We start from the raw sequence: 56,765 nt of genomic DNA, 5'->3' as shown, positions 1-56,765 counted from the left end.
CGCCGGGGCCGGGTACGCCATCACCCTCGGCCACGTCGACGAGGCCAACGCGGCCCTGTCGGTCGAGCAGTCGCGCACCCCCGGCCTGCAGGCCGCGCAGGAGCCCTACGCCGAGGTTCCGAAGGTGTACGCGCAGCTGGCCGAGCTCCAGGCGGTCAAGGAGTCGGTGACGGCGAACGACGTCGCCTGGTACCGGCACGTCGACGACCTGACCGCCGCCGCCCCCGCCGGCACGGCGTTCACCTCGGTCGTGTTCGCGCTGAACGACGCCTCGCAGACCGTGGCGGCCGGTTCCACCGACCCGCTGGCCGTGGACGGCATCGGGACGCTGAGCGTCAACGGCCAGACGTCCTCGCAGGCCGCGGTCGCCGACTGGATGGACGGGATCAGCCGCACCACGGGGCTGACAGACGCCCGGTTGAGCAGTTCCACGCTGGACCCGCAGACGGGTCTGGTGTCGTTCACCACCACCGCCACCGTGACGGCCGACGCCTTGTCGCACCGGCAGTGACGCGAGAGACCACAGGAGCCACGACATGACACGGTCCAAGGACACGGCGTGGATCGCCGGCGCCGGCGTGCTCGCGCTGCTGGTGCTGGCGGCCACGTACTTCCTGCTCATCGCGCCCAAGCGGACCGAAGCGGCCGACATCGCCGACCAGACGGCCGCGGTGGCCCAGAGCAACGCGGCGATCGAGCAGAAGACGGCGCAGCTGAAGTCCCAGTTCACCACGCTCGGCGACAAGGAGGCCGAGGTGGCCGCGATCCGGGCGACGATGCCGGCCGACGCCCAGGTGCCGGCGCTGCTGCGCCAGCTGCAGTCGTACGCCGACAGCGCGGGCCTCACCCTGACGAACGTCGCGCCCGGCACGCCGTCGGCGTTCGGTGCGAAGGACGGCGCGGTCCCCGGGACGGGCGGCACCACGGTCGTCGACGTCCCGCTGACGGTGACCACCTCCGGGTCCTTCACCCAGACGGAGCTGTTCCTCAAGAACGTGCAGGCCGACATGGGTCGCTACTTCCTGGTCGACAACGTCTCGCTGCAGGCCGGCGACGCGCAGACCGCCGGCACCGTGACCGGCACGATCACGGGTGACGTGTTCGTGCTCCGCGACGGTGCCACCCAGAACCAGTCCACCGCCTCCGGCGACGCCGCCGGGACGGGCACCAGCACGGCGACGACCGACGCGTCGCCCTCGACCGAGACGGTGAGCTCATGAGCGAGCACGGTCCCACCGACGACCTCCCCCAGGTGCCGTTCGACGAGCCGGCCGGTCGCACCTCCCTCGACGGCAGGGCCTTGCGCGCCGTGCTCGCCGGTGTCGCGGGCGTCGCCGTCATCGGGGGCGGTGCGCTGGGCTTCGCCTGGCTGAGCAGCACGCCCGGCGGCTCGACGGCGTCCGCCGCCGGCCTGCCCGGCGTCGTCTCGACGCCCTCCGCGGACGGGTCCGCGACCACCCCGTCGTCGGTGGCCTTCAACGTCAGCGGCCGGGACGTGTTCACGCCGCTCGTGACGCCGCGCACCGGTGAGGGTGCCTCCGGTGAGGGCACGTCCGGTGAGGGCGGCACCACGACCGGTTCCACGACCGGCTCCACGAGCAGCGGTGCCACCTCCGCGGCGGCGAGCGCCGCGCCCACGAGTGCTGTCGCCAAGCCCTCGGCGGTGGGCGCGAAACCCACGGCGGCGGGGACGAAACCCCCCACCGCGGTCCCCGCCCCGCCGGCACCCACGCCGACAGTGAGCCGGTCGACCGCTCCGGCCTGGCAGCAGGGGGTCGTCACCTTCAAGGAGATCCCCCTCGGGAGCACCACCGGTGCCGGCACCTTCGTCCTCGACTCCTCGGGCGCCAACCCGGTGACGATCCCGCTGACCGCGGGTTCCACGATCCCCTCCACCTCCACCGTGTACCGCCCGTGGGGCACCACGGCGGAGCGCGGGATGACCGACGCCGAGAAGGCGACCTGCGAGCAGCAGGTCAAGAAGGCCGCCACCTCCGAGGACGCGGCGAAGATCTCCCGCTCGACCAAGGACTGCACGGTGACCGACGACTACGTCTGGCAGGCCGTCTTCGTGCCGCTCAGCCAGTCGAAGCTCGCGGTGACCAACCAGGAGGACTACGGCTGGGTGAGCACCGCCGGCACCCAGCTCGCGGACGCCGTCGTCGGGAAGGTGACCGGGACGGTGCGCTGGATCGGCGCCCGCGGGGAGAAGTACCTCGTGCAGGTGAACGACGAGCCCGGTGTCTGGGTCAAGAAGGGTGAGGTCGTCGCGGGCACCACGCTGACGTTCGAGGGCATCGGCCTGGCCCCGATCGAGCGCACGGACGTCGCCGTCTTCAGCTCCGGCGGCACCAAGTACTTCACCGTGCTCGGCGGCGGCGAGAACGCCGGCATCACCTTCTGAGACGTCCGTCCACCCGTCCAGCTCCACCACCTCGGAGACCACCATGATCCGCACGTCCCCCGCCGCCGCCCGGCGCGCCGCGGCCGCGGTCGTCCTCGCCGGCCTCGTCGGTGGAGCGGCCGCGACGGGCGCCGACGCCTCGCCCGTCCGCTTCCACCAGGTCTACGGCGCCGACCGCTACACCACCTCGGCGCTCGTCGACGACGACCCCACGCAGACCGCGTACGTGGTGTCGGGCACGAACTACCCCGACGGTCTCACCGCCGGGGCCGTGGCGGGCCGATCGGGCGGCAACGTCTACCTCACCGAGCGCGGCGCCCTGCCGCCGGCGGTCCGCGAGCGCATCGTCTACGCCTCGAAGATCGTCGTCGTGGGCGGGGAGGCGTCCGTCGGCGCCGACGTCACGACGTGGCTCCAGCAGAACACCCGCGCCGCTCTCAGCCGGGTCAGCGGCGTCGACCGCTTCGACACGGCCGCGGCCCTGTCGGCGGCGTCCTACCCGACTCCCGCCGCCGGGGCTCCCGGGGTGCAGAACGTCGTCATCGCCACGGGCCACGACTACCCGGACGCGTTGGCGGCCAGCGCCGCGGCCGCGCACGTCCAGTCGCCCCTGCTCCTCGTCCGGGCCGACGGCATCCCGGCCTCCGTGGTCACCGAGCTGCAGCGCCTGCGGCCCCGGGCGATCACGGTCGTCGGCGGCGCGGACCGCGTCGGCGACACCGTGCTGACGCAGCTGCAGGGCCTCACGTCCGGACCGATCACCCGCATCGCGGGCACGGACCGCTACGACACGGCGAACCGCGTCAGCGCCGCCTTCTTCCGCGACGCCGAGCAGGTCACGCTCGCCTCCGGTGAGACGTTCGCCGACGCCCTCGCGGCCGGTGCCGCCGCTGGGCGGCACGCCGGACCCCTGCTGCTCACGGCCAGCACCTGCCTGACGGAGCAGACGAACCTCGAGATCGAACGGCTGCAGGCCCCTCACGGCGAGGACGCCGAGCTCGACGCGATCGGCGGCCCGAGCCGCATCAGCGCGGAGGCCGCCAAGCGCACGAACTGCCAGCCGCCCGGTACCGCCCGAAAGACCTACCTCGACGACCTCACCTACGTGCAGGGCAGCGGGCGCTACCGCTACGACCACGCGACCATCGCAGGGCGCTTCTACCCACGCTCGACCGCCTTCGACGCCGACCCCCGCAACTCGGACTACGGCACCTGGTCGCTGGGCGGCAAGCGTTCCCGGTTCACCGCGGTCGCCGGGATCGCCGACGGCAACACCAGCGGCCTGTCGTCCACCGTCGCCGTGTACGGCGACGAGAAGCTGCTCGCCTCGGGTGTCGTCGCGAAGGGCGCCCCGGTGGCCTTCGACGTGGACGTGCGCGGTGTCGACAACCTCAAGGTCGTCACCACGACGCCGAACGCCGCGCTGTCCCCCTCCGCCCCGGACCTCAACCGCGTCTACTTCGGCGACGCCGCCGTCAGCTGACGACCACCACGACGGCCCGCACCCTCCCCGGGGTGCGGGCCGTCGTCGTCCCCGGCCCTAGGATCGAGCCGCCCGCCGCACCCGTCCCCCAGGAGCCCGACCGTGATCGTCCTCGTCGGCTTCATGGGCGCGGGCAAGACGACGGTCGGTCGACTGCTGGCTGACCGTCTCGGACTCCCGTTCGTGGACACCGACCACGTGATCGAGGACCGGGAGCGGCGGAGCATCCCGCAGATCTTCGAGGCGGACGGGGAGGCGGCGTTCCGCGACGTGGAGCAGGCGGTCGTCGCCGACGTCCTGTCCGGGCCCGAGGCCGTCGTCTCCCTCGGGGGCGGGGCGTGCGGCCGGGAAGCCACGCGGGAGGTGCTGCGGGCCCACACCGTCGTCCACCTCGACGTCTCCCTGGAGCAGGCCAGGCGCCGGACCGCCGGTGACGGCAACCGCCCGGTGCTGCGGCGACCGGACCTGGCCGAGCTGCACGCCGCGCGTCGGGCGGTCTTCCACGCCCTGGCGGACGTCGAGGTCGACACCGACGGACGCGCGGCCCGGTCCGTCGCGGACGAGGTGCTGGCCGCGCTGCCCGACCCCCACGACGCACCGGCCGGTGCGCTCGACGACCTCGCGGAGGACCGATGACCACGACCGACACCGTCCGCATCACCGTCGAGGGGGAGGCCCCCTATGACGTCCTCATCGGCCGCGGCCTGCTGGGGGAGCTGCACGGCCTGCTGGGCCCCAAGGTGACCAAGGTGCTCGTCGTGCACCCGCGCGCGCTGCGCTCCACGGGCGAGGCCGTGCGCGACGACCTCATCGCGCAGGGGCTGGAGGCCGTGCTGGCGGAGGTGCCCGACGGGGAGGAGGCCAAGTCCGCGGAGGTCGCCGCGTTCTGCTGGACGGTCCTGGGGCAGTCCGACGTCACCCGCAGCGACGCCGTCGTCGGTGTCGGCGGGGGAGCGGTGACCGACCTCGCCGGGTTCGTCGCCGCGACGTGGCTGCGCGGCGTCCGCGTCGTCCACGTCCCCACCACGCTGCTCGCGATGGTCGACGCCGCCGTGGGGGGCAAGACGGGCATCAACACCGCCGAGGGCAAGAACCTCGTCGGCTCCTTCCACCCGCCGGCCGGTGTCCTGTGCGACCTCGACGCCCTCGACACCCTGCCCCCGCACGATCTGCGCGCCGGCCTCGCCGAGGTCGTGAAGTGCGGGTTCATCGCCGACCCGCGCATCCTCGAGCTCGTCGAGGCGGACGTGGCGGCGGCCACCGACCCGCGCTCGCCGGTCCTGGCCGAGCTCGTCGAGCGCGCCGTGCGGGTCAAGGCGCGCGTGGTCGCCGAGGACCTCAAGGAGTCCGACCTGCGGGAGATCCTCAACTACGGCCACACCTTCGCCCACGCCGTCGAGCTGGTCGAGCGCTACCAGTGGCGGCACGGGGCGGCCGTCAGCGTCGGCCTCTGCTACGTGGCCGAGCTGGCGCGGATGGCGGGCCGGCTGTCCGACGCCGACGCCGACCGGCACCGCGCCGTCCTGGCCTCCCTCGGGCTGCCGACGACCTACCGGGGCGACCGGTGGCCGCAGCTGCTGGACGCGATGAAGCGGGACAAGAAGTCGCGCGGGTCGATGCTGCGGTTCGTCGTCCTCGACGGGATCGGTCGTCCGGCGCGCCTGGAGGGGCCGGACCCGGCCACGCTGCAGGCGGCGTACGCGGAGATCAGCGCCGAGTGAGGGCCGACCTCACCCGCAGGGGGTCCCGGTGACGCCCCGCGCGGGTGAGGCGTACCGCACGACACCACCGGCGACGGACTCCCCCCGCAGGCAGTACCCGCTGCCGGTGGCCGTCACGACCGAGACACGGCTGACCGTGCGCGGTGCACCGAGCGCGTCGACCGTCGTGGCGTAGGTGCCGTAGAGCCGCACGTAGGAGGCCTGGGCGGCGCCGACCGCCTCCAGGTCGGCGGTGAGGGCGGCGATCTCCTTGCGGTGCACCTGCTCCATCACCACCGGGTAGCCGTACTTCCCCCCGATCGCCAGGGCCACGAGGACGGCCGCCCACGTCGTCAGCGTCCGCACCGGGTTCCGGCCCGCGCGGCGCGGCACCGCCTCGGTGCGGGGCACCTGGAACGGGGAGGCGTTGCCCGGGTTGAAGGCCGTCCGCGCGGGGGCCGGCGGTCCGTAGAAGTCCCCGGCGGGCGGGGAGACCCGGGGCTCCGGCGCGACCTGGACCGGCGGGGGGACCGGGGCCGGCCGGGGCGCGGGAACGGCGGGAGCCGGGGCGGCCGCCGCCGGCTCCGCTGCGGGGAGGAGGGGTTCCTCGGGCCCGGGACCCTCCGCCCGGTGCCGGGGCCGGCTCGACCGCGCCGGGGCGGGGGGAGGTGTCGGGGCCGCGGCCTCGACGGGAGCACCACCGCGGCGCCGGGGCAGCGGCGTCGGGCCGGCGTCGGTGCGGGGGTCGGTCACGGTGTCCTCCTCGGTGGTCCTCCTGCGCATCGGCGGGCGCCGGCTCCGGGTGGAGGGGTGATCACCCTCGTGGAGCAGACCACCTCAGTCGCAGGCGGTGGCGGTGAAGCCCTGCGCGGAGGAGTAGAAGAGCGCGGTGCGGGTCCCGTCGTCGTAGGCGCCGGCGCAGAACGCGTCCGGGCCGGCGCTCACGATCGCCACGTCCGTGCGCGCCGCAGGGACCCCCAGCTCGGGCAGCGACGTGGAGTAGCCGCCGTGCCGGTCCTTCCACGCCGCCTGCGCGGTCGCGACGCGCTGCAGGTCCGTGCGCAGGTCCTGGGCGGCGCTGGAGCGGCGACCGTCCAGGACGACGGGGAAGGCGACGGCGGCGGCCAGCGCCACCGCGGTCACCACACCGGCGGTCACGGCGACGGCCCGGCGCGGACCCGGCGGGGCCGGGACGGGCGCGTCCGGTACGGATCGAGCGCTCACGCGCCACCCCTTCCCGGTCGACCGACGTGTTCACCGGTGATCGGGCGCGGCGGGCCGGGCGCTGAGCCGGCACCCGGCTGCGCCACCCGTGTGCGCGCAGGACTCCTCCGTCCGGAGCAACGCACCGGGTGAGGGGGCGGTCACGGTCGCCGCACCGCTGGGCCGGGGTAGTCGCCCGGTCTCGGTAGGATGAGCCAGGCCCACCCGCGCCCGGACCCGGGCAGCGGGAGTGAAGACGAGAGACGGACTGAGAGACGACGTGGCATCGACGAACGACCTGAAGAACGGCACCGTGCTGAACCTCGACGGCAACCTCTGGTCGGTGGTCGAGTTCCAGCACGTGAAGCCCGGCAAGGGCGGTGCCTTCGTCCGGACGAAGCTGAAGAACGTCCTGTCCGGCAAGGTCGTCGACCGTACCTTCAACGCGGGCAGCAAGGTCGACACCGCGACGGTCGACAAGCGCGACATGCAGTACCTGTACAAGGACGGCGAGGACTTCGTCTTCATGGACTCCGCGACGTACGACCAGCTGTACGTCAGCGCCGCGACCGTCGGTGACGCGGCCAACTACATGCTCGAGAGCACCGAGGCGATCGTCGCCACGCACGACGGCACCCCGCTCTACGTCGAGCTCCCGACGTCCGTCGTCCTGGAGATCACCTACACCGAGCCGGGCCTGCAGGGCGACCGCTCCACCGGTGGCACCAAGCCCGCCACCGTCCAGACCGGGTACGAGATCCAGGTCCCGCTCTTCCTCGAGACCGGCACGAAGGTCAAGGTCGACACCCGCACGGGCGACTACCTCGGCCGCGTCAACGACTGATGGCCGCTCGCCGCAAGGCGCGCAAGCGCGCGCTGGAGGTCCTCTTCGAGGCCGACCAGCGCGGTCTGGCCCCCCTGGACGTGCTGCGCGACAAGATCCAGCGGGCCGACCCGCCCGTCGGTGAGTACGCGCTCACCCTCGTCGAGGGCGTCGTCGCGCAGCAGGCCCGCATCGACGAGGTGCTCTCGACGTACTCGATGGGCTGGACGCTGGACCGGATGCCGGCCGTGGACCGGGCCCTGCTGCGGCTGGGCGTGTGGGAAATCCTGCACGCCCCCGACGTCCCCGACCACGTCGCGGTCAGCGAGGCCGTCGAGATCGCGCAGGAGCTGTCGACCAACGAGTCCCCGAAGTTCGTCAACGGGCTGCTCGCGCGGATCGCCGAGCTCAAGGAGACGCTCTCCGCCTGACGGCCGTGCGGCCTCGTTGCCTCCTGGAGGCCGATCATCGGCTCCCAGGAGGCAACGGGGGCGTCAGCCGGCGCGTTCTTCCGCGGCGCGCAGCGTCGCCCCGAGCTGGTTCACGAAGCCCGCCGGGTCGGCCGTGACGTCGACGGGTGCGATCGACACCAGCAGGACACCCGCCGCGGCGTAGCGTCGTTGCTTCGCCTGGGTCCGGCGCAGGTCCCCGGGCGTAGAGTGCCACCGCATCCCGTCGATCTCCAGTGCCACCCGGTGTCTCGGCCACCACGCGTCGGCCTCGCCGATCACTTCACCGGCGATGACGACGTCTTCGTTCCACAACGGTTGCGGCAGAGCGGACCGGCCGATCACCTCCCGGGCCTTGGCCTCCGCTGCGCTGCGCACGCCCGCGGACACCTCCGCGAGAGCCTGCCGTGCCTTCGCGCTGCGCTGGGTCGGACCGGTGAACACCTCGTCCCGCAACTCCTGCACCGTGCAGCGCCGCTGGTGGAGGGTGGCTCCGAAGATCTCGCGGACCCGGTCGAGATCAGCTCCGTGCCGTGCAGCGTCCGCGGCGGCCCGGGCCGGACCGACCACGGGCAGGCCGCGCCGTTGCGCGATTCGGGGTTCGCGTTGGGTCCGTTCGATGGTCACGAACCCCGAGGAGAGCCGTTTCCGCGTCCACGGGATCACGACGAGGATTTGGTCGTCGACGGCGAGACGGTTCCCCGCGATGCCCAGGAGGTCCAGGGCGTGCAGCCCGCTGAGAGCGGCACCGTCCCCCGCGTAGGCCAGCGCCGCCCGCCGCGACTGCCCCCGCCCCAGCGGTCCCCGGTGACCGGCGACCACCCCGGGCAGCACGCTCTGCCACGGACCGGCGTGTGCCCAGCGGGTGATGGTCCGGCGGGGCATCCCCGCAGCGGTGAGGTCGGCGTGCGTGGCGATGCCGTCGCCGCGCAGCATCAGGGCGTCGACATCGGCCGGGTCGAAAGATCGTCGTCGGGGCATGGCGTGCATGGTGCGCGGCCGCGGAGCGAGGTGAGTTGTGGAGCAGGTTCGCTGTGGACAGGGGTTCGGTCCGTGCGGTCTGTGGAGACCTGGGTGACGCACGCGGTGAGGCCTCGTTGCCTCCACGGGGCCGATCATCGTCCTCAGGGAGGCAACGAGGTCGCCGGGTGTCCTCAGGGAGGCAACGAGGTCGCCGGGTGTCCTCGGGGAGGCAACGAGGCGTCACCCCGGCGGCCGAGCCCCGGGACGCAGAACGGCCCGGTCCCCGAGGGGGCCGGGCCGGTCGGGCGTCCGGAGGGTCAGCCGTGCTCGACGGCGCGGCGGGCGTCGGCGTTGAGCACGCCCCAGGCGATGAACTCGTCGCACAGCGTCGTCGCGGGGACGTCGTAGATGACGGCGAGGGTGCGCAGGTCGTCGGCGCGGATCGACAGGACCCGGCCGTTGTAGTCGCCGCGCTGGGACTGGATGGTCTTGGCGTAGCGGTCCAGGGGGCCGGCCTTCTCGGCGGGCACCTCCTGGAGGCGCTCGAGGTCGAGCACGAGCCGCGGCGGCGGCTCGGAGCTGCCCTGCGGGGCGCCTTCGGGGAGCAGGGCGGAGACGGGGACCCCGTAGAAGTCCGCCAGTTCAGCCAGTCGCTGGACGGTCACCGCACGGTCGCCGCGTTCGTAGGAGCCCACGACGACGGCCTTCCACCGTCCCTCGGACTTCTCTTCGACGCCGTGCAGGGACAGCCCCTGTTGGGTACGGATGGCGCGAAGGCGCGATCCGAGTGCGCGGGAGTAGTCCGATGCCATACGAGAATCGTCACGGAGCGTGAACGCCTTCGTCAAGCTGACCTGCCGTTCTGCCCCCCGTTTCCGGGAATCACCACTCTCTCGGCACCGATGCCGTTACTCCGTGTGAGCGTTTGATCTCACAACGACACGCGGTGGGCGCCGTCAGGCAGCACCGTGCCCCCGGCCGAGGGGTCCAGCCTGCTCCTGTAGGGTCGGGCGTGACCACCGCGCCACGCGCGTCCCGCGTGCGGAGCCGGTGAAGACGTCCTTTAAGGATCCGTCCCGTGAGGCGGGGAAGGAGGTCAGCAGTGAACGCTGTCCCCGAACGGCCGGGCGCCCGGGTGCTCCTCGAGGCCCCCGACATCGCCCGCGCCGTGACGCGCATCGCGCACGAGCTGCTGGAGACCAACAAGGGCCCGGACGACCTCGTCCTGCTCGGCATCCCGACGAGGGGGGTGCCGCTGGCCCGCCGGCTCGCGGCCCGCCTGGCCGAGGTCGAGGGCACGACCGTCCCGACCGGCTCCCTCGACGTCACGATGTACCGCGACGACCTGCGCCGGCACCCGACCCGCGCGCTGCTGCCCACGGAGCTGCCCGCCGGGGGCGTCGACGACAAGGTCGTGGTCCTCGTCGACGACGTCCTGTACTCCGGGCGCACCATCCGGGCCGCGCTCGACGCGGTCAACGACCTGGGCCGGCCCCGGGCGGTGCGCCTGGCCGTCCTCGTCGACCGCGGCCACCGCGAGCTGCCGATCCGCGCCGACCACGTGGGCAAGAACCTGCCGACCTCGGCGGCCGAGCGGGTCAGCGTCCAGCTCACCGAGCTCGACGGCCACGACGCCGTCCTCATCACCGGCGGCACCACGGGCGGGGGGAACTGATGCGCCACCTGCTGTCCGCGGCCGACCTGGATCGCGACGCCGCCGTTCACGTCCTGGACGTGGCCGAGGAGATGGCCGCCACCCAGCGGCGGGAGATCAAGAAGCTGCCCACCCTGCGGGGCCGCACGGTCGTCAACCTCTTCTTCGAGGACTCCACCCGCACCCGCACCTCCTTCGAGGCCGCGGCCAAGCGGCTCAGCGCCGACGTCATCAACTTCTCCGCCAAGGGCTCCAGCGTCTCCAAGGGAGAGAGCCTGAAGGACACCGCGCTGACGCTGGAGGCCATGGGCGCCGACGCCGTCGTCGTCCGGCACGGCTCCTCCGGGGCGCCGCACCGCCTCGCGCACGCCGGCTGGACGCGCGGGGCCGTCGTCAACGCCGGCGACGGCACCCACGAGCACCCCACCCAGGCCCTGCTCGACGCGTACACGATGCGCCGGCACCTGCGCGGCGGCACCGGCGACCTGGCCGGGGCGAAGGTCGTCGTCGTCGGCGACGTCCTGCACTCGCGCGTCGCGCGCTCGAACGTCCTGCTCCTGCACACCCTCGGCGCCCACGTGACGCTCGTCGCGCCGCCGACGCTGCTGCCCGTCGGCGTCGAGGCGTGGCCGTGCGAAACCTCGCACGACCTGGACGCCACGCTGCTGCGGGGCGAACCGGACGCGGTCATGATGCTGCGCGTGCAGGCCGAGCGGATGGACGCCTCGAAGGGGTCGTTCTTCCCCTCCGCGCGCGAGTACAGCCGCCGCTACGGCCTGGGCCGGGAACGGCTGGGGATGCTGCCCGACGACACGATCGTGCTGCACCCCGGCCCGATGAACCGCGGCCTGGAGATCTCCGCCGAGGCCGCCGACTCGGCGCGCTCGACCATCGTCGAGCAGGTCGGCAACGGCGTCGCCGTGCGGATGGCCGTCCTCTACCTGTTGCTGGCCGGCGAGATCCCGGGAGGGGACGCGTGAAGACCCTGATCCAGAACGTGACGCTCGGGAGCGGGCAGACCGACCTGCTGCTCGCCGACGGGGTCGTGGCCGCCGCCGGACCGGGACTGTCCGCCGAGGGCGCGGCCGTCCTGGACGCGAGCGGCCTGCGGGCCCTGCCCGGCCTGGTCGACCTGCACACCCACCTGCGCGAACCGGGCCGCGAGGACGCCGAGACCGTCGAGTCCGGCACCCGCAGCGCCGCCCGCGGCGGCTACACGTCCGTGTTCGCCATGGCCAACACCCTCCCCGTCGCCGACACAGCCGGGGTCGTGGAACAGGTCCAGCGCCTCGGCGAGGAGGCCGGCTGGGTCGACGTCCGCCCCGTGGGGGCCGTCACCGTGGGCCTGGCCGGTCAGCAGCTCGCCGAGCTCGGCGCCATGGCCGACTCCCGCGCGGCCGTGCGCGTCTTCTCCGACGACGGGCACTGCGTCTCCGACGCCGTCCTCATGCGCCGGGCGCTGGAGTACGTCAAGGCCTTCGACGGCGTCATCGCCCAGCACGCCCAGGAACCGCGGCTGACCGAGGGCGCGCAGATGAACGAGGGCACCGTCTCGGCCGTCCTCGGCCTGCGCGGCTGGCCGAGCGTCGCGGAGGAGGCGATCATCGCCCGCGACGTGCTGCTCGCCGACCACGTCGGCTCGCGCCTGCACGTGTGCCACCTGTCCACCCGCGGGTCGGTGGAGATCGTCCGCTGGGCCAAGCAGCGCGGCGTGCAGGTCACCGCCGAGGTCACCCCGCACCACCTGCTGCTCACCGACGAACTGGTCCGCGGCTACGACCCGGTCTACAAGGTGAACCCGCCGCTGCGCACCCAGGCCGACGTCGAGGCCGTCCGCGAGGGGCTGGCCGACGGGACGATCGACGTCGTCGCCACCGACCACGCCCCGCACCCGGTCGAGGCCAAGGACTGCGAGTGGTCCGCGGCCGCGATGGGCATGACCGGGCTGGAGACCGCGCTGTCCGTCGTGCAGCACACGATGGTCGACACCGGGCTCATGGGCTGGGACACGCTGGTGGACCGGATGTCGAGCGCGCCCGCGCGCATCGGCCGCCTGACCGGGCACGGCCTGCCGCTGGAGGTCGGGAACCCGGCCAACCTCGTCCTGGTCGACCCCGCGGCGCGCTGGACCGTCGACCCGGCGACGATGGCCACGGCCGGGCGGAACTCCCCGTTCCGCGGCACGGAACTGCCCGGGAGGGTCGTCGCGACGTTCCTGCGCGGGCGGCCCACCGTCCTCGACTCCGAGCTGGTGACGCCGTGAAGTGGATCGCGGTCGTCCTGCTGATCCTCGCCCTGCTGGTGGTGTGGCGCATGATGTTCATGGGCTACCGGGGCCGGGCGCTGCGGCAGAAGAAGGAGTTCCCGCGGCCCCTGGGCAGCCGGGACTGGAAGGGTCTGCGCGACGCCGTCGAGGGGATCTACGTCTCCACGACGGACGCCGAGAACGCCCTGGACCGCATCGCGGCGCACGGGCTCGGCACGCGCAGCGCCGTCTCGGTGGGGTTCGTCGCCGAGGGCGTGGGCCTGCTGCGGCAGGGCGCCCGCTCGTTCGTCGTCCCGACCGCCGACATCGTCGGCGTCGGGCACGGGCCGGGGATGGTCGGCAAGTGGATGGGACGGGAGAAGGGTCTCGTCGTGCTGCGCTGGAAGCTGGGCGAGCGCGTCGTGGACACAGGGATCAAACCGCGGCACCCCGCCGAGGGGGCCAGGTTCGCGGAGCAGGTGGAGGAACTCGTGCGCACGAAGGACCAGCAGAAGCCCACGGACGAGCCCGGAGGTACCCGGTGACGACCACGACCCGCACCCCGGCCGTCCTCGTCCTGGAGGACGGGCGCACGTTCACCGGCCAGGCCTACGGCCGCGTCGGCACCACGGTCGGTGAGGCCGTGTTCTCCACCGGCATGACCGGGTACCAGGAGACGCTCACCGACCCCAGCTACCACCGGCAGGTCGTCGTCATGACGGCCCCGCACGTGGGGAACACCGGCTACAACGACGAGGACCAGGAATCGGCCCGCATCTGGGTCGCCGGGTACGTCGTGCGCGACCCCGCGCGCGTCCCCTCGAACTGGCGGTCCCGCCGGGGCCTGGGGGAGGAACTCGACGCGCAGGGCGTCGTCGGGATCTCCGGCGTGGACACCCGCGCCCTGACCCGGCACCTGCGCGAACGCGGCGCGATGAAGGTCGGCGTGTTCTCCGGCGAGGCCGCGGCCCGCCCCGCCGCCGACCTGCTCGCCGAGGTGCGGGACGCCCCGGACATGGTGGGCACCGACCTCGCCTCCCTCGTCAGCACGGACGAGGCCTACGTGGTCCCGGCCGTGGGGGAGCGCCGGTTCTCGGTCACCGCTGTCGACCTCGGCATCAAGTCGATGACGCCGCGCCGGCTCGCCGAGCGCGGGATCGAGGTCACGGTCGTGCCTTCCACGGCGACGCTGGAGGAAGTCCTGGCCTCCGGCCCCGACGGCGGCGCCCCGGACGGGGTGTTCTTCTCCAACGGCCCGGGCGACCCGGCCGCGGCCACGCACGAGATCGAGGTCCTCCGGGGCGTCCTGGAGCGCAGGATCCCGTTCTTCGGGATCTGCTACGGCAACCAGCTGCTCGGCCGCGCGCTCGGGTTCGGCACGTACAAGCTCAAGTACGGCCACCGCGGGATCAACCAACCCGTCATGGACCTGACGACCCGCAAGGTCGAGGTCACCTCCCAGAACCACGGGTTCGCCGTCGAGGGCACGGCGGGGCAAGTGCGTGAGACCCCCTACGGTCGCGCCGAGGTCAGCCACGTCAGCCTCAACGACGGGGTCGTGGAGGGTCTGCGCTGCCTGGACGTGCCCGCGTTCTCCGTGCAGTACCACCCCGAGGCGGCGGCCGGTCCGCACGACGCCTCGTACCTGTTCGACCGGTTCGTCGACCTCATGCACGGCGTCCCCGCCGCGCAGCTCGTCGACGACCAGGGCGAGACCGACACCACCGAGCCGACCGAGCCGACCGAGCCGGCCCTAGAGAAGGACGCCTGATGCCCCGCCGCTCCGACCTCTCCTCGGTCCTGGTCATCGGGTCCGGCCCGATCGTCATCGGCCAGGCCGCCGAGTTCGACTACTCCGGCACCCAGGCCTGCCGCGTGCTGAGGTCCGAGGGTCTGCGCGTGGTCCTCGTGAACTCCAACCCGGCGACGATCATGACCGACCCGGAGATGGCCGACGCGACCTACGTCGAACCCATCACCCCGGCCACGGTCGAGGCCATCATCGCCAAGGAGCGCCCCGACGCGGTCCTGGCCACCCTCGGCGGGCAGACCGCCCTCAACACCGCCATCGCGCTGTACGAGAACGGCGTCCTGGAGAAGTACGGCACCGAGCTCATCGGCGCCGACGTCGACGCCATCAAGCTCGGTGAGGACCGGCTGCTGTTCAAGGGCGTCGTGGAGCGCTGCGGCGCCGAGTCCGCCCGTTCGCACCTGTGCCACTCCATGGACGAGGTCCTCACGGCGGCCGCCGACCTGGGCTACCCCGTCGTCGTGCGGCCCAGCTTCACCATGGGCGGTCTCGGGTCGGGGTTCGCCTACGACGAGGAGGACCTGCGCCGCATCGCCGGCCAGGGCCTGCACCACTCCCCGGTCACCGAGGTGCTCCTGGAGGAGTCGATCCTCGGCTGGAAGGAGTACGAGCTAGAGCTCATGCGCGACCGGGCCGACAACGTCGTGGTCGTCTGCTCGATCGAGAACTTCGACCCGGTCGGCGTGCACACGGGCGACTCGATCACCGTCGCGCCCGCGATGACGCTCACCGACCGCGAGTACCAGCGCATGCGCGACATCGGCATCGCCGTCATCCGCGAGGTCGGCGTCGACACCGGCGGCTGCAACATCCAGTTCGCGGTGAACCCCGACGACGGGCGCATCATCGTCATCGAGATGAACCCGCGCGTGTCGCGGTCCTCGGCGCTGGCCTCGAAGGCGACGGGGTTCCCCATCGCCAAGATCGCCGCGCGCCTCGCCGTGGGGTACACCCTCGACGAGATCCCCAACGACATCACCTCGGTGACCCCGGCCAGCTTCGAGCCGACGCTGGACTACGTCGTCGTCAAGGTGCCCCGGTTCGCGTTCGAGAAGTTCCCCGCGGCCGACCCGACGCTGACCACGACGATGAAGAGCGTCGGGGAGGCCATGGCCCTGGGCCGCAACTTCACCGAGGCGCTGCAGAAGGCGTTGCGCAGCACCGAGAAGCGCGGGGCGGCGTTCAGCTGGGCCGGACCCGTCGGGGACCGCGCCGACCTGCTGCGCCGCGTCGAGCAGCCGACGGACGAGCGCATCGGCCTGCTCATGCAGGCCATCCGCGCCGGCGCGACGCCGCAGGAGCTGTTCGAGGCCACCAAGATCGACCCGTGGTTCCTCGACCAGCTCTTCCTGCTCGACGAGATCGCCGTGGAGGTCCGCGAGAGCGAGGAGCTGACCCCGGAGCTGCTGCGGCACGCCAAGCGGCACGGGTTCTCCGACGCCCAGATCGGGGAGCTGCGGCACCTGCCCGAGGACGTCGTGCGCGGGGTCCGGCACGCCCTGGGCATCCGGCCGGTCTACAAGACGGTCGACACGTGCGCGGCGGAGTTCGCGGCCAGCACGCCGTACCACTACTCCTCCTACGACACCGAGGACGAGACCCGCCCGCGCGAGAAGCCGGCCATCGTCATCCTCGGCTCCGGGCCGAACCGCATCGGGCAGGGCGTGGAGTTCGACTACTCCTGCGTCCACGCCAGCTTCGCGCTGTCCGAGGCCGGTTACGAGACCGTCATGGTCAACTGCAACCCCGAGACGGTCTCGACCGACTACGACACCTCCGACCGGCTCTACTTCGAGCCGCTCACCCTCGAGGACGTCCTGGAGGTCGTGCACGCCGAGATGCGCTGCGGCCCCGTCGCCGGGGTCGTCGTCCAGCTCGGCGGGCAGACCCCGCTGGGGCTGGCCGCGAAGCTGGAGCAGGCCGGCGTCCCGATCATCGGCACGTCCCCGCAGGCCATCGACCTGGCCGAGGAGCGCGGGGCGTTCGGGCGGGTGCTGGACAAGGCCGGGCTCGTCGCGCCCAAGCACGGCACGGCGTCGAGCTTCCCGCAGGCCACGGCCATCGCCGCCGAGATCGGCTACCCCGTCCTGGTCCGCCCCAGCTACGTGCTCGGCGGTCGCGGGATGCAGATCGTCTACGACGAGGCGTCGCTGGAGCAGTACATGGCCACGGCCACCGAGGTCTCGCCCGAACGTCCCGTGCTGGTGGACCGCTTCCTGGACAACGGCATCGAGATCGACGTCGACGCCCTGTTCGACGGCGAGGAGATGTACCTCGGCGGGATCATGGAGCACATCGAGGAGGCCGGCATCCACTCCGGCGACTCCGCGTGCGTCATCCCGCCGGTGACCCTGGGGGCCGCCGAGCTGGAGCGCGTGCGGACGGCCACCGAGGCCATCGCCCGCGGCGTCGGGGTGCGCGGGCTGCTGAACGTCCAGTTCGCCCTGGCCGCCGACATCCTCTACGTCCTGGAGGCCAACCCGCGGGCCTCGCGCACCGTGCCGTTCGTCTCCAAGGCGACCGGGGTGCCGCTGGCCAAGGCCGCGGCCCGGCTCATGGCCGGGACGTCCATCCGGGACCTGCGGGCCGAGGGGCTGCTGCCGGCCCGCGGGGACGGCGGGCTGCTGCCGGCCGACTCCCCGGTCTCGGTCAAGGAGGCCGTGCTGCCGTTCGCGCGGTTCCGCACCGCCGAGGGCGTGGTCGTCGACTCCCTGCTGGGGCCGGAGATGCGCTCGACCGGTGAGGTCATGGGCATCGACGTCGACTTCCCGACGGCGTTCGGCAAGTCCCAGACCGCCGCCTACGGCGGGCTGCCCACCGGGGGGACCGCGTTCATCTCCGTCGCCGACCGCGACAAGCGAGCCATGATCTTCCCGATCAAGCGGCTGGCCGACCTCGGGTTCACGCTGCTGGCCACCGAGGGGACCGCGCAGGTGCTGCGGCGCAACGGCATCGCCTCCACCGTGGTGCGCAAGCACTCCGAGGGCACCAGCGAGGACGGTGAGCCGACGATCGTGGGCCGCATCGCCGCCGGGGAGGTCGCGATGGTCGTCAACACCCCCTCGGGCAACCAGGCCCGCGCCGACGGGTACGAGATCCGCGCCGCCGCGACGTCGGTGGGTTCGCCCATCATCACCACGATCCAGGAGCTGTCGGCGGCCGTGCAGGCCATCGAGGCCGGGTTGACCGCCGAACGCGGCGGCGAGGGGCTGCGGGTGGCGTCCCTGCAGGAGCACACCGCCCGCCTCGAGGCGGCCTGGGACGGGTTCCGGGCATGAGGTTCGGCGCCCGGCTCGCCGCGGCGGTCGCCGCGCACGGTCCGCTGTGCGCGGGGATCGACCCGCACACCCCGCTGCTGGCGGCGTGGGGCCTGCCCGACGACGCGGCCGGGGTGGAGCGGTTCGGCCGCACCGTCGTGGAGGCCCTCGCCGGGCACGTCGCGGCCGTCAAGCCGCAGGCGGCGTTCTTCGAGCGGCACGGCTCCCGCGGGGTCGCGGCCCTCGAGCGCGTCGTCGCCGACGCCCGGGCGGCGGGGTTGCTGACGATCGTCGACGCCAAGCGCGGGGACATCGGCTCGACGATGGCGGGGTACGCCGACGCGTTCGTCGGCGACTCCCCGCTGGCCGGGGACGCGGTGACCGTCTCGCCCTACCTCGGGTTCGGCTCGCTGCGGCCGCTGCTCGACCTGGCCGCCCGGCACGGGCGGGGGGTCTTCGTGCTCGCGCTGACGTCGAACCCCGAGGGGGCCGCCGTCCAGCACGCCGTGGGCGCCGACGGGCGGTCGGTCGCGCGGTCGGTCGCCGAGGCCGCCGCCGCCGAGAACGCCGGGGCGAGCCCGTACGGGGACGTCGGGCTCGTCGTGGGGGCGACCGTGGGCTCCGCGGTCGCCGACCTCGGTCTCGACCTCGCCGCCGTCAACGGCCCGCTGCTCGCGCCGGGCGTCGGGGCCCAGGGCGGCACCGGGCAGGACCTGCGGCGGGTGTTCGGCGACGCGCGCCGGCTCGTGCTGGCGGCGAGCTCCCGGGAGGTGCTGGCCGCGGGCCCGTCCCCGGCGGCCCTGCGCGAGGCCGCCCGCCGCCGCGCGGACGAGCTGAGCGTCGCGCTGGCCGGGTGACTCACCGGGTCACCCGGGCCGCTGGTGCCTACGATGGGGGACGTGCTGCTCCTCGCCGCGATCCCGGCCCGTCCCACCGGACCGGTCCGCTGATGCCCTCGCGCATGATCGCGCGCGGCCTGGCCGCGCTGACCGTCACCGCCGTCGAGGTGGGCCACGACGAGCTGGAGGCGCGCCGCCAGGTCGGGGCGTTCCTGCAGAACCTGACGATCGACCCCGTCGTCGTGCTCCGCGAGGCCGTCGCGGCCGTCGCCGAGCTCGCTCCGGCCGAGATGCGCCAGGCCAGCGGAGAACGGCAGCTGCTGGCCGCGCTGGAGGCGCGGTCGTGGCTGGAGCGGATGACCGTCGACTGCGCGCGCGGCGTCCCGCTCTGACCGTGCCCGGTGGGCGGGGCCGGCTTCGGCCGCCGCTGGACGTGGGCCGGGACCAGGGGTCGCGGGGGTGGCGGGCCCCGGCGGGTCGGGAGATCGTCGTGAGGAGGATGGACCCGTCGACGACGCCCTGACCCGTCTGCGGGCCCGGGGCGCAGTTCGGCAGCAGCCGGTGCTGCGTCACGGTGGTCCGCACGGGCAGTCGGTCCAGCCGCAGTCGGCCGGTGCCGCCGGGGTCGACGGTGATGCTCACCGTGCGGGTGGTGGCGGTGGGGACGTTGTACGTCCACCCGGCGCCCGCGACGGCGCGAGGAGGGCGGTGGTCGCCACCCGCAGCGGCGGTCAGAGCCGAGCGTCGAAGGGGACGGGGAGGCATCGTCGTTCCTCCCGTCGCTCCAGGACGTCACCAGGTTCCACGATCCGCCGGTCCACCCACCGCTGCACGGGGGTTGCTGTCGCTCGGGTGGGCCGGCAACCTGCCCAGTGACGGAGCCGTCGATGAGGCAATCCTCAGCGAAGATCACGTATGTAACAACTTCGTGACAAGACCGAGGCGGTCTTGGTGAGCACCCGGTGATGTCCTAGCGTCAGCCCTCGCACGCACTGAGCAGGCCCTCCAGAACCGTACGCCGGAACGAGGACGTCGATGTCGCAGTCGCAGTCGCAGTCGCAGTCGCAGTCAGCAGTGCCCGAGCAGGACCCCTCCAGCGCCCGCCCGACCCGCCGGGCCTTCACCCTGGCCTCGGTGGCCACGGCCGGTCTGGCCACGCTGTCGGCGTGCGCGGAGAGCCAGCGCGACGACGGGGGTTCGGGGGGCTCCGGCGACGACGGCGGTGGCCGGGACACGTTCGTCTTCGGCGGGTCCGCCGACCCCGACTCCCTGGACCCGGTGTTCGCCTCCGACGGCGAGACGTTCCGGGTCACCCGGCAGATCTTCGAGGGGCTCGTCTCCACCGAGCCGGGCACGACCGAGCTCGCGCCCTCGCTGGCCTCGAAGTGGGAGGCCTCCGACGACGGTCTGTCCTACACGTTCACCCTCCAGGACGGGGTGACGTTCTCCAACGGCGTGCCGTTCGACGCCGCCGCCGTCGTGGCGAACTTCGAACGCTGGTACGACCTGCGCGGCCTCGCGCAGGGCGAAGACCTGGCGTACTACTACCGGTCCATCTTCCGCGGGTTCAGGACCAACGACGACCCCGCGCTCGGGGAGTCCCTGTACGCGGGGTCGACGGCGAACCCCGACGGCACCGTCACGGTGAACCTCACGCGCCCGTTCGCCGGGTTCCTGGCGTCCCTGACCCTGCCCGCGTTCGCCATGCAGGAGACGGGAGCGGTCGAGGCGGGTGGGGGGAACGGCGCCGACGGTTCGGACCCGCGGCAGAGCGCCTACGCCACCTCCGGGCCCGTGGGGACCGGGCCGTTCACGTTCAGTGCGTGGGAACGCGGCCAGCAGGTCACCCTCAAGCGCAACGACGACTACTGGGGCGAGAAGGCCAAGGTCGCCACGGCCGTCGTCCGCGTCATCGGCGACGGCACCGCGCGCCGGCAGGCCCTGCAGAACGGCGACATCGACGGGTACGACCTCGTCGCCCCCGCCGACGTGGAGACGCTGGAGTCGTCGGACTTCCAGATCCAGAACCGGCCCGCGTTCAACATCCTCTACCTCGGCATCAACCAGGCCTACGCCCCCCTCGGCGACCTGAAGGTGCGGCAGGCGATCGCGCACGCCATCGACAAGGAGGCGCTCATCGGCAACGCCCTCCCCGAGGGCACGAAACCCGCCACCCAGTTCATGCCGGACAACGTCATCGGCTGGAACGAGGACGTCACGACGTACGAGTACGACGTCGACAAGGCCAAGCAGCTCCTCTCCGAGGCCGGGCAGAGCGGCATCGACGTGCCGTTCAACTACCCCACCGGGGTGTCCCGGCCCTACATGCCGAACCCCGAGACCATCTACAACGCCATCAACCAGCAGCTGAGCGCCGCGGGGATCACGACGACCCCGGTCGCCGAGCAGTGGACGCCGAACTACCTCGGGACCGTCCAGGGCACGACGCAGCACGGTCTGCACCTGCTGGGGTGGACGGGCGACTACAACGACCCGGACAACTTCATCGGCGTGTTCTTCGGCGCGGCCACCAACGAGTGGGGTTTCAACGACCCCGGGTTGTTCGAGGCCCTCGCCGACGCCCGGACCGTGACGAGCGAGTCCGAGCAGGAGAGCACCTACCAGGACATCAACGAGCAGATCATGACGCTCCTGCCCGGCATCCCGATCGCCAGCCCGGTCCCCTCCCTCGCCTTCGCCCCCGGCGTCGAGGGGTACACCGCCAGCCCCGTGCAGGACGAGGTGTGGAACACCGTCTCCGTGTCCGACTCCTGATGGGACCGGCCGCACCGGAGGGGGCGGCGTGCTGACGCTCGTCGTGCGCCGCCTCGGCCTGCTCGTGGTCGTCCTGTTCGGGTTGTCGCTGCTGCTGTTCGCCTGGGTCCGGGCCCTGCCGGGGGACCCGGCCCGGGCGCTGCTGGGGGAGAAGGCCACCCCGGCCGGCATCGCGGCGATCAACGAGCGGTACGGGTTCGACCAGCCCGTCTGGCAGCAGTACGTCACCTACCTCGGGCGGTTGCTGCGGGGGGACTTCGGCGCCTCCATCAACACCGGGCAACCGGTCGTGCAGACGTTCACCGAGCGGTTCCCCGCCACGATCGAACTCGCCCTCGCGGCCCTGCTGCTGGCCATCGCCGTGGGGATCCCGCTGGGCTACCTCGCCGCGCGCCGCCGCGGCGGCTGGCTGGACCACCTCGTCGTCGGCGGCTCGCTGCTCGGCGTCGTCGTCCCGGTGTTCTTCCTCGCCGTCATCCTCAAGTACGTCCTGGCCATCGAGCTGGGGTGGTTCCCCACCTCGGGCCGGCAGGACGCGCGCATCGACGCCACCCACGTCACGAACTTCTACGTGCTGGACGGGTTGCTGACGCGCGAGTGGGACGCCAGCTGGGACGCGCTCGTGCACCTCGTGCTGCCCGCCCTGGCCCTGGGCTCGATCCCGCTGGCCATCATCGTGCGCATCACCCGCGCCTCGGTCCTCGACGTCCTGGGCGACGACCACGTGCGCACCGCCCAGGCCAAGGGCCTGCCGCGCGCGATCATCAGTCGCCGGCACGTCCTGCGCAACGCGCTGCTGCCGGTCTCCACCACGCTGGGCCTGCAGGCCGGGGCGCTGCTGTCCGGGGCGGTCCTGACCGAGACGGTGTTCTCCATCAACGGCATCGGCAGCTACCTGTTCGACGCCGTGACCCAGCTCGACTACCCGGTGCTGCAGGGGTTCATCCTCTTCATCGCCGTCGTGTACGCGCTCGTGAACCTCGTGGTGGACGTCAGCTACGGGTTCATCGACCCGAGGGTGAGGGTGTCGTGACCGCACTGGACGCGCTGCCGCCGACCGGACCCGGTTCGCCGGACGCGACGGGCGAGGCGAGCGGCGAGGCCGGGGCCGGACCCTGGCGCTCGGCGTGGCGGCGGTTGCGCCGCAACCCCGCCGGGATCGTGGGTGCCGTCATCGTCGTGCTGTTCGTCCTGGTCGCGGTCTTCGCCCCCCTGCTCGCCCCCTACCGGCCCGCCACGGCGGAGTGGTTCGGGCAGGTCACCCCGACGTCCGTGCCCGGCCCGAGTGCCGAGCACCCCCTGGGCCTGGACTCCTTCGGCTCGGACCTGCTGACCCAGCTCCTGTACGGCGCGCGCTCCTCCCTCGTCATCGGCGTCGTCTCCACCGGGGTCGGTCTCGCGGCCGGGGCCCTCCTGGGGATCCTCGCCGGCGGGATCGGCGGGAAGGTCGACACCGTCGTCATGCGGGTCGTCGACGTGCTGCTGTCGATCCCCAGCCTGCTGCTGGCGGTGTCCGTCGCGGCGATCCTGGACCGGGGCCCACTGGCGATCATGCTGGCCGTCGCCGCCGCGCAGGTCCCGATCTTCGCCCGCCTCCTGCGGGCCTCGCTGCTGGCCCAACGGGGTCAGGACTACGTCGTCGCCCTGCGCTCGCTCGGGCTGCGCCGGCGCCGCATCGTCGTGGGGCACATGCTGCCCAACTCCCTGGGCCCGGTCCTGGTCCAGGCCACCTTGACGCTGGCCACCGCCGTCATCGAGGTCGCCGCGCTGAGCTTCCTGGGGCTGGGCGACCCGAACCCCGCCGTCGCCGAGTGGGGGCGCATGCTCGTCACCGCCCAGGCCCGGCTCGACCAGGCGCCGATGCTGGCGCTGTACCCCGGTCTCGCCATCGCCGTCACCGCGCTGGGGTTCACCCTGCTCGGCGAGGCGCTGCGTGAGGCCCTGGACCCGAGGAGTTCGCGATGACGTTGCTCGAGGTCGAGGACCTGCGGGTGACGTTCTCCCGCAAGGGCTCGCCGGACTTCACCGCCGTCGACGGGGTGTCCTTCGACGTCGACGCCGGTGAGGTCGTGGGCCTGGTCGGGGAGTCCGGCTGCGGCAAGTCCGTCACGTCCCTGGCCGTCATGGGCCTGTTGCCGCGGCGCTCGGCCCGGGTCAGCGGGTCCGTCCGCTTCGACGGCACCGACCTGCTGCGGGCCTCGCCCGCCCAGCTCGCCCGCCGCCGCGGCAAGGACCTGGCCATGGTGTTCCAGGACCCCATGACCTCGCTGAACCCCGTCCTGACCCTGGGCCGGCAGCTCACGGAGGTGCTGCGCACCCACACCGACCTGGACCGGGCGGCGGCGAAGAAGGAGGCCGTGGAGCTGCTGGGGCGCGTCGGCATCCCCGACCCGCGCCGGCGGGTGGGGGAGTACCCCCACCAGCTCTCCGGCGGGATGCGCCAGCGCGTCCTCATCGCCATCGCGCTGGCCTGCTCCCCGCGGCTCATCATCGCCGACGAGCCGACGACGGCCCTGGACGTGACGATCCAGGCGCAGGTGCTGGACGTGCTGACGGGGCTGGTGCGGGAGTCGGGCACGGCGATGGTCCTCATCACCCACGACCTCGGCGTCGTGGCGGGCACGTGCGACCGGGTCAACGTCCTGTACGCGGGCAAGGTCGTCGAGCGGGCCCGGCGCGAGGAGCTGTTCGCCCGGCCCCGGCACCGCTACACGACCGGTCTGCTCGCGGCCGTCCCCCGCGTCGACGCCCCCGAGGGCACCGCCCTGCAGCCCGTGCCCGGCTCGGTCCAGGACCGGCTGCCGTGGGACGTGGGCTGCGCCTTCGCCCCCCGCTGCGCCGTCGCCGACGAGGCCTGCCGCGCCGGGCTCATCGGGCTGGACGCGGCCGGTGGCCCCGCCGCCCACTCCGCCCGCTGCGTCCACCCCGCCGAGCTGGAGGTCGCCCGATGACGAACGAGGTGGGGGAGGCCGCGGCGCCCGAGGCGCTGCTGTCCGTGCGCGACCTGCAGGTCCACTACCCCCTCCGCTCGGGGATCCTGCAGCGCCGCGTCGGGGCCGTGAAGGCCGTCGACGGGGTCTCCCTGGACGTCGCGCGCGGCACGACGTACGGCCTCGTGGGGGAGTCCGGTTGCGGGAAGTCGACGCTGGGCCGGGCCGTGCTGCGCCTGGAGGAACCCACCGCCGGGTCGGTGCACCTCGACGGCCGCGACGTGCTCGCGCTCGGCGCGGAGGAGCTGCGCCGGGAGCGCAAGCGCATGCAGATGGTCTTCCAGGACCCCCTGGCCAGCCTGGACCCGCGCCAGACGGTCGAGAGCGCCCTGACCGAACCCCTGGCGGTGCACCGGGTCCCGGGCGGGCCGTCGGCGTGGCGCACCCGCGTGCGCGGGCTGCTGGAGCGCGTCGGGCTGCCGGCGGGGGCGGGCGCGAAGTACCCGCACGAGTTCTCCGGGGGCCAGCGCCAGCGCGTCGGCATCGCCCGGGCCCTCGTCCTGGACCCGGCGCTGCTCGTCGCCGACGAACCGGTCTCGGCCCTGGACGTCTCCGTCCAGGCCCAGGTCCTCGTCCTGCTCGAGGAGCTGCAGCGCGACCTGGGCCTGACCTACCTCGTCATCGCCCACGACCTCGCCGTCGTCAAGCACGTCTCGACGACGGTGGGGGTCATGTACCTCGGCGGCCTCGTCGAGGAGGGGCCCAGCGGCGAGCTGTACGACCGGCCGCTGCACCCCTACACGCGGGCGCTGCTGTCCGCCGCGCCCGTGCCCGACCCCGTCGCCGAGGCCGCCCGCGAGCGGGTCCGCCTCGTGGGGGACCTGCCCAGCCCGGCCGACCCGCCCACCGGCTGCCGGTTCCGCACGCGCTGCCCGTGGGTGCAGGAGACCCGCTGCCACGACGAGCGCCCCCAGCTGCGGGTGCTGCCCGGGCACTCCCCGCGGCACCGGGTCGCGTGCCACTTCGCCGAGGACGTCGAGGCGGGGCGGCTGGTGCCCCACCGGGGGGCCGACCCCGCCCAGCTCGCGCAGGGCCCCGCCGTTGCAGGCCCGTGACCTGGGTGGATAGGTTCACCCGGACCGCCGGGGCACCCGTCCTGCGAGCGCTACGACCCGAGGTGATGAAGTGGCTCTGCCTCCCCTGACCGCCGAACAGCGCGCCGCCGCCCTGGAGAAGGCCGCGGCGGCCCGCCGCGAGCGGGCCGAGGTGAAGCACCGCCTGAAGTACACCGGCGGCAGCCTGGAGGAGGTCATCGCGGAGGGCCAGGAGAACGAGGTCCTGGGCAAGATGAAGGTCTCGGCCCTGCTGGAGTCGCTGCCCAACGTGGGCAAGGTCCGCGCCCGGCAGATCATGGAGGAGATCGGGATCTCGGAGTCCCGGCGCGTGCGCGGCCTGGGCGCCCACCAGATCGCCGCCCTCGTCGAGCGCTTCGGGTCCGCCAACGGGAGCGCGTCCTGAACGCTGTGCAGTCCCCGCGCCCGTCCCCGCGCCCGTCCCCGCGTCACCGCCTGACCGTGCTGGCCGGTCCCACCGCCGTCGGCAAGGGCACCGTCTCGGCCGACCTGCGGGCCCGGTACCCCGACATCTGGATCTCCGTCTCGGCCACCACCCGCGCGCGGCGTCCCGGCGAGGTCGACGGGGTGCACTACCACTTCGTCTCCGAGGACACCTTCGACGGCTACGTGCGCGACGGGGAGCTGCTGGAGTGGGCCCGCGTCCACGGCCGGCACCGCTACGGCACGCCGCGCGGGCCGGTGCAGGAGGTGCTGGCCTCCGGGCGCCCGGCGCTGCTGGAGATCGACCTCGCCGGGGCCCGCCAGGTCCGCCAGGCCACGCGGGGCACCGACCTGGAGGCCGGGTTCGTCTTCCTCGCCCCGCCGAGCTGGGAGGAGCTGGTCCGCCGCCTCGTCGGGCGCGGCACCGAGACCGAGGCCGAGCGCGAGCGCCGGCTGGCGACCGCGCGCGTGGAGCTGGCCGCCGAACCGGAGTTCGACGTGACCATCTACAACGACGACGTGCAGCGGGCCACGGACGAGCTCGTAAGATGGATGGGTCTGCCGGTCAGCTGACCGGCTCTTTCGACGCGAGGAGAACTGATCGTGGCTGGAACCGTCGCGGCGCCCGAGGGCATCACCAACCCGCCCATCGACGACCTGCTGACGGTCGCCGACTCCAAGTACGCCCTGGTGATCTACGCGGCCAAGCGCGCCCGTCAGATCAACGCGTACTACTCCCAGCTGGGCGAGGGCCTGCTGGAGTACGTCGGCCCGCTGGTGGAGACCCACGTGCAGGAGAAGTCCCTGTCCGTGGCCATGCGTGAGATCAACGAGGGTCTGCTGACCTCCGAGCCCATCGAGCAGTGAGCACCGCGCTGTGAGCGAGGGGCCCGCCCCCGGCTCCCGGGCCCCCCGCGTGGTCCTGGGGGTCGCGGGCGGGATCGCCGCCTACAAGGCGGCGCTGCTCCTGCGGGAGCTGAGCGAGACCGGGCACGACGTGACCGTCGTGCCCACCGCCGCCTCCGAGCGGTTCGTGGGCCGCGCCACGTGGGAGGCCCTGTCCGGCAAGCCGGTGGCCACCGACGTGTGGACGCACGCCGACGAGGTGCCGCACGTGCGGCTGGGCCGCTACGCCGACCTCGTCGTCGTCGCCCCCGCCACCGCGGACCTGCTGGCCCGCGCCGCGCACGGCCTGGCCGACGACCTGCTGACCAACGTCCTGCTGACGGCCACGTGCCCGGTCCTGCTGGCCCCGGCCATGCACACCGAGATGTGGCTGAACCCGGCGGTGCAGGCCAACGTCGCGCTGCTGCGCTCGCGCGGGGTGACCGTCCTGGACCCGGCCTCGGGCCGGTTGACCGGTGCGGACTCCGGCCCCGGGCGCCTGCCCGAGCCGGCCGACGTCGCCGCGGCGTGCCGGCGGCTGCTGGGGTCGGGCTCGCGCCCGCGCGACCTCGCCGGTCGCCGCGTCGTCGTCTCGGCCGGCGGGACCCGCGAACCCCTGGACCCCGTGCGCTTCCTGGGCAACCGCTCCTCGGGGCGGCAGGGCGTAGCGCTGGCCGCGGCCGCCGCCGCGCGCGGGGCGCACGTGACCCTCGTCGCCGCGCACCTGGAGGTGCCCGTCCCGGCGGCCGTGCAGGTCGTGCCGGCCGGTACCGCCGCCGAGCTGGCGCGGGCGGTGCAGACCGCCGCCGCGGACGCCGACGCCGTCGTCATGGCCGCCGCCGTCGCCGACTTCCGGCCCTCGGCGCGCGCCGAGGCCAAGATCAAGAAGTCCGAGGACCCGTCCCGGGACCCCGTCGTCGTGCTCGAACGCACCCCCGACGTCCTGGCCGGGCTCGTCGCCGAGCGCGAGGGGGCCGCGCCCGTCCTCGTGGGGTTCGCCGCCGAGACCGGCGACGAGACCGGCTCGGTGCTGGAGCACGGCCGGGCCAAGCTGGCCCGCAAGGGCTGCGACCTGCTCGTGCTCAACGAGGTGGGGGAGACCAAGGGGTTCGCGACCGCGACGAACGCCGTCGTGGTCCTGGGCCGCGACGGCACCGAGCGCGAGGTGCCCGAGACGAGCAAGGACGTGGTGGCCGATGCGGTGTGGGACGCGGTCGTGCCTATGCTTCCTCCCGTCGTCCCGACACCCGCCCCTTCCGCTGACCCTGGAGCCTGAGTGACCACCCCCTTGCGCCTGTTCACCTCCGAATCGGTCACCGAGGGGCACCCCGACAAGATCTGCGACCAGATCTCCGACGGGATCCTCGACGCGCTGCTCGCGCAGGACCCCCGCAGCCGCGTCGCGGTCGAGACGATGGTCACGACCGGGCTCGTCCACGTCGCCGGGGAGGTCACGACCGAGGCCTACGCCGACATCCCCACGATCGTGCGCCGCACGCTGCTGGACATCGGGTACGACTCCTCGGCCAAGGGCTTCGACGGCCGCACCTGCGGGGTCGAGGTGTCCATCGGCTCGCAGTCCCCGGACATCGCCCAGGGCGTCGACGAGGCCTACGAGAACCGCGTCGGCGGCGGCGCGGACCCCCTGGACCTGCAGGGCGCCGGTGACCAGGGCCTGATGTTCGGGTACGCGTGCGACGACACCCCCGAGCTCATGCCGCTGCCGATCCACCTGGCGCACCGGCTGTCCCAGCGGCTGAGCGAGGTGCGCAAGAAGGGGGAGATCCCCTACCTGCGCCCCGACGGCAAGACCCAGGTCACCATCGGCTACGACGGCGACCGCGCCGTGCGCCTGGACACCGTCGTGCTGTCCACCCAGCACGAACCGGAGGTCGACCTCGTCAAGACGCTGACCCCGGACGTGCGCCGGTTCGTCATCGAGCCCGTCCTGGAGGGTCTGGACCTCGACACCTCCGACATCCGGCTGCTGGTCAACCCCACGGGCCGCTTCGAGATCGGCGGCCCGATGGGCGACGCGGGCCTGACGGGCCGGAAGATCATCGTCGACACCTACGGCGGGATGTCCCGCCACGGCGGCGGCGCCTTCTCCGGCAAGGACCCCTCCAAGGTCGACCGCTCCGCCGCCTACGCGATGCGCTGGGTCGCCAAGAACGTCGTCGCCGCGGGTCTGGCCACGCGCTGCGAGGTGCAGGTCGCCTACGCCATCGGCAAGGCCCAGCCCGTCGGCCTGTACGTGGAGACGTTCGGCACCGAGACGGTCGCCCGCGGCCGCATCGAGGCCGCCATCCGCGAGGTGTTCGACCTGCGCCCGGCCGCGATCGTGCGCGACCTGGAGCTGCTGCAGCCCGTCTACGCCGCGACCGCCGCCTACGGCCACTTCGGCCGTGAGCTGCCCGGCTTCAGCTGGGAGCGCACCGACCGCGTCGACGCGCTGCGCGCCGCGACGGGGAACTGAGCCCCCAGGAGCAGGTCCGGCCCGCCGCCGACGGGCCGGACCCGGGGACCGCGCGCAAGCGCGCGGCGCGGCGGGCGAAGGCACCCGAGGACGTCACGACGACCGACCCGGTGGCCCGGGTGCTGCTCAGCTCGGCGCTGCCGCACCTGGACCGGCCCTTCGACTACCTCGTCCCGGCCTCGATGGAGCACACCGCCGAACCGGGCCGGCTCGTGCGCGTGCCGTTCGCGGGCACCGACGCCGAGGGCTACGTCCTGGAGCGGCTGGCCGGCACCGACCACACCGGCCGGATGGCGCGGCTGCGGCGCGTGGTGTCCGGGTTGCCGGTGCTGCCCGGCGCCACGCTGGAGCTGTGCCGGCGGGTCGCCGCCGAGTACGGCGGCACGCTCTCGGACGTGGTGCGCCTGGCCGTGCCCGGCCGGCACGCCGGGGCCGAGGAGCAGGTGCTCACGGCCGAGCCCGTGCGGCACGACCCCGTCGCGCTGGACCTGCGGGCGGGCCCGGACCTGCTCGGCTGGCAGCGCCACCAGGCCGGCCCGGCGTTCCTGGCCCACGTCCGCGACGGGCACTCCCCGCGCGCGGTGGCCACGTTCGCCCCCGGCAGCGACCCGTTCGCGCTGCTCGCCCTCGCCGCCCGCGCCACCCTGGCCTCGGGGCGCACCGCGCTGCTCGTCGTGCCCGACCACCGCGACCTGGACCGGCTGGCGGCCGCGCTGGACCGCGTCGTGCCCGAGGGGCACGTCCGGCTGGAGGCCGACCTGGGCCCCGCGGCCCGCTACCGCTCCTTCCTGCAGGCGCTGACGGGGCGGGCCCGGATCGTGGCCGGCACCCGCGCCGCCGTCTTCGCCCCGCTGCCCAACCTCGGGCTCGTGGCCGTGCTGGAGGACGGGGACGACTCCCACGCCGAGCAGCGCGCGCCCTACCCGCACGTGCGCGAGGTCGCCGTCCTGCGCGCCGAGCAGGCCGGGGCCGCGGCCCTGTTCGCGGGGTGGACCCGCACCGCGGAGACGCAGCTGCTCCTGGAGTCCGGCTGGGCCCGGCCGGTGCTGGCCACCCGCGACACCGTCCGCGCCACCGCCCCGCGCATCGCCATCGCCGGCACCTCCGGGCCCGACGCGCAGGACCCGCTGGCCGCCGCCGCGCGCCTGCCCAGCGACGGCTGGCGCGTCCTGCGCGAGGCCGTCCGGCGCGGGCCGGTCCTGGTGCAGGTGCCCCGCACGGGGTACGTCCCGACGCTGGCCTGCCAGACCTGCCGGGAACCGGCCCGCTGCACCTCCTGCCACGGCCCGCTCGCCGTGCCCGGCGCGGGGGAGCGGGCCACCTGCCGCTGGTGCGGGCGGCCCGCCACCGACTGGACGTGCGGGCACTGCGGGGACGGCCGGTTCCGCGCCGTGGTCACCGGGGCCCGGCGCACCGCCGAGGAGCTCGGCCGCGCCTTCCCCGGCGTCGACGTGCGCACCTCCGGCGGCTCGCACGTCCTGGACGTCGTCCCCGGCGGGCCGTCCCTGGTCATCGCCACCCCCGGCGCCGAACCCGTGGCCCTGCAGGGGTACGCCGCCGCCCTGCTGCTGGACGGGTGGGCGCTGCTGGCCCGCCCGGACCTGCGCGCCGCCGAGGAGGCCCACCGCCGCTGGACCGCGGCGGCCGCCCTCGTGCAACCGGCCTCGGCCGGTGGCGCCGTCGTACTCGTCGCCGACCCGCAGGCCGCGCCCGCGCAGGCCCTCGTGCGCTGGGACCCGGCCGGGTTCGCCGAACGGGAACTCGCCCAGCGCCGCGAGCTGGACCTGCCGCCGGCCGCGCGGTTCGCCGGGCTCATCGGGTCCGCGGCCGACGTGGAGGAGTTCGTCACCGCCCTGCCCGCGCTGCCCGGGATGCGGGTCCTGGGGCCCCTGCCGGTGCCGGACCGGCCCGGGCACGCCCCCGCCGTCCGCAGCGTCGTGCGCGTCCCGCGGGAGCACTCCGGCGAGCTGGCGGCCGCGGTCAAGACCGTCACCGCCGGGCGCAGCGTCCGCAAGCTGCCGCTGGTGCGGGTGCGGGTGGACCCCCTGCAGATCGGCTGACGAGCGCGGTCCAGGGCGCGCGAGCGCGCGAGCGGGTACAGGCTTTCCGGTGTGGAGTACCGACACCTCGGCCGTTCCGGCCTGAAGATCAGCGAGATCACCTACGGCAACTGGCTGACCCACGGGTCCCAGGTGGAGAACGAGGCGGCGGTGGCGTGCGTGCACGCCGCCCTCGACGCCGGCATCTCGACCTTCGACACCGCCGACGTCTACGCCAACACCGCCGCCGAGACCGTCCTGGGGGAGGCGTTGAAGGGGCAGCGGCGGGAGTCCCTGGAGATCCTCACCAAGGTCTTCGGGCCCATCGGCCCCAAGGGGCACAACGACACCGGCCTGTCCCGCAAGCACGTCCTGGAGGCGTGCGAGGGGTCGCTGCGCCGGCTCGGCACCGACCACATCGACCTCTACCAGGCGCACCGCTACGACTACGCGACGCCGCTGGAGGAGACGATGCAGGCGTTCGCCGACCTCGTGCGGCAGGGCAAGGTCCTGTACGTCGGCGTCAGTGAGTGGACGTCCGAGCAGCTGCGCGCCGGTGCCGAGCTGGCGAAGGACCTCGGCGTCTCCCTCGTGTCCAACCAGCCGCAGTACTCGATGCTGTGGCGCGTCATCGAGGAGGAGGTCGTCCCGACCTCGAAGGAGCTGGGCATCAGCCAGGTCGTGTGGTCGCCCATCGCCCAGGGCGTCCTCACCGGCAAGTACACCCCGGGCGGTGACCTGCCCGCCGGCTCCCGCGCCACCGACGACAAGGGCGGCGCGAGCATGATCCAGCGCTGGATGCGCGACGACGTCCTGTCCCGCGTCCAGGAGCTCAAGCCCATCGCGGCGGACCTGGACCTGTCGATGGCGCAGCTCGCCGTCGCCTGGGTGCTGCAGAACGAGAACGTCGCCACCGCGATCATCGGCGCGTCCCGGCCCGAGCAGGTGCACGACAACGCCGCCGCGGCGGGCGTGAGGATCCCGGCCGACGCCCTGGAGCGCATCGACGCCGTCCTCGGGGACGTCGTGGAGCGCGACCCGGCCAAGACCCACGAGTCCTCGCCCAAGCAGCGCGAGGTCTAGGCCCTCAGGACTCCCCGGCCGGGCGCGGGACGGCGCGGAACGCGCGGGTGTCCCACGACGCCACCGGCGGGGGGACCCGGGCGGGGCTCAGCGCGCGGGCGGGGACGGGCTGCGGCCCGGACCCCGCCCGCAGCGCGCGGGTCCGCACCGACCGGCCGACGACCTCCAGCAGCGTCGAGACCAGCGCCACGAGCATGAGGATCCAGCCCACGGCCGTCAGGTCGACGACCGCGAGGTCGACGTGGACGGCGAAGGCCAGCACGGCGCCGACGGTGAACGCGAAGCTGTGGTTCGTGAGGTGCACGGGGCGAGCCTGGGTCTCGGTCGGCCGTTCCGGGACCCGACGTCACCCGCCCGTCCGAGCCGGGTCGCCCGCGGAGGCCAGCGCGACGACCCGCCGCGAGGGCGCCTGCGCGCAGCGTCACCCTCGACGGTGGAGGGCCGTCACGGACGTAGGATCGAGGGCGCACACCGCACGCCGATCCAGGGAGTTCCGTGGCCGTCCAGCCGATCCGCCTCTTCGGGGACCCGGTCCTGCGCCAGCGCGCGGCCGAGGTCACCACCTTCGACAAGGAGCTGCGCCAGCTCGTCAAGGACCTCGAGGAGACGATGCTCGCCGCCCCCGGCGCCGGGCTGGCCGCGCCCCAGCTCGGCGTCTCGCTGCGCGTGTTCACCTACCACGCCGACGGTGAGCTCGGGCACCTCGTCAACCCCGTCCTGGACCTGTCGGAGGAGTGCCAGGAGGGCGACGAGGGGTGCCTGTCGTTCCCCGGGATCGTCGCCGACACGAAGCGTTCCCTGCACGTCGTCGCCACGGGCTTCGACATGCACGGTGAACCCGTGACCATCTCCGGCTCGGAGTTCAAGGCCCGCGCCATCCAGCACGAGACCGACCACCTCGACGGCGTCCTGTTCATCGACCGCCTCGACAAGGCCCAGCGCAAGCTCGCGCTCAAGGCCGTCCGCGAGGCGGAGTGGATGGGCCTGGAGACCCCGCAGGTCAAGGTGTCCCCGCACGCCACCTTCGGGCAGGCCAGGTAGTGCGCCTCGTCGTCGCCGGCACCCCCGACGTCGCCCTCGCCCCCCTCGAGGCGCTGCTCGCCAGCCGCCACGAGGTCGTCGCCGTCCTGACCCGCCCCGACGCCGCGGCCGGGCGGGGTCGCCGGCAGGCCGCCTCACCCGTCGCCCGGCGCGCGCGGGAGCTCGGGCTGCCCGTCCTGCAACCGGCCCGCCCCCGCGGTGCGGAGTTCCTCGCCGAGCTGCGCTCCTACGCCCCCGACGCCTGCCCCGTCGTGGCCTACGGCGCGCTCGTGCCCGCCGAGGCGCTCGCCGTCCCGCGGCTGGGCTGGCTGAACCTGCACTTCTCGCTGCTGCCGGCCTGGCGCGGCGCGGCCCCCGTGCAGCGCGCCGTCATGGCCGGTGACGAGGTCACCGGCGCGTGCGTGTTCCAGCTCGAGGAGGGCCTGGACACCGGCCCCGTGCACGCCTCGCTGCGCGAACCCGTCGGGGCGCGCGACACCGCCGGGGACCTGCTGGACCGGCTCGCCGTCTCCGGGGCCCGGCTCCTGGTCGACGTCCTCGACGCGCTCGAGGACGGCACCGCGGCCGCGACGCCCCAGAGCGGGCAGGCGACCCTGGCGCCGAAGATCGACGTGGCGGAGGCGCGGGTGGACTGGACCGCGAGCGCCGTGCACGTCGACCGCCTCGTGCGCGGCTGCACCCCCGACCCGGGGGCGTGGACGACGTTCCGCGGCGAGCGGGTCAAGCTCGGGCCGGTCGTGCCCGCCGAGGGGCCGGACCTGGCGCCGGGCGGCGTGCTCGTGGAGAAGAAGCGCGTGCTCGTGGGGACCGGGGCGGGCGTGGTCGCCCTCGGCACCGTGCAGGCCGCGGGGAAGAAGGCGATGGGCGCGTCCGACTGGGCGCGCGGGACCCGGCCGCAGCCGGGGGAGGAGTTCGCGTGACCGGTCCGTCCGTCCCCGGGGTGCGCACCCCCCGTCGCGGGGTGAAGCAGGACCGCTTCACCCGCGTCGACCCGGCCCGCGCCGTCGCGTTCGAGGTGCTGCGCGCCGTCGCCACCCAGGACGCCTACGCCAACCTCGTGCTGCCGAAGCTGCTGCGCGAGAAGCGGTTGGGTGGTCGTGACGCCGCCTTCGCCACCGAGCTGGCCTACGGCGTGCTGCGCGGGCGCGGCACCTACGACGCGCTGCTGGCCACCCTCGTGGACCGGCCGCTGGCCGACCTCGACGACGGCGTGCTCGACGTCCTGCGGATGGGCCTGCACCAGTTGCTCGCCATGCGCGTGCCCGACCACGCGGCCGTCGCCACGTCCGTCGCGGTCGCGCGCACCCACGTCGGCGGCGGGCCGTCCGGGCTCGTCAACGCCGTGCTGCGCAAGGCCTCGGGCCGGGACCTGACCGAGTGGGCGGCCCAGGTCGCCCCCGGGGAGGGCGACGACGACCTCGCCGTCCGGTACTCCCACCCGCAGTGGGTGGTCCGCAGCCTGCGCGAGGCGCTGCGCGCGCACGGCCACGACGCGGGCGAGCTCGTCGACCTGCTCGTCGCCGACAACACCCCCGCCCACGTCGCGCTCGCCGCGCTGCCCGGTCTCAGCGCCGTGGACGACCTCGTCGGCCGCGACGCCCACGTCGAGGTCGGCACGGGCCGCTGGTCGCCGGCCGCGGCGCACGTCGTGCACGGCGACCCCGGCCGCCTCGCCGCCGTCCGCGCCGGGCGCGCCCGCGTCCAGGACGAGGGGTCCCAGCTCGTCGCGCTGCTGCTGGCCGCGGCCGACGTCGAGGGCCGCGACGAGCGGTGGCTGGACCTGTGCGCCGGACCCGGCGGGAAGGCCGCGCTGCTGGCCGCCACCGCCGCCGGGCGCGGCGCCGCCCTCACCGCCGTCGAGGTCGCCCCGCACCGCGCCGACCTCGTCCGCCAGGCCCTGGCCCCCGTCGAGGCCGTGGCCCCGGGGACCGTCGAGGTGCGGGTGGGGGACGGCCGGGAGGTCGGCGCCGCCGAACCCGGCGCCTACGACCGCGTCCTCGTCGACGCCCCCTGCACGGGCCTGGGCGCCCTGCGGCGGCGCCCGGAGGCCCGCTGGCGGCGCACCCCCGCCGACCTCGGCGGCCTCGCGCCCCTGCAGCGCGACCTGCTCGGCTCCGCGCTCGACGCCGTCCGCCCCGGCGGCGTCGTGGCCTACGCGACGTGCTCGCCCGTGCTGTCCGAGACGCGCCTCGTCGTCGACGACGCGCTCAAGGCCGCCGCCAAGCGCGGGGTCGCAGCGGAACGGATCGACACCCCCGCCGTGCTGGAGCGGGTCGTCCCCGGGCTGCCCGGGGCCGGCGCCGGGCTCGGCGTGCAGCTGTGGCCCCACACCCACGGCACCGACGCGATGCACGTGGCCCTGGTCCGTCGCACGGGCTGAGGCACGGACCGGGTGCGGCGTCCCGGAGGGGACCGGACCGCTGAACCGGTGACAGCGGAGGGACGTAGGTCCCCGATCGGGGGATCTGGTCACGATCGGGCCGGCGGGTGGGCGAGGATGCCGTCCGTGACCTGGATCGAGGACCTCGCCCGCCGCGCCGACGCCGCGCTGCCCGACTACGTGTCGGCCTACTACCACTCCTCCGCCGGCGACGGGTCCTGCGACCGCGAGGGCCTGGCCGACTGGAACGCCTTCCGGTTGCGCCCGGCGGTCCTGCACGACGCCTCCGCCCAGGACACCACGGCCGAGGTCCTCGGCACCGCGGTCGCCGCCCCGATCCTCGTCGCCCCCATGGCCCAGCAGGTCGGCGCCCGCCCCGAGGGCGAGGTGCTCACCGCCGCCGGTGCCGCCAAGGCCGGCACCCTGCTCGGGGTCTCCACCAACACCGGTGCCCGCTTCGACGACATCGCCGCCCAGGGCGCCCCCTGGTGGTACCAGGTGTACGTCGCCCGCAACCGCGAGGCGACCCGCCTGCTCGTCGAGCGCGCCGCCGCCGCCGGGGCCCGCGCGCTCATCCTCACCGTCGACACCACCCCCATCGGGCGCGAGATCCCGGCCATCGACCCGCGCAACTGGCCCGAGGGCCCGCGCAAGAACCGCACGGCCAACCTCACCGCGGCCGAGCTGGAACGCTTCGGCCCCGACACCGACATGGCCCTGGACCTCACCCCGGACACCATCGGCTGGCTCGCCGAGGTCTCCGGGCTGCCCGTGCTGTGCAAGGGGGTGCTCACCGCCCGGGACGCGCGCCGCTGCGTCGACGGCGGCGCGGAGGGGATCATCGTCTCCACCCACGGCGGCCGCCGCCTGGGCAACTCCGTGACCTCCGCCTACGCCCTGCCCGAGATCCTCGCCGAGGTCGGCGCCGAGGTGGAGGTCCACGTCGACTCCGGCATCCGCGGCGGGGCGCAGGCCGCCGTGGCGCTCGCGCTCGGCGCGCGGGCCGTGCACGTCGGGCGGCCCGTGATGTGGGGGCTGGCGGCCGACGGCGCGGACGGGGTCGCCGACGTGCTCACCCGCTACCAGGGCGAGCTGGCCACGACGCTGCGGCAGATGGGCATCGGCTCGATCCGCGACCTGCGGCCCGGTGACGTCGTGACCCGCTGAACCTCTGGACCGCCCGCTCAGTCCAGCCGGTGGACGAGGGAGTCCAGCCGCGCCGCGATCTGCGCGACGTCGTCGAGGGTGCCGTCGGCGACGTCGCGGGTCAGGGCCAGACCCGCGCGCACGGGTGTGGCCCCCACCCCTGTGCCGTTGAGGTGGAGCATGGCCAGGGCCGACAGCAGCGCCGTGCGCTCGTTGCCGTCGAGCAGGGGGCGGGTGCGCACCAGGGAGTGCAGCAGCGAGGCCGCCTTGCGGGACAGGTCGGGGTAGGCGTCCTGGCCGAGCACCTGCAGCTGCGGGCGCTGCACGGCCAGGGCCAGCAGCCCGGCGTCGCGGACGTCGAACGGGCCGTCGGGGAAGACGCGGGTGAAGCGGACGACGTCGCCGACCGTGAGGTAGCGGACGGGGCGGATCACGTCCGCGGCACGCCCACGAGGTCGTTGCCGCTGAGGTCGCCGGCCAGGGAGTCGAACAGGTCGCGGTTCTCGGCGTAGATGGCGCGGGCGATGTCCTGCACGTCGGCGCGGTCGGCGTCGTCGGCCTGCTCCAGCAGCCGCTCGACGAGGCGCTGGCGGGACACCCCGGGGTGGCGGGCCTGCAGCCGTTCGAGCATCCCCCGGTGCGCGTCGTCGAGGCGCAGGGTGAAGGCGGTGGTCGACATGACGTCACGGTACACCAGTGGTGCACCGTGACGTCAGTCCCGTCGCGCGATCGGCCCTACCCGGCCGTCGCGGCCGTCTGCAGCACGTCGTCGACCCACGCGCGGGCCAGGTCCGCGGCCGCCTCCCGCCCGGCGGCGTCGTGCCGGCCGTAGGGGCCCACCCGCCGCGCCCCCAGCCCGCGCAGGGTCTCCTCGAGGATCTCGCTGCCGCGCGAGTACGTCCGGGAGTAGCTGCGGTCGCCCAGCCCGAACACCGCGAACCGCAGCCCGCTCAGGTCCGGTCGCCGCTGCAGCAGATCCGCGTGGAAGGCGCGCGCGGTGGTCGGCAGCTCCCCGTCGCCGTAGGTCGAGCAGACCAGCACCACCAGCCGCTCCGGGTCCAGGACGTCGGGACCGGCCTCGGCCAGGTCCACGACCCGCACGGGGTGCCGGCCGGAGAGGTGGTCGGCGAGCTCGTCGGCCACCAGCTCCCCGTTGCCCGACTCGGTGGCGTACACGATCGTCACCGGCGGGCCGTCCCGGCCCTCCGAGGCCGCGGCGGCGGGCGCGGACCCCCCGGGCAGGCCGGTGGCCGTCGCCGCGATGCGGCGCAGCTCCCCGGCGTCGGTCAGCTTGCGCCGCAGGCGACCGGGCAGCGCCCCGCGCGTCTCGTGCGCCTCGATGAGCAGCCAGCCGTCGTAACCGGTCGCCGCGGGCAGCGCGCCGCTGAGGGACCGCCAGCCGGGTGCGCCGGGGCAGGTGGCGAGGTCCGCGGCGATGGTCCGGGCCAGCTCGCGGGCGTCGGTGCGCTGGGAGGGGATCGTGCCCCGCGGCCCGCGCCGCGCCCAGCCGGCGGCGTACAGGCCCGGTTCGATCCGCCCGCTGGCCCGGGCGGCCCCGTCCAGGACGGCCAGCCGCTGACCGGCGTCGGCGGTGAACCCGATGGCCGTGACGACCCCGTCCACGTCCAGGACCGTCGTCTCCTGCGGCCCCGCCTCGGCGGTGCAGCACGCCCGCACCTCCAGCCCGGTCACCGCGTCCTGGCCGAGCACCCGCACGGGGGTGTGGCCGAACCACCAGTGCACCTGCAACCGGGCCCCCGGCACACCGGGTGCGCCCAGCAGGTCGAGCACGAGCTGCGAGCGCGGGTCCTGCGCGCCCGCCAGGGTGTCCGGCCCGACGCCGTGGACGACGTGCTCCAGGCCGGGCAGGTCCAGGACCTCCCGCAGCGCGGGGACGTCGAACTTCGCCGCCGCCGGCAGCGAGCGGCCGAGCACGTGCAGGACGCGCAGGTCCCCGCCCAGGCGCCGGTGCGCCTCGTCGTCGACGTCGCTGCCGGCCAGGTCCTCGGGCCGCTTGGCCAGCAACCGCACCACGTCCAGCGCCACGTTGCCGTGCCCCACCACGGCGACGGCGGCCCCCAGGCGCGGTGCCGGCCGGGCCTCCCCGGGGTGGCCGTTGAGCAGGCGCGTGATGCGCCCCGCGCCGTGCACCCCCGGCAGGTCGGCGCCCGGGACCTCCCACCGGGCGTCCTCGTGCAGCCCGTGGGCCAGCACGACGGCGTCGAAGGCCGAGCGCAGCTGCGCGAGCTGGACGTCGGAGCCGACCTCGACACCCCCGACGAAGCGGACCCCGTCCTCCTCGAAGAGCCGGGCGAACTGCCGGCTGACGGCCTTGGTGCCCTGGTGGTCGCCGGCCACGCCGTGCCGCACCAGCCCGTAGGGGACCGGCAGCCGGTCCAGGACGGTCACCTCGGCCCGCGGCAGCGCCTTGCGCACGGCCTGGGCCGTGTAGCAGCCCGACGGGCCGGACCCGACGACGGCGACGTGCGGACCCGGCGCCGGGACCCGGGCGGAGCGCTGCGGGTCCCAGGTGACCGGCAGCGACGTCATGCCGCGGAACACCCAGCCGGCGGCCTGCGGCGGGTCGTGCTCGACCGTGGCCAGGTCCGGGAGCCGCTCGAACAGCCGGGGCAGGGCGACGGCGGCGACCTCGGCGCGCGCGACCGCGGCGCCCAGACAGACGTGGACGCCCTTGCCGAACGCCAGGTGGGCGCCCCCGCCTTCCCGGGTCGCGTCGAAGACGTCCGGCCGCGACCAGACGCGCTCGTCGCGGTTGGCCGAGAGCAGGCAGATGCCCAGCTTGGCCCCGGCGGGCAGGTGGACCCCCTGCAGGTCGACGTCGCGGGTGGTCTGGCGCGAGTACATCCCGATGGGGGCCACCCAGCGGATCGTCTCGTCGAACACCGCGTCCCACGTCGAGGTCCCCTCGGCCACGAGCCGGCGCTGCTCGGGGTGGGTCAGCAGGGCCCACGCGGCGACCCCGATCGCGTCGCGCGGCTCGTTCAGCCCGCCGCCGATGGTCATCTTGACGTTCGCGCGCACCGAGGCCAGGGGCATCTGCTGCTCGGGCAGGCGCAGGAGCGCGGACAGCAGGCTGTCGTCGGGGTGCTCGGCGTGCCAGGTGAGCATCTCGTCGAGGGCGACGTCGACCTCGTCGTAGGAGGCCTGGCCCCTGGCCCACACCCCGGGGTCGTCGGCGTAGTTCCCGGTCGCGTCGATCATCGTCTGGGACCAGCGCTGCAGGTCCTGCTGGGTGGCGTTGTGGAACCCCAGGACGGCGCGCAGGTTCTCCGCCGCGTAGGGCGCGGCGAAGTCGCGCACCAGGTCGGCGCCGGGACCGAGGTCCAGGAACTCACCGAGGTACCGCTCGGCGGTGCGCTCGAACTGCGGCAGCCACGCCTTGCGCACCACCCCGGGTCGCAGGACCGGTTGCCAGGCGCGCCGCTCGACGTGGTGCTGCGGGTCGTCGCGGCGGAGCATGGAGTGCCCCATCGCCCGGATCATCAGCGACCCCTCCTCGTCGGCGGAGAAGGTGCCCTGGTCCAGCTCGGTGTCGTGGACCGCGGCGTAGGAGGTCACGAGGTACCGCCCCACGGCCGGGACCCAGTGCACGCCGCCCTCGGCGCGCAACCGCTCGAAGACGGGGAACGGGTCGCGGTGCAGGTCCGGGATCGTCACCCAGTCGGCGACGGGGGCGGGTCGTGCGGGTCCGGGCATCTGTCTCTTCCTCGAGGTCGGGTTTCGCGGGGGACGGGGTGCTCTCACCCGGCCGGTGCGGGAGCACCGGTGCCCAGGACGAGGAGCACCGGGTCGAACACCGTGCCGGGGCGGTAGGTGTCGAAGAACACCTCCGCGCCCAGGGCGGTCAGCACCGGGCGGGGGTGGCGCACCGTGGCGCCGTCGGTCGTCCCCCCGCCCAGGTCCAGAAACGTCCGCCGGCCCCCGGGTTCGTCCTCGTCGGCGACGGTGAGCCACCGGCGGCCGCCGTGGTCGAGCACCTCCGGGTCCGCCCAGCGGACCACCAGCATCCCCTGGTGCCCCGAGCAGGTGACGGTGCCGCCGAACCGCAGGACGGCCGGGTCGGGGGAGGGCAGCGGGGGGAAGTGGAAACTCCCGTCGGGCAGGCGGGTGGCGCCGCCGGCCACCTCCACCACGCCGTCGTCCATCGACTCGACGTAGTCGGTGAACGAGCGCTTGAGGGCCCAGACCAGACCCGGCCCGGCGGTCACCCCGGCGGTCACCCCTGCACGCCCCGCGACCGCAGGCGCGTCCTGGTCCCTGCCGGAGCCCTTCGCACGGCGGACATCAGTACCTCCTCGTACCCGACGACGGGTCCACTGTCCGACGTGGTCCGCGCCCACGCAACTGACCGTTTGTGCGGGTGAAGCGCAGCGTCCTTGCGGTGCAGCGGGGTTGCTCCCCGTGGATGGACGCACGATGATCGGGCCGGGTCGCCGTCCGGCCGTCGGTGTCGACGCACGGGTGGGTGACCCCGCTCCGGGGAACCTCCACGGTTCCCCACCGCAGTTCCGACCGCAGTTCCCGACCGCAGTTCCCTGCCCGCCGTGACGAGGGAGTCACCGATGCCCGCACCCAGCCCGAACCCGGTCCGGAGCGTGTCGGCCGCCGAACGCCGGCGCGTCGCCACCGCGACCGTGATCGGCACGACCATCGAGTGGTACGACTTCTTCATCTACGCCAACGCCGCGGGGCTGGTGTTCGCGCAGACCTACTTCGCCCCCGCCGGGGAGTCCACGGCCCTGCTCCTCTCCTTCGCCACCGTCGGGCTGAGCTTCCTGTTCCGTCCCCTCGGCGCGTTCCTGGCCGGGCACTTCGGGGACCGGATCGGCCGCAAGCGCGTGCTGGTCGCCACGCTGCTGCTCATGGGTGGGGCCACGACCCTGGTCGGGCTGCTGCCCACCTACGCCCAGATCGGGGTCGCGGCCCCCGTCCTGCTGCTCCTGCTGCGGATCCTGCAGGGCGTCTCGGCCGGCGGGGAGTGGGGTGGGGCGGTGCTCATGGCCGTGGAGAACGCCCCCGCGGCCCGCCGCGGTCGCTACGGGGCCTACCCCCAGATCGGTGTCCCGCTGGGGATGCTGCTCGCCTCGGGCGTCCTGGCCCTCATGAGCGGGGTCTTCGCCCGCGGGGACGCGTTCGTGGACTGGGGCTGGCGCGTCCCGTTCCTGCTGAGCTTCGTGCTCCTCGTCGTCGGTGTCGTCGTGCGCCGCACCGTCGAGGAGAGCCCGGTCTTCCGCGACATCGCCGCCCGGGGGGCCACGACCCGCGTCCCGGTCGTGCGCCTGTTCCGCCACCACGCCCTGCTGGTGGTCCTGGCGGCGCTGACGTTCGCCGGCAACAACGCCGCCGGGTACATGACCACCGGGGGGTTCATCCAGAGCTACGCGACGAGGGCGGACGGCCCCCTGGGCATGGACCGGACCGCGGTCCTGGCCTCGGTGTCCCTCGCCGCGCTGGTGTGGCTGGTCACGACGTTCACCGCCGGTGTCGTCTCCGACCGCATCGGCCGCCGCTCGACGTACGTCCTGGGCTGGGTCTTCCTGCTGGTGGCGATCTTCCCGATGTTCGCCCTGGTGAACACCGGCGAGGTCGTCCTGCTCGCCCTGGGGTTGTCGATGTTCACCATCGGCACGGGCCTGACCTACGGCCCGCAGGCGGCGTTCTTCTCGGAGCTGTTCCCCGCCTCCATCCGGTTCTCCGGGGTGTCCATCTCCTACGCGCTCGGTGCGATCCTGGGCGGGGCGTTCGCCCCGACCATCGCCACGGCGCTGGTGCAGCGCACCGGTTCCCTGTACACCGTCGGGTGGTACCTCACCGGCATCGCCCTGCTCGGGTTCGCCGCGACCCTGCTCATCCGCGACCGCCGGGGCATCGACCTGGGACCGGAGAATGAGGAGGAACAGGCCCGCAACCCGATCTACGGGATGCACCGCGGCAGCACCCCGGCCGTGCGGGCGACCGTGCCGGCTCACGCCGGGAAGGACGACCGCCCGCTGTAGCCGAAGTCGCTCAGCAGCGAGACGCCGTTGACGGCCCGGGACCGCGGGGAACTGAGGAACAGCACGGCCCACGCGACGTCGTCGGCGGAGTTCACCGGGTACCCGGCCCCGGTGAAGTCGTCCACCCCCAGCCCGCGGCGGGCCATCGGGGTGTCCGTGATCGAGGGGCAGACGCTGTTGACCCGGATCCCGCTGCCCGCCGCGGGGTCCGGCAGCAGGTCGGCGGACAACTCGTGGGCCAGCACCCGGGTCAGTTGCACGAGGGCGCCCTTGGAGGCGCCGTAGGCGATCATCCCCGGCGCGGTGACGAACCCGGAGTCCGAACCGACGAACGTCACGCTGGGGGCCGGGGAGCGGCGCAGGTGCGGGCAGGCGTGCTGCACCGCCGAGAACGCGGCGGCGACGTTGACCTCCAGCACGTCGCGGAACCCGGCGCGGGTGACCTCCTGCACCCCCGCCCCGAACTCCCCGTCGACCCCGGCCGAGACGACGACGTGGTCCAGACCGCCGAGGCGGCCGGCCAGGTGCTGCACCGCGGCGCCCAGGGCGTCGTCGTCGCGCACGTCCACGACCCCGGTCTCCAGCGCGTCGCGGTGCGGGGACAGTTCCCCGGCCAGGGCCCGCTCGACCGATGCGGCGCTGCGGCTGAGCACCCCGACGCGGGCCCCCTCCTGCGCGAAGGCCCGCGCGCACGCCAGCCCGATGCCCGAGGCACCCCCCACGACCAGGACCCGCGCCCCGGTCAGTCCCAGGTCCGGCACCGCCGACCTCCTCCTCGTCCCGTCCTGCCGTCGCGTCCTGCCGTTCCGTGCTGTCTCCTCCCCCGCGGGGACCCCCGGGGGGTCAGGACACCGCCGCGGCCTCGTGCACCAGGTCCCCGCGGAACCAGGTCTGCAGGACGGTCGTCTCGTGGATCTGCCCGGCGGGGACCTCGAACAGGTCGCGGTCCAGCACGATGAGGTCGGCCGACAACCCCGGGCTCAGGCGCCCGGCCACGTCGCCCAGGCCGGTGGCCGCCGCCGCCCCGGAGGTCAGCGCCGCGATGGCGTCGGGCAGGTCGAGCGCCTGCGCGGGGTTCAGGGCCCCCGGGACCGCCGGGTCGGGGTTGCGCCGGGTGACGAGGGTCTCCAGCCCGGTCCAGGGGTCGGGGGTCGGCAGGGCGCACGGCCAGTCCGAGCCGGCGGCCACGACCACGCCGTCGTCGACGAACGAGCGCAGGGGCCACATGGCCGCCACCAGGTCGGCGGGCACCTCCGCGGCGATCGCCTCGGGGATCACCCCGGGGTACCAGATGTAGGGGGAGGCGTCGGCCACGACGTCCAGGGCCGCGAACCGGGGCAGGTCGTCGGGGTGGACGAACGAGGCGTGCGCGACGTGGAAGACCGGGCCCGGTCCCCGCACCCGCCGCACGGCCTCGACGGCGTCGAGGACGGCGCGCACGGAGGCGTCGCCGGTGGCGTGGAACTTCGCCCCGATCCGCAGGTCGTAGCAGTGCTCCACCTGCTCGCGCAGGTCCTCGGGGGTCCAGTACAGCTCCCCGTGCTCGGGGGTGTCGTGCTGGTGGTGGCAGGTGTAGGGCGTCAGCAGCGCGGTGGTGCGGGTCGTGGGCACGCCGTCGAGGACGACCTTGACGAAGTCGGGGCGGACGAGGTCGCTGCGGTGCCGGCGCAGTTCGGCGACGAGTTCGTCCCCCACGACGCTGGCCTCCAGGAAGGGGCGCACGGGCGCGGAGGTGACCACGCGCAGGCTCAGCCGGCCCTGCTCCTCCAGGGTGCGCAGCGCCTGCACGGGCGCCGGGGTCGTCGCCGCGTCCTGCACGGAGGTGATGCCGAAGGAGTTCACGACGCGCACCGCCGCCTCCATCGACCCCAGGGTCCGCGCCGCGGGGTCGGGCACGGAAGCCGCGAACGCGGACTCGACCAGCGCCGAGGCCATCTCGTGCAGCACCCCGTTCAGCGCGCCGTCGGGGGTCCGCACGAGGTGCCCGCCCTCGGGGTCGGGGCTGCCCGCGTCCACGCCCATCGCGGCCAGGGCGGCCGAACTGACCCAGCGGTTGTGCATCGAGTCGTCGCGCAGGAGGACCGGGCGGCCACCGGCGGCCTCGTCCAGCCGGCGCAGGGCCGAGGGGTCGGCCTCGACCTGCGCCAGCACGGTGCTGCCGAGGATGCCGCCCACGACCCATTCCCGCGGACCGAGGTCGCCCGCCCAGGCGCGGACGGCCTCCAGGACCTCCTCCAGGGCGGCGGTGGGGGCCAGCGGCATCTCCCAGCGGGCCTGGGCGCCGCCGAGGTTGAGGTGGATGTGGGCGTCGACCAGGCCGGGCAGGACGAACCGCCCGGCCAGGTCCACGACCCGGGTGCGGTCCCCGGCCAGGGCCCGCAGGTCGGCGGCGCCCCCGACGGCGCGGATGGTCCCGCCGGTGACCGCGACCGCCTCGGCCCAGGGCCGGTCCGGGTCCTGGGTCCAGATCCGACCGCCGGTCAGGAGCAGGTCGCAGGTCTCGGCCGGGGTGGGGGTGCTCACGGGGTCCTCCGGGGGGTGCGCCGTCGCGGTGCGACGGGGGCGGGTTGTACGGGGAGGGTGCGGGTCAGGTCCGGGACGCGGCCGCGGTCTCCTGGACCCCGTCCTTCTCCAGGTCCTGGGACAACCCGGCCCACACGTGCGGGGAGCGGCGCTGCAGCCGCTCGCCCCAGACGATCGCGACCACCACGGCCACGACGTAGAGCCAGGGCAGCGCCCCGATGACGGGGGACTCCGAACCGGCCATCGTCGGGAAGTTGGCGACCGCCAGGACCACGATCCCGGCCAGGGCCAGGAAACCCAGGCCGGGGGCCACGGCCGTGCTCAGCCAGCGGTCGTCGCCGCGGCGGCGGAAGTGCACGACGACGGCGGCGGCGGCCATCACCTGCAGGCACAGGATGCCCAGCGTTCCCGTCCCGGTCATGGCCGGCACGAGCGTGCTGATGGGGTCCATCCCCGCGACCCAGAAGACGGCGGCCACGAGCGTGGCGAACGTGAACTGGGCGATGGAGGCCCGCTGCGGGACCCCCCGGTCGCTGACCCGGCCCAGGGCGCGGGGCAGGACACCGACCCGGCCCAGGGAGAACAGGTACCGGCAGGCGGAGTTGTGCAGGGCCATGAGGGCGGCGAACAGGCTGACCAGCAGGAGCACCATCATGACGTCGGTCAGGGCCGTGCCCAGGTACTGCTGGGACAGGGTGAACACGAGGTCACCGGTGGGCAGGCGGTCCAGCGCGGTCTGCTGGGCCTGGGCGACCCCGGTCGCGCTGACGATGGCCCAGACGGTGACGGCGGCGAAGACCCCGATGATCCCCACGGCCAGGTAGGTGGCCCGGGGGACGGTGCGCTCGGGGTCCTTGGCCTCCTCGCTGAACAACCCGGTCGCCTCGACGCCGATGAACGCGTTGGCCGCGAACAGCAGCCCCAGGCCCAGGCCCGGGGTGACGATGGTCGCGGGGGAGAACACGTCCAGGGAGAAACCCGTCCGCACCAGGACGCTGATGTCGAACACGACGAGGATGAGGACCTCGAGCACGAGGCTGACGCCCAGCACCCGGGCGCTGAAGGCGACCCCGCGGCGGGTGAGGACGACGGCCAGCAGGACGGTCACCAGGCTCCAGGCGAACCAGTGGACCGACAGGCCCGTCAACTGCTCGATGACCGTCCCGAAGAAGAACCCCGTCGTGCCGACGGCACCGGCGACGAACAGGTTGTAGCCCAGCAGGGCGACGACGGCGGCCACCAGCGCCGCCCGCCGGCCCAGGCCCTTGAGGACGAAGGCGTAGAAACCCCCGGCGTGGACGGTCTCGCGGGCCATGCGGGCGTACCCGACCGCGAACAGCAGCAGCGCCACCGCGACCAGGACGAACGAACCGGTCATGCCGCCGCCGTTGCCCAGGGCGATGCCCAGGCAGGCCACGACGATGATGCCGGTGAGGGGGGCCACGGCGGCCAGGACGAGGAAGACGATGCCGGGAACCCCCAGGGAGTTCGCGGTCAGGGTCTGCGGGGTGGGCGGCGGAACCTGGGACGTGGACACGTTCTCCTCCTCGAGAGCGGTGGGTGGGGGCGGGGTCAGCGGGCGGCGGGGGCCACGACGTCGGGGCACCGGGCGGCGGCGAGCGCGAGCACCGAGGGCAGGACCTCGGCGACGAGGAAGGCGGCCGTCTCGGTCTCCGAGCGGGTGGCGGCCCAACCGAGGTAGGTCAGTCCCCGGGCCAGCAGCAGCACCTCGAACAACTCGGCGTCCTGCGCCGTCAGCGGGCGCCGGGCGGCGTACCCCTCCAGCAGCGCGGCCCGGAACTCCCCGGCGCGCGGGTGGGACAGGTAGAAGAACAGGACGGTGGCCAGGTCGAACAGGTACCAGCCCTCGCCGCAGTCGTCGAAGTCGATGAGGACCAGGTTCTCCCCGGTGTGCAGGAGGTTCTCCGGGGTCAGGTCGGCGTGGATGAACCCGTAGTTCGCCGGGACCTGCTCGTGCCGGGACAGGGTGGCGCCGACGTGCTCGGCGGCGCGACCGACGAGGTCGGCCTGCGCGGCGGTGAGCCCGGGCAGTCCCCGGGGATCGCCCCACAGGCTGTCCGGGCCGACCAGGCCCTTCGCGTCCCAGGCCGTGCGGTGCCCCGTCGGCGGGTGCTCGCGCCGTTCGGCGACGTCGTGCAACCGCGCGGCCAGCGCCCCGATCCGGGCGAAGACGACCGGTTCCAGCGTGCTCGTGCCGCGCACCGCCTCCTCGACCGCGTCGAGGTTGCCGTCGGACTCGATCCAGCGCTGCAGGTCGACCTGCACCTCCAGGCCCTCGTGGCGGGCCGTGGCGTGGAGTTCCCCGGTGAGGGTGGCCTCGACGTGGGGGACGGGCAGTCCCTCCTGGGCGAGGTGGTGCACGAGGGCGACCTCGGTGGCCACCTCGGCCACGGACCGGTACCCGGGCCGGTGCAGGCGCAGCGCGAAACTGCCCCGGTCGGTGTCGACCCGGAAGACGCAGTTCTCCCGGAGCTTGATGAACGTCAAGGGCGCGTCTGCCGGCAACCCGTAGGCGGGGAGGGCCTGCCGGGCCAGCGGGACCGAGTTGTTCTCGTCGAGCACTGCCATGGGTCCTCCGCGGTTCGTGGTGGTGCGGGGTGGTGCAGCGGGGCCGCCCGGGGTCGGGGGCGCCCTCCTCGACGTGCGGAGGGAGGCGGGCCGGCCGCTTCGCCTCCCCTGGTGCCGAGTGCGATGGTGGCAGCATCCTGACGCCTCGTCCAGAGTTTGAACAGTGTGTACAGTGATTTTCGTCCCCCGGGTTTCGCGAGGGCACCGCCGGGAAGACACCACCGCGAGGAGGTCGCCATGACGAGGACGACACCGTGACCCCGTCCCCGGCGACCGGTTCGCTGCGCGAGCGCAACCGGGCCAGGACCCGCCACGAGGTCCTGGACGCCGCCGGTTCGCTCCTGGACGAGACGGGGGCCGTCGACCAGGACGGTGCGTTCACCCTCGAACTCGTCGGACAGCGCGCCGGGGTCTCGCGCGGCACGCTGTACACCCACTTCCCCGGCGGACGCGACGAGATCGTCCGCACGGCCTACCAGCGCCTGTCCTCCTGGGTGCTGGACCGCTCGTTGGAGCTGCGGGAACCGGCGACCACCCCCACGCACCGCATCTGCGCCCTCGCCCAGGCCCTGCTCGACGTCCTGGACCAGCCGGGGGGACGCTTCTACTGCACGACCGGACCGGACGTCGCCGGCCTGCTCGTCGGGACGACCGGTCGCACCTCCACCGTCGTCGGGCACCTCATCGAGGACGACCTGCGGGCCGTCCAGGAGGCCGGTGGGCTGCCCGCCGGGGCCGACGTCACCGTCCTGGCGACCCTGCTGAGCGGGGCCATCCGCGGCGCCGGCGACGCCGCCGCGCGCACCGGCGTCCCGGCCCGGGCCCTGCTCGACGGCCTCGCCACCCTCACCTCGAGCCTGCTGGCCGACCCGGCCGCCGGCTGACCCCCACGGAAGGAACCCCCGTGTCGGCATCGACCACCCCGGCCGCCACCCAGAGCGACCCCCGCACGCGCGAGCTGCTGGACCGGCGCCACCACACCCTCGGGCGGCACTCCCCGCTGTTCTACTCCGAACCCCTGGAACTCGTCCGCGGCCGCGGGGTGTGGGTCGAGGACTCCGCCGGGCACCGCTACCTGGACGCCTACAACAACGTCCCGCACGTGGGGCACGCCCACCCGGAGGTGGCCCGGGCCGTCCACGAGCAGATGCAGCGGCTGGCCCTGCACACCCGCTACCTGAACGAGAACATCCTCGACTACGCCGAGCAGCTCCTGGCCACGTTCGACCCGGGGCTGGACCGGGTGGCGTTCAGCAACTCCGGCTCCGAGGCCAACGAACTGGCCCTGCGCATCGCGCGCCAGCACACCGGCGCCCGGGGCGTGCTGGTCTCGGACTGGAGCTACCACGGCACCACCTCCGCGCTGGCCGAGGTCACGACCGCCCTGGCCGCCGGGGAACCCTTCGCCGACCACGCCCGCCGGTTGCGGATCCCCGACGCCACCGGGCTGGACGCCGCGGCGACCGCCGACCTGCTCGAGGCCGCGCTGCGCGAGGTCGACGAGGCCGTGGCGTCCCTGCAGGAGGCCGGGCACGGGGTGGCCCTGGTGGTGGTGGACTCGCTGTTCACCACCGAGGGGCTCGTCCGGGTCCCGGCCGGGTACGTGGACGGTCTGGCCCGGCGGGTCCGCGCCGCCGGCGGGCTCGTCGTCTCCGACGAGGTCCAGGCCGGGTTCGGGCGGACCGGGACGTCCATGTGGGGCTACCAGGAGCACGGGATCGTGCCGGACCTGGTGACCCTGGGCAAGCCGATGGGCAACGGGCACCCGCTGGGCGGCACCGTCCTGGGCGCGGACCTGCTGGAGGAGTTCGGCGCCCGCAACGAGTACTTCAACACCTTCGGCGGCAACCCGGTCTCGGCCGCCGCCGGCCGTGCCGTCCTGGAGGTCATGCGGACCGAGGGGTTGCGCGAGCGCGCCGCCGCGCTGGCCCCCGTCCTGCAGGAGGGTCTGCACGCCCTGGCCGCCGCCACCCCGGGCATCGGGGCCGTCCGCGGTCAGGGCCTGTTCCAGGGCGTGGACTTCGTCGACCCCGCCACCGGTGCCCCGGACGGGGAGACGGCCCGCGCCGTGGTGGAGGGCATGCGCCGGGCCGGGGTGCTCATCAGCCGCATCGGCCGCGACGGCAACGTCCTGAAGATCCGGCCCCCGCTGGCCATCGCGCAGGACGACGTCCGCACGCTGCTGGACCGGCTCACCGAGGTGAGCGCCCGGGTGAGCGGTGGGGAGGTCGCCGCCCGGGCCTGACGGGCGGGCCTGACGGGCGGGCCCGGCGGGCGGGCCCGGCGGGCGGGCGGGCCGGTGGCGCGCGGGGCCGACCACTACGGTCGGGGCGTGCCCAGCGCTCCAGGACCCCAGGTCAACCCCAGCATCCTGTCCGCCGACTTCGCGAACCTGCAGGCCGAGCTGGCCCGCATCGCCACGGCCGACGCGGCCCACGTCGACGTCATGGACGGGCACTTCGTCCCGAACCTCACCCTCGGGCTGCCCGTGGTGGAGGCGCTGCAGCGGGTCAGCCCCGTGCCGCTGGACTGCCACCTCATGATCGAGGACCCCGACCGCTGGGCCCCGGCGTACGCCGAGGCCGGCGCCGCCGGGGTCACCTTCCACGCCGAGGCCGCCCGCGCCCCGGTGAAGCTGGCCCGCGACATCCGGGCGGCCGGCGGCCGGGCCGGGATCGCGTTGCGCCCGGCCACGCCCGTCGAGCCGTTCCTGGACCTGCTGCCGGAGTTCGACATGCTCCTCGTGATGACCGTCGAGCCCGGCTTCGGCGGGCAGGGCTTCCTCGACGTGACGCTGCCCAAGATCCGTCGAGCGCGGGCGGCCATCGGGGACCTCGACGTGCGCCTGCAGGTCGACGGGGGCGTCTCGGCCGCCACCGTCGAGCGCGCGGCGCAGGCCGGCGCGGACGTGTTCGTGGCCGGGTCGGCCGTCTACGGGGCCGAGGACGCGGCCGCTGCCATCGGGCAGCTGCGCGACCTGGCCGCGCGGGCCTGCGCCCACTGAGGTGGTTCCGGGCCGTGCCGCGGCCCGGTGCGTGGCACACTGACCGCCACGAGCAAGACCGCACGACACGCGTGCTCCGGGGTCGGTGGAAGTCCGAACCGGCGGTGACAGTCCGCGAGCCCCCACCTCGGTGGGTGGCTGATCCGGTGGAACTCCGGGACCGACGGTGAGAGTCCGGATGGGAGGCAGCGCGCGGCGTCGTCGTCGTGCGCCGTCGCGTGCCCCCGGGGTCCCGGCGTCGTGCGCCGACCTCGCCCCGTCGGCGGTCCCTGCGAGCACCCCTGGTGCCGCCGGGACCCCACCTCCCCGCACCTGCCCCGGAGTCCGACCGGACGTCCTGGAGGAGGTGGACCCGTGAGCCGGACCCGCACGTCCACCCCCGCGCGCGCCGACGCCCGCCCCAGCGACCGCGCCGGGCCGCCCCCGCCCACCCGGCGCTGAGCACGGCGCCGGGAGCAGGCCGCAGGGACCGCAGGACAGGGACAGTTCGAGGAGGCAGGTCGTGTTCACCGGGATCGTGGAGGAGATCGGCGAGGTCGTCGCCGTGGAGTTCGGGGCGGAGTCGGCCCGGCTGACCGTGCGGGGGCCCGTCGTGGTCTCCGACGCCGTGCACGGGGCGTCCATCGCCGTCGACGGGGTCTGCCTGACCGTCGTCGACCAGCCCGCGCCGGGCGCCTTCACCGTGGACGTCATGCAGGAGTCGTTGCGGCGCAGTTCGCTGCACGACGTGGCCCCGGGGCGGAAGGTGAACCTCGAGCGGGCGATGGCCGCGCACGGGCGCCTGGGCGGGCACATCGTCCAGGGCCACGTCGACGGCACCGGCACCATCGCGCGGCGGACGCCGGGGGAGGCGTGGGAGGTCGTGCGCGTCGCCGTCCCGGCCGACCTGGCCCGCTACGTCGTGGAGAAGGGGTCCATCACCGTCGACGGGACCTCGCTGACCGTGTCGGCCGTCAGCGAGCCCGGCGCGGGCGAGCACTGGTTGGAGGTCTCCCTCATCCCCGCGACCCTGGAGCTGACCGTCCTGGGCACCAAGCCCGTGGGGGCGACGGTGAACCTGGAGGTGGACGTGCTGGCCAAGTACGTCGAGCGGCTGCGGGCCTTCGAGCCCACCGCCGGGTCGGCGCGGGCGCAGGTGCAGGCGTGAGCGTGACGACCGACGTGAGCATCGCCCGCGCGCTGCAGGCCCTGCGCGCCGGGCGCCCCGTGCTCGTCACCGACGACGCCGACCGCGAGAACGAGGGCGACGCGGTCCTCGCCGCCGAGCTCGCGACGCCGGAGTGGATCGGCTGGACCGTCCGGCACACCTCCGGGATGCTCTGCGCGCCCATGACCGCCGAGCGGGCCGCCGCCCTCGCGCTGCCGCCCATGGTCGAGCGCAACGAGGACTCCCTGCGCACCGACTACACCGTCAGCTGCGACGCGGCGGTGGGCGTGACGACGGGCATCTCCGCCGCCGACCGCGCCCGCACCGCGCGGGTGCTGGCCGATCCCGCCGCCACGGTCGACGACCTCGTCCGCCCGGGCCACGTGTTCCCGCTGCGGGCCCGGCCCGGTGGTGTCCTCGAACGTCCCGGGCACACCGAGGCCGCGGTCGACCTGTGCCGGCTGGCCGGGCTCACCCCGGTCGGGATCATCGCCGAGCTCGTGGAGGACGACGGGTCGATGTCACGCTGGGACCAGATCGTCGCTCTCGGTGAACGCTTCGACCTGCCGGTGCTGACGATCGCAGAACTGCGGGCACACCTGTCCGCCGACCACCAGGACGACGCGGGGCACGACGGAGGGATGAGGGCATGAGCGGGGACGGGAGCCCGGAGATCAGCGTCGACGGGAGCGGGCTGCGGGTCGCGGTCGTCGCGGCGCGCTGGCACCACGAGGTCATGGAGGGGTTGCTGGAGGGGGCCCGCCGGGCCCTGCGTGAGTCCGGGGTCACCGACGTGGTGGAGGTGCGCGTCCCGGGGGCCTTCGAGCTGCCGGTGGCCGCTGCGCGGCTGGCCCGGCGGGACGTCGACGCGGTCGTCGCCCTCGGCGTCGTCATCCGCGGCGGCACCCCGCACTTCGAGTACGTCTGCGACGCCGCCACCCAGGGGCTGACCCGGGTCGCGGTGACGACGGGGGTGCCCGTCGGGTTCGGGGTGCTCACCGTCGACACCGAGGCCCAGGCCCTGCACCGGGCCGGCCTGCGCGGGTCCCGGGAGGACAAGGGCGCCGAGGCCGTCCTGGCGGCGCTGGAGACCGTCCTCGCCCTGCGCGAGGTCGCCCCGCCGCCCGCGTCCTGACGGGGGGAGACCGGGTGGTCGGGCGGACCCGCCCGACCACCTAGACTCCGTGCCCGTGAAGAGCTTCGACGCCCTGTTCGCCGAACTGAGCGACAAGGCGCTGACCCGGCCCGAGGGCTCGGGGACGGTGCGGGAACTGGACGCCGGCGTCCACGCCATCGGCAAGAAGGTCGTCGAGGAGGCGGCCGAGGTCTGGATGGCCGCGGAGCACGAGGGCGGGGAGCGGACCGCCGAGGAGATCTCGCAGCTGCTGTACCACCTGCAGGTGCTGATGATCGCCCGCGGTCTGACCCTCGACGACGTGTACGCCCACCTCTAGGAGCCCACCCGTGTTGCGCATCGCCGTCCCCAACAAGGGGTCCCTGTCCGAGGCCGCGTCCGCCATGCTGCGCGAGGCCGGGTACAACCAGCGGCGCGAGGCCAAGGAACTCATCCTCGACGACCCGGACAACGCCGCCCAGTTCGTGTTCCTGCGCCCGCGCGACATCGCGCTGTACGTCGGGTCCGGGACGCTGGACGCCGGCATCACCGGCCGCGACCTGCTGCTGGACTCCCGCGCCCCCGCCGACGAGGTCCTGCCGCTGGGCTTCGCCCGCAGCACCTTCCGCTTCGCCGGGCGTCCCGGGGTCGCCGCGGGGGTCCGCGACCTGGAGGGCCGCCGGATCGCCACCAGCTACTCCGGGCTGCTGGCCGGGCACCTGGCCGAGCACGGCGTGAGCGCCGACGTCGTCCACCTCGACGGGGCCGTGGAGACGGCCGTGGCGCTCGGCATCGCCGACGTCATCGCCGACGTCGTGGAGACGGGCACGACGCTGCGCGCGGCCGGTCTGGAGATCTTCGGCGAGCCGATCATGCGCTCGGAGGCCACGCTCGTGCGCCGCGCCGGCGCCCCCGCCGACCCGGCCGTCGACGTCCTCGTGCGCCGGCTGCAGGGCGTCCTCGTGGCCCGCCAGTACGTCATGGTCGACTACGACTGCCCCAAGGACATCGCGGAGCGGGCCTGCGCCATCACACCGGGCCTGCAGTCCCCGACGGTCTCGCCGCTGGCCAGCCCCGACTGGGTCGCCGTGCGCGCCATGGTCAAGAGCTCGGAGACGAACCGGGTCATGGACGAGCTGTACGAGCTCGGCGCCCGCGCGATCCTCGTCACGAGCATCCACGCGTGCCGCCTGTGACCGCCGGGCCCGTGTCCGACCGCCCGTTCCGGCCCCGCCGGGCCCGCGTCGTGGGCCTGGGGTTCGCGATCGGCATCCTCGTCGTCATGGTGGGCATGTCCATCGGGCTGTCCCTGTCCCCGGAGTCGGGGTGGACGGGGCAGGACACCGTCTCCGCGCTCGTCTTCGGGGCGCTCGTCTCCGGCGGTCTGGTGCGGCTCGTCACCGTCAACGCGCGGGTGACCGACCGCGCGCTCGTCGTGCGCAACGTCGTCTTCACCCGCGAGGTGGAGTGGGGGGAGGTCGTGGCCGTCCGCTTCGGCGGTGCCGACCCGTGGCTGACCCTCGACCTGGACGACGGGGAGAACCTCGCCGTCATGGGCGTCCAGCGCGCCGACGGGGACCACGCCCGCGCCGAGGCGCTGCGGCTGGCGCGGCTGGTCGAGGACCGCGCCCCGCGCTAGTCCCCGGGGCCGGTGGCCCACCGCAGGTCCGGGTGCAGCGGCCGCCGCGCGAACAGCGCGGCCTCCTGCGCGGCCCAGCGCTCCCAGTGCGGCAGGTAGGTCTGCCCGTCGCGGGCCAGCGCGCGCTCGCGGCGCACGGCCGGGGCGGCCGTGAGCTCGACCAGCAGGTCCACCGGCCCGGCGCAGCCCGCCCCGACCCCCTCGAGGACGAGCAGCCCGGACGTCGGCAGCTCCACCGTGCGCGTGTAGGCCTCCCGCGTCCAGTCCCACACGGGCTGCTCGACCACCGCGCCGCGGCGCAGCCGCTCCAGCAGCCCGCCCAGCAGGTCCACGGCCGCGGCCAGCCCGTCCCACCCGGGGTACAGGTCGTCCATGTGCACCACCGGGGCCCCGGTGCGGCGCCGGAGCACCGCCGCCAGGTCGGTCTTGCCGGTCCCGGAGCGCCCGTCGACGGCCAGGACCAGCGGACCGGCCGGTGGGGCCGGGACCCGGGCCAGGCGGGCCAGCACCCGCTCGGCCAGGGCCGCCGGGGCCGGGGGGAGGGGCGGGGGAGTCGCCGGGGTGGGGGTGGTGGTCACCGGCTCAGAACCAGGTGGGGCACCACGGCTGCTCCGGCGCGGCCATCAGCGTGGCGAGCGCCTGCGCGGCCGCGGGGGTGGCCTCGATGCGCCCGGCCCGCTGCAGGGCCACCGCGGACGTCCCGCCCAGCAGCAGCGAGCCCAGCTCGGCGACCGGCAGGACCACGTCGGGCTCGGCGTCCGTCGTCGTGACCTCCGGGCACACCCAGCCGTCGGCGCCGCAGCGCTGGGCCGCGACGTGCAGCCGCACCGTCGAGCCCGCCAGGCCCAGCGGGTCCGCGACCCGCAGCACCAGCGTGCCGCAGCCCAGGTAGCGCCGGGCGGCCAGCGCCCCGGGGACGTCCAGGACGCGCAGCCAGAGGAAGTCGTCGACCGGGCCGGTCTGCACCGCGCGCGGGTCCACGAGCAGGTGCGGCAGCAGCTCGTCGACGGGCCGGTCCGCGGCCCGCGTCACCCGCACGAGGTCGATCGAGGCCAGGAACTCCCACAGCGCCCGGTACGCCGAGGGGGTCGTGGCGGTCAGGTCGCGCAGGTGCAGCGTGCCGTTCGGCACCCGGCCCACGGAGTCGTCGCTCACGTCGTAGGCCGCGTACCCGTCGGCGGTGCCCTGCTCGTCGCGGTGCAGGACGACGTGCCCGCGCGGGCCCAGCCACCGGCCCTCACCGCGCCGGCCGGCGGCCTCCCACCACGCCGCGTCGCGCGCGATGGCCCCGGGGCGGGCCCGGCGGGCGGTGTCGTGGACGGCGGCGAGCTCGTCGGTGCGCCGCGCGGGGACGAACTCCAGCGACCCCGTCGCGGCCGGCGCGTCGGGGCGGAACGCCACCCGGGCGTGGTCGAGGACCAGGCTCGTCGCCCGGGTCGCCGCCCCGAACCCGAAGCGGCCGTAGATGGGGGCCTCCAGCGCGATGAGCGCGGCCAGGGCGTGCCCCTCGCCCCGGGCCCGTTCCAGGTCGGCCGTGAGCATCCGCGACAGCAGCCCCCGGCGCCGGTGCGTGGGCAGCACCGTCGCGGTC

General features: G+C 74.6%; 56 protein-coding genes, 1 pseudogene and 1 riboswitch (2 of these 58 only partly in view). Of the genes and pseudogenes, 42 read left to right on the top strand and 15 right to left on the bottom strand.

From position 1 onward, the window contains the following. From AB2L27_RS02810 to aroB, 6 genes are all read left to right on the top strand, one after another. Positions 1-511: the 3' portion of a PilN domain-containing protein gene (locus tag AB2L27_RS02810; protein WP_370439944.1), read on the top strand. It extends 143 nt beyond the left edge of the window; the window shows 511 of its 654 coding nt (coding positions 144-654); the start codon falls outside the window, past its left edge; the stop codon is at positions 509-511. 25 nt (positions 512-536) lie between these two features. Next, positions 537-1,220 (top strand): type 4a pilus biogenesis protein PilO, encoded by a 684-nt coding sequence (gene pilO / locus AB2L27_RS02805; RefSeq protein ID WP_370439943.1) that lies wholly within the window; start codon positions 537-539, stop codon positions 1,218-1,220. Continuing rightward, entirely contained in the window at positions 1,217-2,404 is a 1,188-nt protein-coding gene (locus AB2L27_RS02800; RefSeq protein ID WP_370439942.1) for a hypothetical protein, read from the top strand. Before pilO ends, AB2L27_RS02800 begins: the two co-directional genes overlap by 4 nt. Before the next feature lie 43 nt (positions 2,405-2,447). Beyond that, positions 2,448-3,887 carry a cell wall-binding repeat-containing protein gene (locus tag AB2L27_RS02795; RefSeq protein WP_370439941.1) on the top strand — a complete coding sequence of 480 codons (1,440 nt, stop codon included), beginning with the start codon at positions 2,448-2,450 and terminating at the stop codon, positions 3,885-3,887. Positions 3,888-3,989: 102 nt separating this feature from the next. Continuing rightward, positions 3,990-4,523: a shikimate kinase gene (locus tag AB2L27_RS02790; protein ID WP_370439940.1), complete on the top strand. Its 534-nt coding sequence runs from the start codon at positions 3,990-3,992 to the stop codon at positions 4,521-4,523. Further along, complete coding sequence (aroB, locus tag AB2L27_RS02785) at positions 4,520-5,608, top strand: 3-dehydroquinate synthase (protein WP_370439939.1); 1,089 nt, start codon at positions 4,520-4,522, stop codon at positions 5,606-5,608. Before AB2L27_RS02790 ends, aroB begins: the two co-directional genes overlap by 4 nt. 9 nt (positions 5,609-5,617) lie before the next feature. Here aroB and AB2L27_RS02780 read toward each other — a convergent pair whose 3' ends face one another. After that, positions 5,618-6,340 (bottom strand): hypothetical protein, encoded by a 723-nt coding sequence (locus AB2L27_RS02780; protein ID WP_370439938.1) that lies wholly within the window; start codon positions 6,338-6,340, stop codon positions 5,618-5,620. Positions 6,341-6,424: 84 nt separating this feature from the next. Beyond that, the gene (locus AB2L27_RS02775) at positions 6,425-6,811 is read right to left on the bottom strand and encodes a hypothetical protein (protein WP_370439937.1); all 387 of its coding nucleotides are present in this window, start codon (positions 6,809-6,811) and stop codon (positions 6,425-6,427) included. A 259-nt stretch (positions 6,812-7,070) separates the two neighbouring features. On the opposite strand from AB2L27_RS02775, the gene efp reads away from it, so the two are divergent. Both efp and nusB read left to right on the top strand, forming a co-directional pair. Beyond that, entirely contained in the window at positions 7,071-7,634 is a 564-nt protein-coding gene (gene efp, locus AB2L27_RS02770; RefSeq protein WP_370439936.1) for an elongation factor P, read from the top strand. Beyond that, entirely contained in the window at positions 7,634-8,044 is a 411-nt protein-coding gene (gene nusB / locus AB2L27_RS02765; RefSeq protein ID WP_370439935.1) for a transcription antitermination factor NusB, read from the top strand. Before efp ends, nusB begins: the two co-directional genes overlap by 1 nt. A 63-nt stretch (positions 8,045-8,107) precedes the next feature. On the opposite strand, the gene AB2L27_RS02760 is transcribed toward nusB, so the two are convergent. Together AB2L27_RS02760 and bldD are read right to left on the bottom strand one after the other, a co-directional pair. Further along, the gene (locus tag AB2L27_RS02760; protein WP_370439934.1) at positions 8,108-9,181 is read right to left on the bottom strand and encodes a hypothetical protein; all 1,074 of its coding nucleotides are present in this window, start codon (positions 9,179-9,181) and stop codon (positions 8,108-8,110) included. A gap of 161 nt (positions 9,182-9,342) precedes the next feature. Then, positions 9,343-9,837 (bottom strand): transcriptional regulator BldD, encoded by a 495-nt coding sequence (gene bldD, locus AB2L27_RS02755; protein WP_106206055.1) that lies wholly within the window; start codon positions 9,835-9,837, stop codon positions 9,343-9,345. Between the two features lie 290 nt (positions 9,838-10,127). Here bldD and pyrR point away from each other — a divergent pair, with 290 nt between their 5' ends. The 20 genes from pyrR to AB2L27_RS02655 all read left to right on the top strand — a co-directional run bounded on the left by pyrR (position 10,128) and on the right by AB2L27_RS02655 (position 32,574). Continuing rightward, the gene (gene pyrR, locus AB2L27_RS02750) at positions 10,128-10,700 is read left to right on the top strand and encodes a bifunctional pyr operon transcriptional regulator/uracil phosphoribosyltransferase PyrR (RefSeq protein ID WP_370439933.1); all 573 of its coding nucleotides are present in this window, start codon (positions 10,128-10,130) and stop codon (positions 10,698-10,700) included. Beyond that, positions 10,700-11,659, top strand: coding sequence for an aspartate carbamoyltransferase catalytic subunit (locus AB2L27_RS02745; protein WP_370439932.1), 960 nt, complete (start codon positions 10,700-10,702; stop codon positions 11,657-11,659). The genes pyrR and AB2L27_RS02745 overlap by 1 nt, the downstream gene beginning before the upstream one ends. Next, positions 11,656-12,942, top strand: a complete 1,287-nt coding sequence (locus tag AB2L27_RS02740; RefSeq protein ID WP_370439931.1) for a dihydroorotase — start codon at positions 11,656-11,658, stop codon at positions 12,940-12,942. The genes AB2L27_RS02745 and AB2L27_RS02740 overlap by 4 nt, the downstream gene beginning before the upstream one ends. Further along, positions 12,939-13,469 (top strand): PH-like domain-containing protein, encoded by a 531-nt coding sequence (locus AB2L27_RS02735; RefSeq protein ID WP_370439930.1) that lies wholly within the window; start codon positions 12,939-12,941, stop codon positions 13,467-13,469. Before AB2L27_RS02740 ends, AB2L27_RS02735 begins: the two co-directional genes overlap by 4 nt. Next, positions 13,466-14,695: a glutamine-hydrolyzing carbamoyl-phosphate synthase small subunit gene (carA, locus tag AB2L27_RS02730; RefSeq protein ID WP_370439929.1), complete on the top strand. Its 1,230-nt coding sequence runs from the start codon at positions 13,466-13,468 to the stop codon at positions 14,693-14,695. The genes AB2L27_RS02735 and carA overlap by 4 nt, the downstream gene beginning before the upstream one ends. Beyond that, positions 14,695-18,012: a carbamoyl-phosphate synthase large subunit gene (carB, locus tag AB2L27_RS02725; protein ID WP_370439928.1), complete on the top strand. Its 3,318-nt coding sequence runs from the start codon at positions 14,695-14,697 to the stop codon at positions 18,010-18,012. The genes carA and carB overlap by 1 nt, the downstream gene beginning before the upstream one ends. Next, positions 18,009-18,848, top strand: a complete 840-nt coding sequence (gene pyrF, locus AB2L27_RS02720; protein ID WP_370439927.1) for an orotidine-5'-phosphate decarboxylase — start codon at positions 18,009-18,011, stop codon at positions 18,846-18,848. Before carB ends, pyrF begins: the two co-directional genes overlap by 4 nt. Positions 18,849-18,940: 92 nt before the next feature. Further along, positions 18,941-19,222 carry a hypothetical protein gene (locus AB2L27_RS02715; RefSeq protein WP_370439926.1) on the top strand — a complete coding sequence of 94 codons (282 nt, stop codon included), beginning with the start codon at positions 18,941-18,943 and terminating at the stop codon, positions 19,220-19,222. Between the two features lie 643 nt (positions 19,223-19,865). After that, complete coding sequence (locus tag AB2L27_RS02710; RefSeq protein WP_370439925.1) at positions 19,866-21,605, top strand: ABC transporter substrate-binding protein; 1,740 nt, start codon at positions 19,866-19,868, stop codon at positions 21,603-21,605. A 28-nt stretch (positions 21,606-21,633) separates the two neighbouring features. Further along, positions 21,634-22,638, top strand: a complete 1,005-nt coding sequence (locus tag AB2L27_RS02705; RefSeq protein ID WP_370439924.1) for an ABC transporter permease — start codon at positions 21,634-21,636, stop codon at positions 22,636-22,638. Next, positions 22,635-23,570 carry an ABC transporter permease gene (locus AB2L27_RS02700; protein WP_370439923.1) on the top strand — a complete coding sequence of 312 codons (936 nt, stop codon included), beginning with the start codon at positions 22,635-22,637 and terminating at the stop codon, positions 23,568-23,570. The genes AB2L27_RS02705 and AB2L27_RS02700 overlap by 4 nt, the downstream gene beginning before the upstream one ends. Further along, entirely contained in the window at positions 23,567-24,556 is a 990-nt protein-coding gene (locus AB2L27_RS02695) for an ABC transporter ATP-binding protein (protein WP_370439922.1), read from the top strand. The genes AB2L27_RS02700 and AB2L27_RS02695 overlap by 4 nt, the downstream gene beginning before the upstream one ends. After that, the gene (locus AB2L27_RS02690) at positions 24,553-25,650 is read left to right on the top strand and encodes an ABC transporter ATP-binding protein (RefSeq protein WP_370439921.1); all 1,098 of its coding nucleotides are present in this window, start codon (positions 24,553-24,555) and stop codon (positions 25,648-25,650) included. The genes AB2L27_RS02695 and AB2L27_RS02690 overlap by 4 nt, the downstream gene beginning before the upstream one ends. 70 nt (positions 25,651-25,720) lie before the next feature. Then, complete coding sequence (gene mihF / locus AB2L27_RS02685; RefSeq protein ID WP_370439920.1) at positions 25,721-26,053, top strand: integration host factor, actinobacterial type; 333 nt, start codon at positions 25,721-25,723, stop codon at positions 26,051-26,053. A gap of 56 nt (positions 26,054-26,109) precedes the next feature. Next, the gene (gene gmk, locus AB2L27_RS02680; RefSeq protein WP_370439919.1) at positions 26,110-26,664 is read left to right on the top strand and encodes a guanylate kinase; all 555 of its coding nucleotides are present in this window, start codon (positions 26,110-26,112) and stop codon (positions 26,662-26,664) included. A gap of 30 nt (positions 26,665-26,694) precedes the next feature. After that, on the top strand, positions 26,695-26,958 hold the full coding sequence (rpoZ, locus tag AB2L27_RS02675) for a DNA-directed RNA polymerase subunit omega (protein ID WP_106206095.1): 264 nt from the start codon (positions 26,695-26,697) through the stop codon (positions 26,956-26,958). A gap of 10 nt (positions 26,959-26,968) precedes the next feature. After that, positions 26,969-28,252, top strand: coding sequence for a bifunctional phosphopantothenoylcysteine decarboxylase/phosphopantothenate--cysteine ligase CoaBC (gene coaBC / locus AB2L27_RS02670; protein WP_370439918.1), 1,284 nt, complete (start codon positions 26,969-26,971; stop codon positions 28,250-28,252). Then, positions 28,253-29,452, top strand: coding sequence for a methionine adenosyltransferase (gene metK / locus AB2L27_RS02665; RefSeq protein WP_370439917.1), 1,200 nt, complete (start codon positions 28,253-28,255; stop codon positions 29,450-29,452). 110 nt (positions 29,453-29,562) lie between these two features. After that, complete coding sequence (locus AB2L27_RS02660; RefSeq protein WP_370439916.1) at positions 29,563-31,512, top strand: primosomal protein N'; 1,950 nt, start codon at positions 29,563-29,565, stop codon at positions 31,510-31,512. A 51-nt stretch (positions 31,513-31,563) separates the two neighbouring features. Next, positions 31,564-32,574, top strand: a complete 1,011-nt coding sequence (locus AB2L27_RS02655) for an aldo/keto reductase family protein (RefSeq protein ID WP_370439915.1) — start codon at positions 31,564-31,566, stop codon at positions 32,572-32,574. A 4-nt stretch (positions 32,575-32,578) separates the two neighbouring features. On the opposite strand, the gene AB2L27_RS02650 is transcribed toward AB2L27_RS02655, so the two are convergent. Further along, positions 32,579-32,878 (bottom strand): DUF6458 family protein, encoded by a 300-nt coding sequence (locus AB2L27_RS02650; protein ID WP_370439914.1) that lies wholly within the window; start codon positions 32,876-32,878, stop codon positions 32,579-32,581. 191 nt (positions 32,879-33,069) lie between these two features. Here AB2L27_RS02650 and def point away from each other — a divergent pair, with 191 nt between their 5' ends. The 4 genes from def to AB2L27_RS02630 all read left to right on the top strand — a co-directional run bounded on the left by def (position 33,070) and on the right by AB2L27_RS02630 (position 37,162). Next, positions 33,070-33,615, top strand: coding sequence for a peptide deformylase (gene def / locus AB2L27_RS02645; protein ID WP_370439913.1), 546 nt, complete (start codon positions 33,070-33,072; stop codon positions 33,613-33,615). Then, a complete protein-coding gene (fmt, locus tag AB2L27_RS02640) occupies positions 33,615-34,535 on the top strand; it encodes a methionyl-tRNA formyltransferase (protein WP_370439912.1) in 921 nt (306 codons plus the stop codon). Before def ends, fmt begins: the two co-directional genes overlap by 1 nt. After that, positions 34,532-35,995: an RsmB/NOP family class I SAM-dependent RNA methyltransferase gene (locus tag AB2L27_RS02635; RefSeq protein WP_370439911.1), complete on the top strand. Its 1,464-nt coding sequence runs from the start codon at positions 34,532-34,534 to the stop codon at positions 35,993-35,995. The genes fmt and AB2L27_RS02635 overlap by 4 nt, the downstream gene beginning before the upstream one ends. 126 nt (positions 35,996-36,121) lie before the next feature. Then, complete coding sequence (locus AB2L27_RS02630) at positions 36,122-37,162, top strand: alpha-hydroxy acid oxidase (RefSeq protein ID WP_370439910.1); 1,041 nt, start codon at positions 36,122-36,124, stop codon at positions 37,160-37,162. A 17-nt stretch (positions 37,163-37,179) separates the two neighbouring features. On the opposite strand, the gene AB2L27_RS02625 is transcribed toward AB2L27_RS02630, so the two are convergent. From AB2L27_RS02625 to AB2L27_RS02610, 4 genes are read right to left on the bottom strand one after another with little or no spacing between them, the layout of a single operon-like run. Beyond that, on the bottom strand, positions 37,180-37,575 hold the full coding sequence (locus AB2L27_RS02625) for a type II toxin-antitoxin system death-on-curing family toxin (protein WP_370439909.1): 396 nt from the start codon (positions 37,573-37,575) through the stop codon (positions 37,180-37,182). Further along, positions 37,572-37,820, bottom strand: a complete 249-nt coding sequence (locus tag AB2L27_RS02620) for a hypothetical protein (RefSeq protein ID WP_370439908.1) — start codon at positions 37,818-37,820, stop codon at positions 37,572-37,574. The genes AB2L27_RS02625 and AB2L27_RS02620 overlap by 4 nt, the downstream gene beginning before the upstream one ends. A gap of 56 nt (positions 37,821-37,876) precedes the next feature. Further along, positions 37,877-40,858 carry a cytochrome P450 gene (locus tag AB2L27_RS02615; RefSeq protein ID WP_370439907.1) on the bottom strand — a complete coding sequence of 994 codons (2,982 nt, stop codon included), beginning with the start codon at positions 40,856-40,858 and terminating at the stop codon, positions 37,877-37,879. A gap of 44 nt (positions 40,859-40,902) precedes the next feature. Further along, positions 40,903-41,382, bottom strand: coding sequence for an HtaA domain-containing protein (locus tag AB2L27_RS02610; protein WP_370439906.1), 480 nt, complete (start codon positions 41,380-41,382; stop codon positions 40,903-40,905). Between the two features lie 342 nt (positions 41,383-41,724). On the opposite strand from AB2L27_RS02610, the gene AB2L27_RS02605 reads away from it, so the two are divergent. Then, complete coding sequence (locus AB2L27_RS02605) at positions 41,725-43,158, top strand: MFS transporter (RefSeq protein WP_370439905.1); 1,434 nt, start codon at positions 41,725-41,727, stop codon at positions 43,156-43,158. On the opposite strand, the gene AB2L27_RS02600 is transcribed toward AB2L27_RS02605, so the two are convergent. The 4 genes from AB2L27_RS02600 to AB2L27_RS02585 form a co-directional block, all read right to left on the bottom strand. Next, entirely contained in the window at positions 43,128-43,919 is a 792-nt protein-coding gene (locus AB2L27_RS02600) for an SDR family NAD(P)-dependent oxidoreductase (protein ID WP_370439904.1), read from the bottom strand. The two genes, AB2L27_RS02605 and AB2L27_RS02600, sit on opposite strands and share 31 nt — an antisense overlap. 82 nt (positions 43,920-44,001) lie before the next feature. Further along, positions 44,002-45,681: an amidohydrolase gene (locus tag AB2L27_RS02595; RefSeq protein WP_370439903.1), complete on the bottom strand. Its 1,680-nt coding sequence runs from the start codon at positions 45,679-45,681 to the stop codon at positions 44,002-44,004. Positions 45,682-45,745: 64 nt separating this feature from the next. Continuing rightward, positions 45,746-47,218: an APC family permease gene (locus tag AB2L27_RS02590; RefSeq protein WP_370439902.1), complete on the bottom strand. Its 1,473-nt coding sequence runs from the start codon at positions 47,216-47,218 to the stop codon at positions 45,746-45,748. A 35-nt stretch (positions 47,219-47,253) separates the two neighbouring features. Next, the gene (locus tag AB2L27_RS02585) at positions 47,254-48,270 is read right to left on the bottom strand and encodes a phosphotransferase enzyme family protein (protein WP_370439901.1); all 1,017 of its coding nucleotides are present in this window, start codon (positions 48,268-48,270) and stop codon (positions 47,254-47,256) included. 254 nt (positions 48,271-48,524) lie between these two features. Between AB2L27_RS02585 and AB2L27_RS02580 the strand changes: the two genes are divergently transcribed. From AB2L27_RS02580 to AB2L27_RS02540, 9 genes and pseudogenes are all read left to right on the top strand, one after another. After that, positions 48,525-49,154, top strand: coding sequence for a TetR/AcrR family transcriptional regulator (locus tag AB2L27_RS02580; RefSeq protein WP_370439900.1), 630 nt, complete (start codon positions 48,525-48,527; stop codon positions 49,152-49,154). 20 nt (positions 49,155-49,174) lie between these two features. After that, positions 49,175-50,515: an aspartate aminotransferase family protein gene (locus tag AB2L27_RS02575; RefSeq protein ID WP_370439899.1), complete on the top strand. Its 1,341-nt coding sequence runs from the start codon at positions 49,175-49,177 to the stop codon at positions 50,513-50,515. Between the two features lie 87 nt (positions 50,516-50,602). After that, positions 50,603-51,274 (top strand): ribulose-phosphate 3-epimerase, encoded by a 672-nt coding sequence (gene rpe, locus AB2L27_RS02570; RefSeq protein WP_370439898.1) that lies wholly within the window; start codon positions 50,603-50,605, stop codon positions 51,272-51,274. A gap of 67 nt (positions 51,275-51,341) precedes the next feature. Next, a riboswitch (FMN riboswitch) is annotated at positions 51,342-51,468 on the top strand. A gap of 308 nt (positions 51,469-51,776) precedes the next feature. Further along, positions 51,777-52,421 (top strand): riboflavin synthase, encoded by a 645-nt coding sequence (locus AB2L27_RS02565; protein ID WP_370439897.1) that lies wholly within the window; start codon positions 51,777-51,779, stop codon positions 52,419-52,421. A gap of 20 nt (positions 52,422-52,441) precedes the next feature. After that, a pseudogene (gene ribB / locus AB2L27_RS02560) lies at positions 52,442-53,011 on the top strand (3,4-dihydroxy-2-butanone-4-phosphate synthase); the annotation flags it as partial. Between the two features lie 59 nt (positions 53,012-53,070). Continuing rightward, positions 53,071-53,556 (top strand): 6,7-dimethyl-8-ribityllumazine synthase, encoded by a 486-nt coding sequence (gene ribH, locus AB2L27_RS02555; protein ID WP_370439896.1) that lies wholly within the window; start codon positions 53,071-53,073, stop codon positions 53,554-53,556. Between the two features lie 55 nt (positions 53,557-53,611). Then, a complete protein-coding gene (locus tag AB2L27_RS02550; RefSeq protein ID WP_367639864.1) occupies positions 53,612-53,875 on the top strand; it encodes a phosphoribosyl-ATP diphosphatase in 264 nt (87 codons plus the stop codon). 10 nt (positions 53,876-53,885) lie between these two features. Further along, complete coding sequence (hisG, locus tag AB2L27_RS02545) at positions 53,886-54,731, top strand: ATP phosphoribosyltransferase (RefSeq protein ID WP_370439895.1); 846 nt, start codon at positions 53,886-53,888, stop codon at positions 54,729-54,731. Further along, positions 54,719-55,174 (top strand): PH domain-containing protein, encoded by a 456-nt coding sequence (locus AB2L27_RS02540; protein WP_370439894.1) that lies wholly within the window; start codon positions 54,719-54,721, stop codon positions 55,172-55,174. Before hisG ends, AB2L27_RS02540 begins: the two co-directional genes overlap by 13 nt. On the opposite strand, the gene AB2L27_RS02535 is transcribed toward AB2L27_RS02540, so the two are convergent. Together AB2L27_RS02535 and AB2L27_RS02530 are read right to left on the bottom strand one after the other, a co-directional pair. Continuing rightward, the gene (locus tag AB2L27_RS02535; RefSeq protein ID WP_370439893.1) at positions 55,171-55,752 is read right to left on the bottom strand and encodes a nucleoside/nucleotide kinase family protein; all 582 of its coding nucleotides are present in this window, start codon (positions 55,750-55,752) and stop codon (positions 55,171-55,173) included. The genes AB2L27_RS02540 and AB2L27_RS02535 overlap by 4 nt on opposite strands. A gap of 4 nt (positions 55,753-55,756) precedes the next feature. Further along, positions 55,757-56,765, bottom strand: the 3' portion of a protein-coding gene (locus AB2L27_RS02530; RefSeq protein ID WP_370439892.1) for a GNAT family N-acetyltransferase. Its footprint extends 287 nt past the window's final position; only the last 1,009 of its 1,296 coding nucleotides appear in the window; its start codon lies beyond the right edge, outside the window; it ends in the stop codon at positions 55,757-55,759.

The sequence above is a fragment of the Kineococcus halophytocola genome, from assembly GCF_041276425.1.
GTDB lineage: Bacteria > Actinomycetota > Actinomycetes > Actinomycetales > Kineococcaceae > Kineococcus > Kineococcus halophytocola.
The sequence above is the reverse complement of the archived record's forward strand: the minus strand, read 5'-3'. Positions and strand labels throughout refer to the sequence as shown.

Bases quoted from the DNA above. Each gene is read 5' to 3' on its own strand.
- pilO (WP_370439943.1), top strand. From the start codon at position 537: ATGACACGGTCCAAGGACACGGCGTGGATCGCCGGCGCCGGCGTGCTC.
- AB2L27_RS02800 (WP_370439942.1), top strand. From the start codon at position 1,217: ATGAGCGAGCACGGTCCCACCGACGACCTCCCCCAGGTGCCGTTCGAC.
- AB2L27_RS02795 (WP_370439941.1), top strand. From the start codon at position 2,448: ATGATCCGCACGTCCCCCGCCGCCGCCCGGCGCGCCGCGGCCGCGGTC.
- aroB (WP_370439939.1), top strand. From the start codon at position 4,520: ATGACCACGACCGACACCGTCCGCATCACCGTCGAGGGGGAGGCCCCC.
- nusB (WP_370439935.1), top strand. From the start codon at position 7,634: ATGGCCGCTCGCCGCAAGGCGCGCAAGCGCGCGCTGGAGGTCCTCTTC.
- AB2L27_RS02760 (WP_370439934.1), bottom strand. From the start codon at position 9,181: ATGATCGGCCCCGTGGAGGCAACGAGGCCTCACCGCGTGCGTCACCCA.
- bldD (WP_106206055.1), bottom strand. From the start codon at position 9,837: ATGGCATCGGACTACTCCCGCGCACTCGGATCGCGCCTTCGCGCCATC.
- AB2L27_RS02745 (WP_370439932.1), top strand. From the start codon at position 10,700: ATGCGCCACCTGCTGTCCGCGGCCGACCTGGATCGCGACGCCGCCGTT.
- carB (WP_370439928.1), top strand. From the start codon at position 14,695: ATGCCCCGCCGCTCCGACCTCTCCTCGGTCCTGGTCATCGGGTCCGGC.
- pyrF (WP_370439927.1), top strand. From the start codon at position 18,009: ATGAGGTTCGGCGCCCGGCTCGCCGCGGCGGTCGCCGCGCACGGTCCG.
- AB2L27_RS02715 (WP_370439926.1), top strand. From the start codon at position 18,941: ATGCCCTCGCGCATGATCGCGCGCGGCCTGGCCGCGCTGACCGTCACC.
- AB2L27_RS02710 (WP_370439925.1), top strand. From the start codon at position 19,866: ATGTCGCAGTCGCAGTCGCAGTCGCAGTCGCAGTCAGCAGTGCCCGAG.
- AB2L27_RS02695 (WP_370439922.1), top strand. From the start codon at position 23,567: ATGACGTTGCTCGAGGTCGAGGACCTGCGGGTGACGTTCTCCCGCAAG.
- AB2L27_RS02690 (WP_370439921.1), top strand. From the start codon at position 24,553: ATGACGAACGAGGTGGGGGAGGCCGCGGCGCCCGAGGCGCTGCTGTCC.
- AB2L27_RS02620 (WP_370439908.1), bottom strand. From the start codon at position 37,820: ATGTCGACCACCGCCTTCACCCTGCGCCTCGACGACGCGCACCGGGGG.
- AB2L27_RS02615 (WP_370439907.1), bottom strand. From the start codon at position 40,858: ATGCCCGGACCCGCACGACCCGCCCCCGTCGCCGACTGGGTGACGATC.
- AB2L27_RS02605 (WP_370439905.1), top strand. From the start codon at position 41,725: ATGCCCGCACCCAGCCCGAACCCGGTCCGGAGCGTGTCGGCCGCCGAA.
- AB2L27_RS02585 (WP_370439901.1), bottom strand. From the start codon at position 48,270: ATGGCAGTGCTCGACGAGAACAACTCGGTCCCGCTGGCCCGGCAGGCC.
- ribH (WP_370439896.1), top strand. From the start codon at position 53,071: ATGAGCGGGGACGGGAGCCCGGAGATCAGCGTCGACGGGAGCGGGCTG.